At 39.3% G+C, this 57,671-nt stretch carries 56 protein-coding genes (1 of these 56 running past the window's edge); 39 read left to right on the forward strand and 17 right to left on the reverse strand.

Going from position 1 to position 57,671, the window contains the following annotated elements; translation table 11 throughout:
• A partial coding sequence (locus FY048_RS15695) for a type I secretion C-terminal target domain-containing protein (RefSeq protein ID WP_446091753.1) occupies positions 1 to 346 on the forward strand: 346 nt, incomplete at its 5' end.
• 79 nt (positions 347 to 425) lie between these two features.
• Here the strand turns inward: FY048_RS15695 and FY048_RS15700 are convergent.
• A complete protein-coding gene (locus tag FY048_RS15700; protein ID WP_446091754.1) occupies positions 426 to 755 on the reverse strand; it encodes a darcynin family protein in 330 nt (109 codons plus the stop codon).
• Between the two features lie 121 nt (positions 756 to 876).
• On the opposite strand from FY048_RS15700, the gene FY048_RS15705 reads away from it, so the two are divergent.
• From FY048_RS15705 to FY048_RS15720, 4 genes are all read left to right on the forward strand, one after another.
• Positions 877 to 1,476: a TetR/AcrR family transcriptional regulator gene (locus FY048_RS15705; RefSeq protein WP_446091755.1), complete on the forward strand. Its 600-nt coding sequence runs from the start codon at positions 877 to 879 to the stop codon at positions 1,474 to 1,476.
• A gap of 69 nt (positions 1,477 to 1,545) precedes the next feature.
• Positions 1,546 to 1,830: a hypothetical protein gene (locus FY048_RS15710; protein ID WP_446091756.1), complete on the forward strand. Its 285-nt coding sequence runs from the start codon at positions 1,546 to 1,548 to the stop codon at positions 1,828 to 1,830.
• 11 nt (positions 1,831 to 1,841) lie between these two features.
• A complete protein-coding gene (locus FY048_RS15715; RefSeq protein ID WP_026056236.1) occupies positions 1,842 to 2,417 on the forward strand; it encodes a hypothetical protein in 576 nt (191 codons plus the stop codon).
• An 881-nt stretch (positions 2,418 to 3,298) separates the two neighbouring features.
• The gene (locus tag FY048_RS15720) at positions 3,299 to 3,733 is read left to right on the forward strand and encodes an N-acetyltransferase (RefSeq protein ID WP_198497165.1); all 435 of its coding nucleotides are present in this window, start codon (positions 3,299 to 3,301) and stop codon (positions 3,731 to 3,733) included.
• A gap of 266 nt (positions 3,734 to 3,999) precedes the next feature.
• Here the strand turns inward: FY048_RS15720 and FY048_RS15725 are convergent, their stop codons facing one another.
• Entirely contained in the window at positions 4,000 to 4,863 is an 864-nt protein-coding gene (locus tag FY048_RS15725; RefSeq protein WP_446091757.1) for a LysR family transcriptional regulator, read from the reverse strand.
• Positions 4,864 to 5,087: 224 nt separating this feature from the next.
• Between FY048_RS15725 and FY048_RS15730 the strand changes: the two genes are divergently transcribed.
• Positions 5,088 to 5,981 carry a PhzF family isomerase gene (locus FY048_RS15730; protein WP_446091758.1) on the forward strand — a complete coding sequence of 298 codons (894 nt, stop codon included), beginning with the start codon at positions 5,088 to 5,090 and terminating at the stop codon, positions 5,979 to 5,981.
• Between the two features lie 181 nt (positions 5,982 to 6,162).
• Here the strand turns inward: FY048_RS15730 and FY048_RS15735 are convergent, their stop codons facing one another.
• The 4 genes from FY048_RS15735 to FY048_RS15750 all read right to left on the reverse strand — a co-directional run bounded on the left by FY048_RS15735 (position 6,163) and on the right by FY048_RS15750 (position 11,513).
• The gene (locus tag FY048_RS15735) at positions 6,163 to 6,942 is read right to left on the reverse strand and encodes a tetratricopeptide repeat protein (RefSeq protein WP_446091759.1); all 780 of its coding nucleotides are present in this window, start codon (positions 6,940 to 6,942) and stop codon (positions 6,163 to 6,165) included.
• Between the two features lie 126 nt (positions 6,943 to 7,068).
• Positions 7,069 to 8,352 carry a ribonucleotide-diphosphate reductase subunit beta gene (locus tag FY048_RS15740; RefSeq protein ID WP_446091760.1) on the reverse strand — a complete coding sequence of 428 codons (1,284 nt, stop codon included), beginning with the start codon at positions 8,350 to 8,352 and terminating at the stop codon, positions 7,069 to 7,071.
• A gap of 138 nt (positions 8,353 to 8,490) precedes the next feature.
• On the reverse strand, positions 8,491 to 8,625 hold the full coding sequence (locus FY048_RS15745; RefSeq protein WP_016139143.1) for a hypothetical protein: 135 nt from the start codon (positions 8,623 to 8,625) through the stop codon (positions 8,491 to 8,493).
• A gap of 56 nt (positions 8,626 to 8,681) precedes the next feature.
• Entirely contained in the window at positions 8,682 to 11,513 is a 2,832-nt protein-coding gene (locus tag FY048_RS15750) for a ribonucleoside-diphosphate reductase subunit alpha (RefSeq protein WP_446091761.1), read from the reverse strand.
• Positions 11,514 to 11,866: 353 nt separating this feature from the next.
• On the opposite strand from FY048_RS15750, the gene FY048_RS15755 reads away from it, so the two are divergent.
• Genes FY048_RS15755 through bfmS form a run of 3 tightly spaced genes read left to right on the forward strand, consistent with a single transcriptional unit; the run spans position 11,867 to position 14,444 of the window.
• A complete protein-coding gene (locus tag FY048_RS15755; protein ID WP_035366252.1) occupies positions 11,867 to 12,049 on the forward strand; it encodes a hypothetical protein in 183 nt (60 codons plus the stop codon).
• On the forward strand, positions 12,046 to 12,762 hold the full coding sequence (bfmR, locus tag FY048_RS15760) for a response regulator transcription factor BfmR (protein WP_003653488.1): 717 nt from the start codon (positions 12,046 to 12,048) through the stop codon (positions 12,760 to 12,762). Before FY048_RS15755 ends, bfmR begins: the two co-directional genes overlap by 4 nt.
• A 32-nt stretch (positions 12,763 to 12,794) precedes the next feature.
• Complete coding sequence (gene bfmS / locus FY048_RS15765) at positions 12,795 to 14,444, forward strand: sensor histidine kinase BfmS (protein WP_252610092.1); 1,650 nt, start codon at positions 12,795 to 12,797, stop codon at positions 14,442 to 14,444.
• A 22-nt stretch (positions 14,445 to 14,466) separates the two neighbouring features.
• Here bfmS and FY048_RS15770 read toward each other — a convergent pair whose 3' ends face one another.
• Both FY048_RS15770 and FY048_RS15775 read right to left on the reverse strand, forming a co-directional pair.
• Positions 14,467 to 14,820, reverse strand: coding sequence for a hypothetical protein (locus FY048_RS15770; protein WP_446091762.1), 354 nt, complete (start codon positions 14,818 to 14,820; stop codon positions 14,467 to 14,469).
• A 91-nt stretch (positions 14,821 to 14,911) separates the two neighbouring features.
• Positions 14,912 to 16,330 carry a GGDEF domain-containing protein gene (locus tag FY048_RS15775; protein ID WP_446091763.1) on the reverse strand — a complete coding sequence of 473 codons (1,419 nt, stop codon included), beginning with the start codon at positions 16,328 to 16,330 and terminating at the stop codon, positions 14,912 to 14,914.
• Positions 16,331 to 16,754: 424 nt separating this feature from the next.
• Here FY048_RS15775 and ndhC point away from each other — a divergent pair, with 424 nt between their 5' ends.
• The 15 genes from ndhC (at position 16,755) to FY048_RS15850 (ending at position 32,948) form a co-directional block, all read left to right on the forward strand.
• Entirely contained in the window at positions 16,755 to 17,306 is a 552-nt protein-coding gene (gene ndhC, locus FY048_RS15780; RefSeq protein WP_016139138.1) for an NADH-quinone oxidoreductase subunit A, read from the forward strand.
• A gap of 6 nt (positions 17,307 to 17,312) precedes the next feature.
• Positions 17,313 to 17,990, forward strand: coding sequence for a NuoB/complex I 20 kDa subunit family protein (locus tag FY048_RS15785; RefSeq protein ID WP_446091764.1), 678 nt, complete (start codon positions 17,313 to 17,315; stop codon positions 17,988 to 17,990).
• Positions 17,991 to 18,074: 84 nt separating this feature from the next.
• Positions 18,075 to 19,862: an NADH-quinone oxidoreductase subunit C/D gene (gene nuoC, locus FY048_RS15790; protein ID WP_016139137.1), complete on the forward strand. Its 1,788-nt coding sequence runs from the start codon at positions 18,075 to 18,077 to the stop codon at positions 19,860 to 19,862.
• Positions 19,863 to 19,875: 13 nt separating this feature from the next.
• Positions 19,876 to 20,385 (forward strand): NADH-quinone oxidoreductase subunit NuoE, encoded by a 510-nt coding sequence (gene nuoE / locus FY048_RS15795; RefSeq protein ID WP_016139136.1) that lies wholly within the window; start codon positions 19,876 to 19,878, stop codon positions 20,383 to 20,385.
• Positions 20,382 to 21,713, forward strand: a complete 1,332-nt coding sequence (nuoF, locus tag FY048_RS15800; protein WP_446091765.1) for an NADH-quinone oxidoreductase subunit NuoF — start codon at positions 20,382 to 20,384, stop codon at positions 21,711 to 21,713. Before nuoE ends, nuoF begins: the two co-directional genes overlap by 4 nt.
• An 11-nt stretch (positions 21,714 to 21,724) precedes the next feature.
• Positions 21,725 to 24,409, forward strand: coding sequence for an NADH-quinone oxidoreductase subunit NuoG (gene nuoG / locus FY048_RS15805; RefSeq protein ID WP_446091766.1), 2,685 nt, complete (start codon positions 21,725 to 21,727; stop codon positions 24,407 to 24,409).
• Between the two features lie 3 nt (positions 24,410 to 24,412).
• Positions 24,413 to 25,429 (forward strand): NADH-quinone oxidoreductase subunit NuoH, encoded by a 1,017-nt coding sequence (gene nuoH / locus FY048_RS15810; protein ID WP_004703499.1) that lies wholly within the window; start codon positions 24,413 to 24,415, stop codon positions 25,427 to 25,429.
• A gap of 18 nt (positions 25,430 to 25,447) precedes the next feature.
• Positions 25,448 to 25,990: an NADH-quinone oxidoreductase subunit NuoI gene (gene nuoI, locus FY048_RS15815; protein WP_016139133.1), complete on the forward strand. Its 543-nt coding sequence runs from the start codon at positions 25,448 to 25,450 to the stop codon at positions 25,988 to 25,990.
• A complete protein-coding gene (nuoJ, locus tag FY048_RS15820) occupies positions 25,990 to 26,508 on the forward strand; it encodes an NADH-quinone oxidoreductase subunit J (RefSeq protein ID WP_171068139.1) in 519 nt (172 codons plus the stop codon). The genes nuoI and nuoJ overlap by 1 nt, the downstream gene beginning before the upstream one ends.
• On the forward strand, positions 26,508 to 26,816 hold the full coding sequence (gene nuoK / locus FY048_RS15825) for an NADH-quinone oxidoreductase subunit NuoK (RefSeq protein WP_003653467.1): 309 nt from the start codon (positions 26,508 to 26,510) through the stop codon (positions 26,814 to 26,816). Before nuoJ ends, nuoK begins: the two co-directional genes overlap by 1 nt.
• A complete protein-coding gene (gene nuoL / locus FY048_RS15830; RefSeq protein ID WP_446091767.1) occupies positions 26,813 to 28,702 on the forward strand; it encodes an NADH-quinone oxidoreductase subunit L in 1,890 nt (629 codons plus the stop codon). Before nuoK ends, nuoL begins: the two co-directional genes overlap by 4 nt.
• A gap of 1 nt (position 28,703) precedes the next feature.
• A complete protein-coding gene (nuoM, locus tag FY048_RS15835) occupies positions 28,704 to 30,302 on the forward strand; it encodes an NADH-quinone oxidoreductase subunit M (protein WP_336169213.1) in 1,599 nt (532 codons plus the stop codon).
• Positions 30,303 to 30,304: 2 nt separating this feature from the next.
• Positions 30,305 to 31,801, forward strand: coding sequence for an NADH-quinone oxidoreductase subunit NuoN (gene nuoN / locus FY048_RS15840; protein WP_446091768.1), 1,497 nt, complete (start codon positions 30,305 to 30,307; stop codon positions 31,799 to 31,801).
• A 100-nt stretch (positions 31,802 to 31,901) separates the two neighbouring features.
• Positions 31,902 to 32,537, forward strand: coding sequence for a uracil phosphoribosyltransferase (gene upp / locus FY048_RS15845; protein ID WP_016139128.1), 636 nt, complete (start codon positions 31,902 to 31,904; stop codon positions 32,535 to 32,537).
• Positions 32,538 to 32,654: 117 nt separating this feature from the next.
• Positions 32,655 to 32,948: a cold shock domain-containing protein gene (locus FY048_RS15850; RefSeq protein ID WP_016139127.1), complete on the forward strand. Its 294-nt coding sequence runs from the start codon at positions 32,655 to 32,657 to the stop codon at positions 32,946 to 32,948.
• Positions 32,949 to 33,153: 205 nt separating this feature from the next.
• Here the strand turns inward: FY048_RS15850 and gigC are convergent, their stop codons facing one another.
• Positions 33,154 to 34,038, reverse strand: a complete 885-nt coding sequence (gene gigC, locus FY048_RS15855) for a LysR family transcriptional regulator GigC (RefSeq protein ID WP_016139126.1) — start codon at positions 34,036 to 34,038, stop codon at positions 33,154 to 33,156.
• An 86-nt stretch (positions 34,039 to 34,124) separates the two neighbouring features.
• Between gigC and FY048_RS15860 the strand changes: the two genes are divergently transcribed.
• On the forward strand, positions 34,125 to 34,886 hold the full coding sequence (locus FY048_RS15860) for a ferredoxin--NADP reductase (RefSeq protein WP_446091769.1): 762 nt from the start codon (positions 34,125 to 34,127) through the stop codon (positions 34,884 to 34,886).
• A gap of 46 nt (positions 34,887 to 34,932) precedes the next feature.
• Here FY048_RS15860 and FY048_RS15865 read toward each other — a convergent pair whose 3' ends face one another.
• Positions 34,933 to 35,352, reverse strand: a complete 420-nt coding sequence (locus FY048_RS15865; protein ID WP_171068138.1) for a hypothetical protein — start codon at positions 35,350 to 35,352, stop codon at positions 34,933 to 34,935.
• Between the two features lie 290 nt (positions 35,353 to 35,642).
• Between FY048_RS15865 and FY048_RS15870 the strand changes: the two genes are divergently transcribed.
• The 3 genes from FY048_RS15870 to FY048_RS15880 all read left to right on the forward strand — a co-directional run bounded on the left by FY048_RS15870 (position 35,643) and on the right by FY048_RS15880 (position 38,073).
• Positions 35,643 to 35,876, forward strand: a complete 234-nt coding sequence (locus tag FY048_RS15870) for a hypothetical protein (RefSeq protein ID WP_016139123.1) — start codon at positions 35,643 to 35,645, stop codon at positions 35,874 to 35,876.
• 221 nt (positions 35,877 to 36,097) lie between these two features.
• Positions 36,098 to 37,774, forward strand: a complete 1,677-nt coding sequence (locus tag FY048_RS15875) for a mechanosensitive ion channel (protein WP_446091770.1) — start codon at positions 36,098 to 36,100, stop codon at positions 37,772 to 37,774.
• Positions 37,775 to 37,902: 128 nt separating this feature from the next.
• Positions 37,903 to 38,073 (forward strand): hypothetical protein, encoded by a 171-nt coding sequence (locus tag FY048_RS15880; RefSeq protein WP_004794296.1) that lies wholly within the window; start codon positions 37,903 to 37,905, stop codon positions 38,071 to 38,073.
• 1 nt (position 38,074) lies between these two features.
• Here FY048_RS15880 and FY048_RS15885 read toward each other — a convergent pair whose 3' ends face one another.
• The 5 genes from FY048_RS15885 to FY048_RS15905 all read right to left on the reverse strand — a co-directional run bounded on the left by FY048_RS15885 (position 38,075) and on the right by FY048_RS15905 (position 43,739).
• Positions 38,075 to 39,274 carry an NAD(P)/FAD-dependent oxidoreductase gene (locus FY048_RS15885; RefSeq protein ID WP_446091771.1) on the reverse strand — a complete coding sequence of 400 codons (1,200 nt, stop codon included), beginning with the start codon at positions 39,272 to 39,274 and terminating at the stop codon, positions 38,075 to 38,077.
• 126 nt (positions 39,275 to 39,400) lie between these two features.
• On the reverse strand, positions 39,401 to 40,273 hold the full coding sequence (locus FY048_RS15890) for a 1-aminocyclopropane-1-carboxylate deaminase/D-cysteine desulfhydrase (protein ID WP_446091830.1): 873 nt from the start codon (positions 40,271 to 40,273) through the stop codon (positions 39,401 to 39,403).
• Positions 40,274 to 40,337: 64 nt separating this feature from the next.
• On the reverse strand, positions 40,338 to 41,489 hold the full coding sequence (locus FY048_RS15895) for an HlyD family secretion protein (protein ID WP_446091772.1): 1,152 nt from the start codon (positions 41,487 to 41,489) through the stop codon (positions 40,338 to 40,340).
• Positions 41,490 to 41,529: 40 nt separating this feature from the next.
• On the reverse strand, positions 41,530 to 43,173 hold the full coding sequence (locus tag FY048_RS15900; protein WP_446091773.1) for an MFS transporter: 1,644 nt from the start codon (positions 43,171 to 43,173) through the stop codon (positions 41,530 to 41,532).
• Positions 43,170 to 43,739, reverse strand: a complete 570-nt coding sequence (locus FY048_RS15905; protein WP_446091774.1) for a TetR/AcrR family transcriptional regulator — start codon at positions 43,737 to 43,739, stop codon at positions 43,170 to 43,172. Before FY048_RS15905 ends, FY048_RS15900 begins: the two co-directional genes overlap by 4 nt.
• Positions 43,740 to 43,917: 178 nt before the next feature.
• Between FY048_RS15905 and FY048_RS15910 the strand changes: the two genes are divergently transcribed.
• From FY048_RS15910 to FY048_RS15920, 3 genes are all read left to right on the forward strand, one after another.
• A complete protein-coding gene (locus tag FY048_RS15910) occupies positions 43,918 to 44,541 on the forward strand; it encodes a LysE family translocator (RefSeq protein ID WP_446091775.1) in 624 nt (207 codons plus the stop codon).
• Positions 44,542 to 44,703: 162 nt separating this feature from the next.
• Positions 44,704 to 44,892, forward strand: a complete 189-nt coding sequence (locus FY048_RS15915; protein WP_003653431.1) for an NF038215 family lipoprotein — start codon at positions 44,704 to 44,706, stop codon at positions 44,890 to 44,892.
• Positions 44,873 to 45,208, forward strand: a complete 336-nt coding sequence (locus FY048_RS15920; protein WP_446091776.1) for a calcium-binding protein — start codon at positions 44,873 to 44,875, stop codon at positions 45,206 to 45,208. The genes FY048_RS15915 and FY048_RS15920 overlap by 20 nt, the downstream gene beginning before the upstream one ends.
• A gap of 108 nt (positions 45,209 to 45,316) precedes the next feature.
• Here the strand turns inward: FY048_RS15920 and metG are convergent, their stop codons facing one another.
• Positions 45,317 to 47,383 carry a methionine--tRNA ligase gene (metG, locus tag FY048_RS15925; RefSeq protein ID WP_446091777.1) on the reverse strand — a complete coding sequence of 689 codons (2,067 nt, stop codon included), beginning with the start codon at positions 47,381 to 47,383 and terminating at the stop codon, positions 45,317 to 45,319.
• A gap of 460 nt (positions 47,384 to 47,843) precedes the next feature.
• On the opposite strand from metG, the gene FY048_RS15930 reads away from it, so the two are divergent.
• From FY048_RS15930 to FY048_RS15940, 3 genes are all read left to right on the forward strand, one after another.
• Positions 47,844 to 48,344, forward strand: coding sequence for a hypothetical protein (locus FY048_RS15930; protein ID WP_446091778.1), 501 nt, complete (start codon positions 47,844 to 47,846; stop codon positions 48,342 to 48,344).
• A gap of 145 nt (positions 48,345 to 48,489) precedes the next feature.
• On the forward strand, positions 48,490 to 49,680 hold the full coding sequence (gene apbC / locus FY048_RS15935; protein WP_446091779.1) for an iron-sulfur cluster carrier protein ApbC: 1,191 nt from the start codon (positions 48,490 to 48,492) through the stop codon (positions 49,678 to 49,680).
• Positions 49,681 to 49,823: 143 nt separating this feature from the next.
• Positions 49,824 to 50,696 carry a 5'-methylthioadenosine/S-adenosylhomocysteine nucleosidase gene (locus tag FY048_RS15940; RefSeq protein WP_446091780.1) on the forward strand — a complete coding sequence of 291 codons (873 nt, stop codon included), beginning with the start codon at positions 49,824 to 49,826 and terminating at the stop codon, positions 50,694 to 50,696.
• A gap of 32 nt (positions 50,697 to 50,728) precedes the next feature.
• Here FY048_RS15940 and FY048_RS15945 read toward each other — a convergent pair whose 3' ends face one another.
• Entirely contained in the window at positions 50,729 to 51,298 is a 570-nt protein-coding gene (locus FY048_RS15945) for a DUF2062 domain-containing protein (RefSeq protein ID WP_446091781.1), read from the reverse strand.
• Positions 51,299 to 51,660: 362 nt separating this feature from the next.
• Here FY048_RS15945 and FY048_RS15950 point away from each other — a divergent pair, with 362 nt between their 5' ends.
• From FY048_RS15950 to FY048_RS15970, 5 genes are all read left to right on the forward strand, one after another.
• Positions 51,661 to 52,254, forward strand: a complete 594-nt coding sequence (locus FY048_RS15950; protein ID WP_446091782.1) for a LysE family translocator — start codon at positions 51,661 to 51,663, stop codon at positions 52,252 to 52,254.
• A 115-nt stretch (positions 52,255 to 52,369) separates the two neighbouring features.
• Positions 52,370 to 52,939: a dCTP deaminase gene (dcd, locus tag FY048_RS15955; RefSeq protein WP_016139108.1), complete on the forward strand. Its 570-nt coding sequence runs from the start codon at positions 52,370 to 52,372 to the stop codon at positions 52,937 to 52,939.
• A gap of 305 nt (positions 52,940 to 53,244) precedes the next feature.
• Positions 53,245 to 54,720 (forward strand): hypothetical protein, encoded by a 1,476-nt coding sequence (locus FY048_RS15960; RefSeq protein ID WP_446091783.1) that lies wholly within the window; start codon positions 53,245 to 53,247, stop codon positions 54,718 to 54,720.
• Positions 54,721 to 54,951: 231 nt separating this feature from the next.
• Positions 54,952 to 56,994 (forward strand): hypothetical protein, encoded by a 2,043-nt coding sequence (locus FY048_RS15965; protein ID WP_446091784.1) that lies wholly within the window; start codon positions 54,952 to 54,954, stop codon positions 56,992 to 56,994.
• Positions 56,995 to 57,009: 15 nt separating this feature from the next.
• Positions 57,010 to 57,671: the 5' portion of a DUF6160 family protein gene (locus FY048_RS15970; RefSeq protein ID WP_336169249.1), read on the forward strand. Its footprint extends 64 nt past the window's final position; the window shows 662 of its 726 coding nt (coding positions 1-662); it begins with the start codon at positions 57,010 to 57,012; the stop codon falls past the right edge of the window.

The following is a 57,671-nucleotide window of genomic DNA, read 5'->3' on the forward strand; positions in this document are numbered from 1 at the left end:
TAATGACACGCTCTATGGAGGAATAGGTGCCGATACTGCGATTTTCAAAATTTTAGAAGGTTTTGGAAATGATGCTACAGGCGGTAATGGCGTTGATACATGGTCAGACTTTAATATTTCTCAAGGAGATAAAATCAATATTTCTGAGTTAATTATTGGTCAAGCGAGTAAAGAAAATCTCAATCAGTTTGTATCATTTGAAAAAAGCGGTTCAACAGTTACGCTAAGTTTGGATAGAGATGGAAATGATGTAAATTATTCAGCCACCAAGCTATTAATTTTAAATAATCAAACAAATGTAACTAGTTTGGATGATTTAATTAAAGCTGATGTATTTATAGTTTAGTTTCATCAATGACACTTTAATTTAAATTTTAAAGACTAAATAAAAACCGCTATTTAATAGCGGTTTTTATTCACAACTTCTATAAAGAATTCTCATACTCCACATACCCATCTTCAATTGCAGGAATAATCTCTACAAACTCAAAGTAGGGCACTGTACAAAACTCAGAGTCTCGAATCGCATCAATCACAAAGTAATAATCTTGCAGAGATGCTGTTTCAAATACAGCAATATCACTGGCTTTAGTGCTAAACGCTTCAACGTCATACCAGCGAACTTTTACAGTCGAGTACTTCTCAAAAATAGGTACAAGTTTCTGTGCACTAAAGTCAGCACGCTTTTCACGAGCTAAAGCCAACCAAGCAGGCAAAGCTCTTAAATGAATAAAAAAAGTATAGGTTCTAGACATAACCACTCCATGACTGGACCGAGTTTTAGTTCAAGTGAAAAGACAGCATTTACTTGTCATATCAACATGACTCAGTCAGTATATGAGTGATTACTCACATTAAATACTCGCATTTCGGCTCATGTCAGAAACACTTCCAGACCCACGCAAACGTCCGCGTCAAGCACGTTCAACGGCTACATTTGAAGCTATTTTAGAGGCTGCTGCTCGTATTTTAGAGTCTTTAGGCTTTGCTGGATTTAACACAAATACTGTGGCTGAACTTGCTGGGGTAAGCATTGGTAGCCTATATCAATACTTTCCTTCTAAAGATGCTTTAATCGTCGAGTTAATTCGACGTGAGCGCACTAAACTTTCAAATCATATTATTGAAGCTATACAGCAAAGTGATACCGCAGACTTAAAAGAAAAATTAAAACTCATCATACAAGCTGCTGTACAGCATCAATTGAGCCGTCCACAGTTGGCACGAACTCTAGAATTTGCTTCCGAACTTATTGGAAAAGACGTTGAGGAAAGTGAGCATCAACACGAACTTGAAACCATAATTTCTGAGCTGTTTATAGGCTCTGGCATTTCACATGCACAGACGGTCGCACAAGATGTGATTGCTTTAAGCAAAGGAATGATTAATGCAGCAGGCATAGCAGGGGAAAGTGATTTAAAAAATTTACAGCAGCGAGTTGAAAAGGCCGTATTTGGTTATTTAGAGCTATATTAAAAATTATTAATTTTGCTATAAAATAGCATTTTTATTTTATTAAATAATTATTTTTTTATTGGGGGATTTATGAAAGATGAAATTATGAGTAAAGCAGAGGTAAGTGCATTTACTTCAATTTTCTTAGGTTTGGTGAGTTACTCTATTTTTATGTTTTATCTCCTTGCTAAAAGAAGTAAAGGAATAAATTATTTTGATGATTTATCTTCTTTTAATTATAACGTGTCATATTTAATTTGTTTTCTCATTTTTATATTTAGCAAGCTTTTTAAGGAAAATAAGTATATAGCTAATTTTATGCCACTTTTAATAGGTATCCTTTTATCTGTGATGTTCTTTATTGTTGTTTTATAGAGGGGATAGGTGTGATTTATAAACTTAAAATGTGGATCTCTGCTGAGGTAGTTGATCCATTTTTTTCATTATATTCGTATATTTATAAAAATTTTGTTCTTGTCCTTTCCTTAAGTTTCTGTGTGATAGTACTGCTTTGCGCTCTTAACCCCAGTATAGTTTTTACTCCTAGAAAAGAGAGTTTTGTTGTTTATGAGCCTGAATTTCATTTTAAAAATAGACGTATAAGGTCGTTAGTCGTAGAAAGAGGCAATAAGAATTTTCTTATTAATTGTGCATATTTTAGAAATGAAAATGGTTCATTTTGTGACTTATATAAACCTAGAAGATTGCTTAAATTAGAAGGAAGTTTTTTTCCTTATCCTTCAATATTTCTTGATGGTAATAAAATTGTAGCTAGCAGTGTTCGCTTTGAAGATGAAAAAGGGAGTGTAATTAATTTTTCAACAAGTGAAGAAGAAATTGCTTCTTGGTGGAATTGGGTTATGTTTCCCACCTTATTGATGCGGTATTTAATTTTAATCTGGCTAGTGGTGGTTGCTTTAATATTATTTTTAAAACTAATTAAGTATAAGAAAGAAACCTAATTTTTATTTAAAAGTGGTTTTACTTTCCTGTTGAGTTGAAAGGTAGATATGAAAAAGGGCTGCTATTAGCAACCCTTTTTTACAGCATCTATATTGTGCTGTTATATCATCACGCGACACATAAGTTGTCATTTTCCATTTCAGGAAGTCAAGAGCTTAGCGATTCTTACGACGCATAATGACAATTTCAGAGGCACAACCCATGTCATTATGAAGAAAGAGCATATAGATTTGATAAATTCTTTGGAAGATGCTTTTAGATACTCGAATTACTTAAGTGTATGTGTAGGATAGGGCAGTGAGTCATCTTAAGAAGGATTTAGATTAGAGTGGATATTTATCTGCTTTAGAATTAATAGAGATTACATGAAATTGTTGAGAGTTGATCAAAAAGTAAACCTGAAAGGTGACAAATCATTAAAACAGCCCAAGTACTATGAGTTTGGCTTTTTTTAAAAAATAAGACTATGATTTATATCAGATAAAAAATTAAATTTCGCATAAGCTGTATTATGTTAATTTTAGAAACACTAAACTAAATAGTTTATATTAGTGCAAAAGTAACGACCTAAAGAAACTTAGAAGAATGTTATTTTCATAACATGGAGTTGTTGTGATGTTACAGGATAGCTTAATTTAAGATTGTCAAGGAAAACCCATTCCTCAAACACATAAAAGTATCTCAATGGATTGGGATGAAATTAAGAGTTGGTCTGATCAAGTTTATATGCCTTACTGTGCACAACCTCTGATTCAAGTATGCACTCCGTATCGGTCGCAGATATGATTGTGACTCGTTTTAAATATGGTATATAGCTCCCATTTTAGATTTCGCATAAGGTGTATTATAATAATTTTAATAAATTTAAGAGTAAAACGTTATGAGCTCAATAACTATTAGACAGGCAAATACTAATGATTTTAGTGGGTTAACAGAGATATGGTTTAATGCATCAGTTAAAGCTCATAATTTTATTCCGGAAATATATTGGGAAAATAATAAAGTACAAATGCAAAATATCTATCTTCCAATGTCAGAGGTTTACCTTGTAGAAGATACAACTAACATTTATGGATTCATCGCTTTAGTAGAAAATACGATAGCTGCAATTTTCGTATCTCCCGAGCAGCAAGGTAAAGGGATAGGTAAACTACTAATTAATCATGCTAAGGGAATTAGAAACAATCTAGAATTAAATGTATATCAACAAAATACTAACAGCGTCAGATTTTATGAGTCTGTTGGTTTTAAAGTTTTAGAAGAAACCTTAGATGAAGAAACTGAATCAAAAGAGTTTTTAATGCGATGGGAATGATCGTTTTGAAACCTATTTAACATAATGGCCGTTATCTGAAACCATATTTAAAAAAAATTTTAAAATCATAGTGGTAAGAATTTTTATCTACTACAAAAAAGCAAAATTCTGATTTTGACACAAATCGGCTTTTTTATGAGCAGATTTGATAGTTATCGCCAATCATTTTGACTAAAAATCACTCTGTACAACTTGAGCGAGACCTAACTCGGTTTAACATAAAATTTCTTTTTCGAATTCAAAATTAGAATAAAAGCTAATTTTTATCACAACAGATATTCTTGTAGTTCTTTTTCAATCGTTTCACTAATCAACGTTGAATAGTCACTATCCTTCGTATCTAAATGACGCATTAACCACACATCTTGTTTTAAAGTTTGCTTAGGTAGTATGGGTACTAAACCAGAAGCCTGTGCAACAAAACAAGGCAGGGCTGTAATTCCTTGTCCTTCAATGACTGCTCGTAGTTGCGAGTGCATGTTATCAAAAGACAAAGCAGGTGCTGCATCTTGAGTGAGTTCACGCATCCATTGTGCTAGAAACGTATATTGAAGGCTTCGGTCCCAACCGATTATACGATGCTTCAATAAATCATCAGGCGTTTCAGCATGCTCTGTGAAACTGACGAGATAATCATTACTACAATAAAGCCCATACTCAAGTTGGCCAAGGCGTCGAATAATGTAACGCCCGCTTTCTGGGCGAACAAGTCGAAGAATAATGTCAGCTTCCCGTCGGGAAAAATCAACAGGAACGACACTCGTTGAGATCTCTAATTGTAAATCTGGATGCTTCAGTTGCAATGCTGTTAGTTTTGACTGAAGTAACTGTTGCCCGATTAACTCAGGTAAAGCAATGCGGAACAATGATTGTTGCCCTTGATCATTGTAACGTTCCATCGCTATTAAATGCTCTTCTGCTTTTTCAGCCAAAGCAAAAAAATGTTTTCCTACGTGGGTGAGTGTATAGCCATCACTGTCTCGAGAAAAAAGAATCGCATTGAGACTTTTCTCTAGTTCAACAGCTCTGCGATGTACGGTAGAAACACTAATACCAAGCAATTTTGCACTGCGGCTCAACCCACCAGTTCGCCCAATAGCTAACAAAATTTTAGTATCGTCCCAGTTCATACCTTTCCATATTTAGAAAATGCGTTTGCAATAAAAACTATAGTATCCCCGATGTTTAGATTTATACAATTCAAACAACCACTACAAAGATTCAAAACTCATTATATGAGACGACTATAAACCTTTTAGAACTGCGACATGTGTTGCTGCAATTAAATAAGATTTTCTGGTTATGGCGGGAGCTATTTCTGAGATCACAATGTTAACAACAGAGGAGTTCTGCCATGACGACCATTTATGTGGTTGATGCATTTACCACCAAACCCAATACAGGAAATCGAGCGGGGGTTGTGCTAGACGCTGACCATCTTACAACTCAAGAGATGCAAGATATTGCTGCATTCACAGGGTATTCAGAAACTGCTTTTGTTTTGTCACCTAAAGATCAAAGCCATGACATACATGTTCGATATTTTACGCCAACAAATGAAGTCCCGATCTGTGGACATGCGACGATCGCTACTCATTTTTTACGTGCAACTAAAGGCCACCAATCAGAATATCCATTAATTGCAAAAACGGGGGCAGGTCATTTACCCGTTTCAATATTTGGAAGTCCAGAAGCGTTATTGGTGAAAATGACTCAAGGTCGCGTAGAGTTCTTACCGCCTTTTAATGCGAGTCAACGGAGTGAACTTGCAAGCGCACTGGGTGTGAGTGAAAGTGATTTTGCGGACTTGCCAATACAAGTTGTCACGACGGGGCATTCCAAGGTTATGGTGCCAATGCTGAGCAGAAGTAAGCTTGATGAATTAATTCCAAACAATGAAAAATTGAAAGCTATTAGCGCTGAAATAGGTTGCAATGGTTTTTTCCCATTTGTCTTGGAAGGTAGTAAGCAAGAACCTATTACTTATGGTCGAATGTTCGCACCTGCAATCGGTATTAATGAAGATCCTGTAACTGGTAATGCAAATGGTCCAGCAGGAGCATATCTTGTTCATCATGATTTAATCGAATGTGACCAGAAAGTAAGTTATTGGGGGTATCAAGGTCTCGCAATACAAAAACCGGGACGAGTTCTAGTGACAGTTGAGAAAACAGATTCAATATTACATGTCAGCATTGCAGGACAAGCAGTTTTAGTTGGCTCAGTTTTGTACTCGGGAAAAGATTGATTATATTTAAGAAATTATGACATCTTGCGAGTTTTAAAGAAGTTCTTTTCTTTACAGCAGCGAGTTGAAAAGGCTGTATTTGGTTATTTGGATCTCACATAAAGATCATCGTTTATGAATATATACATATAAAAAGGGTTGCTCTTGGCACCCTTTTTTTCTAAGTAAAATACATTGTAGTTTACTGAAACTGTTCTAAAGCCTCTTTCGCGGGTTCATATCCATTATCGGCAGCTTTTTTGAACCAAAATTTTGCTTTTTCATAATCTGAGAAAACATTAGCATACATATAGGCTAGATTGTTCTGAGCTTCAGGTATACCTTTCTCAGCTAGTTGTGTATATAGCTTCAAAGCTTTTTCATTATCTTGTTTAACTAAGCTACCATCTGAATAAATATTTGCTAAATTATATTGAGCTTCAGAAAGATTTTGTCTTGCAGCTTTTTCATATAATTCTAAAGCTAAATTAATATCTTTTTGTACACCATCTCCTGAAAGATAAGCATTTGCTAAATTATATTGAGCTTTAGCATAACCTTGGTTAGCAGATAATTTATAGAACTCTAAGGCTTTAGATCTATTCTTACTTACATAATAGCCATTATCATACATAAGCCCCATATTGTATTGAGCTTCTGGAAAATTATTTTTAGCAGCTTTCTCATACCAATAGTAAGCTTTTTCTTTATTTTTCGACGTACCAATTCCTTTGGAATACATTCCTGCTAAATCATTTTGTGCAATAGGTAAGCCTTTTTCAGCCGCCATTTGGAAATAAGAAAAAGCTTTTTGATAATCTTTTGGAACATCTTTTCCTAAGAAGTATTTACCACCTTGTTCATATAATTGGCTTGATTCACTTTGGTTATTATTCTGTTGTGAAAGTGGTTTTGAGCAGCCTACAATATTTAAGATACACAAACTTATGACGCTAAAAATTATTAAATACTTTATATGCATAATGTATCTCTTATAAGCTAATCTGATTCAATTAATATTAATAATTATCTTAAATAAGTATAAAAAATCCGACATATAGTCGGATTTTTTATAGCCTCAAATTACTTTGAGGAAGAACGCTTAAACTTACCAGCTTAACGCGCCACCAGTTTGGTAGTCAGTTACGCGCGTTTCAAAGAAGTTCTTCTCTTTACGTAAGTCCATCATCTCAGACATCCACGCAAATGGGTTAGTTACACCAGCAAATTGCTCTGGTAAACCTAACTGAGATAAACGGCGGTTACAGATGAATTTCAAATATTCTTCCATCATGCTTGCGTTCATACCCAATACACCACGTGGCATCGTGTCACGTGCATATTCGATTTCAAGCATTGTACCTTCAACAATCATTTGAACCACTTCTTGTTGGAACTCTGCGCTCCAAAGGTGAGGGTTCTCAATCTTGATTTGGTTAATCATGTCGATACCAAAGTTCAAGTGCATAGATTCATCACGCAAGATGTATTGGAATTGCTCAGCAACACCGTTCATCTTGTTACGACGACCCATACTCAAAATTTGAGTAAAGCCACAGTAGAAGAAAATCCCTTCAAGAACACAGTAGAACGCGATCAAGTTACGAAGTAAACGTTGGTCGTTTTCAGGTGTGCCTGTGTGGAAATTAGGATCTGTTAAAGATTGAGTATATTTCAATCCCCACGCTGCTTTACGTGCAACAGATGGAACTTCACGGTACATGTTGAAGACTTCGCCTTCGTCCATACCTAAAGATTCGATACAGTATTGGTAAGCATGAGTGTGAATTGCTTCTTCAAATGCTTGACGCAAGATGTACTGACGGCATTCAGGGTTGGTAATGTGGCGGTAAATTGCCAATACCAAGTTGTTTGCAACCAAAGAGTCAGCAGTCGAGAAGAAACCTAAAGAACGCATAACAATCGTACGCTCATCTTCAGTTAAGCCATTTTCAGACTTCCAAAGCGCGATGTCTAGGTTCATGTTTACTTCTTGCGGCATCCAGTGGTTTGCACACCCGTCAAGATATTTCTGCCAAGCCCACTCATATTTAAATGGAACAAGCTGGTTCAAGTCCGCACGACAGTTAATCATCGCTTTGTCGTCAACTTGAACACGTTGTGCGCCCATTTCTAGCTCTTCAAGGCCAGGAGCAACATCTAAATGTTCTAAGGCTGCAGAGGCTCTAGCCACCGTATCGGAGGCAACTGTTGGTCGCACGGAATGGGTTCCAGCGGATTGTGAAGTTGCCAAGCTCTGCGATGATGACTGCGCAGAAGATACATTCTGCGAATTAGTCGTTTTTTCCGGTTGGATGGGCGCAGACTTGTGTTCAGGTGCAGCCGGTTTTTGCGAATCATCTTCAAAATCGTCCCAACTAAGGATAGACATTTTTGTTCTCTCTTCGTTGTGTATATCTATATTTGACATCTCTTAAACGAAGATGTCCCTACTATACGCTTTTAATGTGTAAACAAAATTAAGTTTTATTGATGCATGACCAAATTTTGTGCCTCTGGTCTCTACTCACTACAACTTATTTTGCTTACGCTGTTGCTTACGTATTGTGAAAAATGCGTAAATCAGTGGTATATAAAAGAAAAGAAAGGCAAAGATTAAAACTCCAACACCAAGCATATAGTTATGGCTGAGATGAGAAAGCATAATCTTTACCTCTTTTAAAATTGCTCTTTAGTGAAAAAGAGCAATTTTATTGAATGTTATTGGCAAGCTTCACAATCTGGGTTGTCGATTGAACAAGCCATTGGAACTGGAGCTGCTTGGGTAAAACCGTCTTCTTCAACAGCTTCTGGTTTCTTCGCTTCTATAACAGGGGCAGCAACTGCCGCCGCTTCAACAGTCGCAGGTTTAACTGCGTTTAAAGCACCTGTGTTGATCGTAGATTTTTCAGCAGAAGTTGCGCCTAAAGCTCGGAGGTAATAAGTCGTCTTAAGACCACGTAACCATGCCATCTTGTAAGTGATGTCAAGTTTCTTACCATTTGCACCAGCAATGTAAAGGTTAAGCGACTGAGCTTGATCAATCCATTTTTGACGGCGTGAAGCAGCATCAACGATCCAACGTGTATCTACTTCAAACGCAGTAGCAAAGGTTGCTTTTAATTCTTCAGGAATACGAGCAATTTTTTGTACTGAACCTTCAAAGTGTTTCAAGTCATTAACCATCACTGTGTCCCAAAGACCGCGATCTTTTAATGCACGAACGAGGTAAGGGTTAATTACAGTGAATTCACCAGACAAGTTAGATTTCACATATAAGTTCTGGAATGTTGGCTCAATAGACTGAGAAACACCACAAATGTTAGAGATGGTTGCAGTAGGAGCAATCGCCATCACGTTTGAGTTACGCATACCGTCTTTTTGAACTTTGGCACGTAAAGTGTCCCAGTCTAAACGTTGAGTACGGTCAACTTCGAACATGCGTTCTGGACGAGATTTTGCAACAATTTCTAAAGAGTCGATTGGAAGGATACCTTGATCCCACAATGAACCTTTGAATGTTGAGTAAGCACCACGTTCAACTGCCAAGTTGCTTGAAGTTTCAATCGCGTAGTAGCTAATCACTTCCATTGATTCATCAGCAAAATCAATAGCAGCATCTGAACCGTAAGCAATGTTCATTTCATAAAGAGCATCTTGGAAGCCCATGATACCCATACCCACTGGGCGGTGTTTCAAGTTCGAGTTTTTCGCTTGTGGTACAGCGTAGTAGTTAATGTCGATAACGTTATCGAGCATGCGTACTGCTGTTTTAATTGTGCGAGCTAACTTCTCACGGTCTAACACACCACCTTGAACGTGTTGAACAAGGTTGATCGAGCCCAAGTTACATACTGCAATTTCGTCTTGATTTGTATTCAAGGTAATTTCAGTACATAAGTTAGATGAGTGAACTACACCAACATGTTGTTGTGGCGAACGTAAGTTACATACATCTTTGAATGTAATCCACGGGTGACCAGTTTCAAACAACATAGAAAGCATTTTGCGCCATAAGTCTTTAGCACGTACTTTCTTGTGTAGCATGTTGGTTTCTTTCGCTACAGACTCATAGTAAGCATAACGCTCAGCAAATTCAGCACCTGTTAAGTCGTGCAAGTCTGGAGTTTCAGAAGGAGTAAATAATGTCCATTCACCATCTTCAAATACACGTTGCATAAACAAATCTGGAACCCAGTTCGCAGTGTTCATGTCGTGTGTACGGCGACGGTCATCACCAGTGTTTTTACGAAGTTCTAAAAACTCTTCGATGTCTAAGTGCCAAGTTTCTAAGTATGCACACACTGCACCTTTACGCTTACCACCTTGGTTTACTGCAACAGCTGTATCGTTCGCAACTTTCAAGAACGGAACTACACCCTGAGATTTACCGTTTGTACCCTTAATGTAAGAGTTCAATGCGCGTACAGGTGTCCAGTCATTACCTAAACCGCCAGCCCATTTAGAAAGCATCGCGTTGTCACGCATTGCGCCATAAATGTCATAGAGGTCATCGCCAATCGTTGTTAAGTAACAACTAGAAAGCTGTGGACGTAATGTACCTGAGTTAAACAGGGTAGGGGTAGACGCCATGTAGTCGAAGCTAGACAATAAGTTATAGAACTCGATTGCACGGTCTTCTTTATTTTGCTCGTTTAACGTAAGACCCATCGACACACGCATAAAGAACAATTGCGGTAATTCGAAGCGAACGCCATTTGAGTGAATGAAGTAACGGTCAAATAAAGTCTGTAAACCTAAGTAGGTAAACTGATTAGAGCGTTCTGGCTGAATTGCTGCTGCTAGTTTCTCTAAATCGAAATCAAGCAAGTTTGGCGAAAGCAAATCAAGCTCTACACCTTTTTTCAAGAAGGCTTCGAGTGCAGTGTTTTCAGGAGTATCTGTAGGTAAGCCTAAGAATGCTAAACCTGTGCTCACTAATTCACTAGAAAGTAAACGTGCAGTCACGTAAGTATAGTTTGGTTCTTGTTCAATACGAGTACGTGTTGCCATCATCATCGTAGTGGCAATATCACTCTCTTTTACGCCGTTATATAAGTTCTTAACGGTTTCATCGACAATAGCTTGAACATCAATACCTTCCAAACCTTCAGCTGCTTTAGCAATCGTTGCTTGCAATGCACTTAAATCAAGTGGCTGAAGCTGACCGTTTGCATCGGTCACTTGTAACGTAGGATGGTGGTTTGAGTTCGTTTGCTGACGAGCAGTCGTACGTTGTTCACGGTAAATCACGTAAGCACGGGCAACTTTCTGTTCTCCGGTACGCATTAAAGCAAGTTCAACCTGATCTTGAATTTCTTCAATATGGATCGTACCGCCCGATGGTAAACGGCGAGTGAAAGTATTTAATACCATTTCCGTCAGTTGGGTAATACGGTCATGAATACGGCTTGAATCCGAACTCTGTTGACCTTCCACAGCAAGAAAAGCTTTACCAATCGCAACAGAAATTTTCTCTGCATCAAATGCAGCAACATCTCCAGTGCGTTTGATCACTTGAATTTGACCGGGAGTCGAAGTAATTACGCTCATGCCAGCATAGCTCCATTGTCACTTTTGTTATGTTTATAGACCGTTTGAACCGAGCAAAAAGTATGCCACGATGTTTGAGGGATAAACACAAGACTTAGTAGTTAAAGTTTATTTTGAACACAAGATACGGGATTTTTCATAGCAGATCAATCTTGACTTTTTAGTAATTTTTTATCTGTATGATTTGATGGGAGATAGCATAGCAAAGCTATTAAAAAACGCTTATAGATAAGTTTGTGGATAACTCAAAAAACAAGCACTTAAATACAATTAATGTAGGTAGAGAAATAATTTGTTTAATATTCATACATTGGAAATATGAATAGAATATGAAATTTAATAACAATAACTAAATGTTAAAAACACGAGAAAATTCAAAGGCTAATAAAATGCAACAAAACACGGTTGTCATGTATCAGTTTGGTGAACGCCTACTTGTTTACAATGTAAACGTGTGTATATTGCAAATGATAAACGAATGTATCTGCAAGATTTTTAAGATGCATGTAATGAGATTTATAGGGGCAATGATATGAGCCAAGAAGAAAAGTTACCAAAGATTCTGATCGTTGAAGACGACGAGCGTTTAGCACGATTAACTCAAGAGTATTTAATCCGCAACGGCTTGGAAGTTGGTGTAGAAACTGATGGTAACCGTGCAATTCGTCGTATTATTAGTGAACAACCAGACCTCGTGGTTTTGGATGTCATGTTGCCGGGTGCCGATGGCTTAACCGTTTGCCGTGAAGTTCGTCCACATTATCACCAACCGATTTTGATGTTGACTGCACGTACAGAAGATATGGATCAGGTACTTGGTCTTGAAATGGGTGCGGACGACTATGTCGCTAAACCAGTTCAACCGCGTGTGCTATTAGCCCGTATCCGTGCGTTATTACGTCGTACAGATAAAACTGTAGAAGACGAAGTTGCACAGCGTATCGAATTTGATGACCTTGTGATTGATAATGGCGGCCGTTCTGTAACGTTGCATGGTGAGCTTGTTGATTTCACTAGCGCAGAATATGACCTATTATGGTTGCTTGCATCAAATGCTGGCCGTATCTTATCGCGTGAAGATATCTTCGAACGTTTACGCGGTATCGAATACGATGGTCAGGACCGTTCAATCGATGTCCGTATTTCACGTATTCGTCCAAAAATTGGCGATGATCCTGAAAATCCAAAGCGTATTAAAACAGTACGTAGTAAAGGTTACTTGTTCGTTAAAGAAACCAATGGGTTATAAGGTCTGAATAAACTTCCTATAAGGTTGGTCGAGTGTTTAAACACAGCATATTCCTGCGAATCTATGCGGGACTGGTAATTCTTGTTGTTTTGGTTGCCGTTTTTGGTTATTTGCTTGTACAAATTATCAATTATCAACGTGCTCAAGAATACCGTGAATCTTTAACTGATGGTATTTCTTATGTCATTAGTGAGGGAGTCGCTCGACAACCGGGGAAGCAGCAGAAAATAGACTGGGTTTCAGATGCATCAGATTTATTGGAACTCCCAATTTATTACACTGATGCGAGCAAGGTCGAGTTATCTCGTACCGAGAAAAAACGGATCGAAGCTCAAAAGTCTGTTGTTCGTTACGATGCCAGTAATAGTATTGCGTATATTATTATTGGTTTGCGTGATGACCCTCAGCACTTTTTATCAATAAAAGTAGACAAAATTAGTGAGCGCCAAATGAAGGCTCTCCCTATTTTTGTACTTGATTATTTAATGTTTTATCCGGGGCAAGAACAAGAATATCTTGCTAAGATTCAAAAACATTTCTCATATCCAATTAATATCTTCAATATTCAAGATATTAATCTAGACTCTGAGCAAATTGGTCGTCTACGCCAAGACCAAAGTGTCATGTTGTACAAAGATAGTGCAACAATGCGTGGCACAACCATTTCAATCGTATCTCCAATTCCAAATCATCCGACACAAGTTCTGGTTCTTGGACCGGTTCCAATGTTTAACTGGATGCCTTTACAGCTTTCTGCTGGAATTACCTTATTTAGCCTATTCTTACTGAGTCTGGGTGTTTATGGTCTTATCTTGCCGTTAGAGCGTAAAATTCGCCAAGTTCGTTATGCGTTAAACCGCATGAAGTCAGGTGATTTGTCATTGCGTGTTCCTATTGAAGGAAGTGACGAAATGGCAAACTTGGCATCAAGTTATAACAATATGTCTGATCATATTCAGCGTTTAATTGAGGCTCAGCGCGAGTTGATGAGAGCGGTATCTCATGAGCTTAGAACGCCGGTTGCCCGTATACGCTTTGGTACAGAGATGTTGGCAGAAGAAGATGATTACAACCATCGTATGCATCAGGTCGATATGATTGATAAAGATATTGAAGCGCTCAATACCTTAATTGATGAAATCATGACTTATGCAAAACTAGAGCAGGGTACACCTTCATTAGATTTTGCTGAAATTGCGCTATTTGATGTATTGGATCAGGTTGCGGTAGAAACCGAAGCTTTAAAAACGCAAAAAGAAATTGAACTTGTTGCACCTCCTGTTTATTTAAAAGTAGATGCAGAGCGTCGTTATCTTCACCGTGTTGTTCAAAACTTGGTGGGTAATGCTGTTCGTTATTGCGATAATAAAGTTCGCATTACAGGTGGTGTTCACAGCGATGGCATGGCCTTTGTTTGTGTTGAAGATGATGGTGCCGGAATTCCTGAGCAAGATCGTCAAAGAGTATTTGAAGCCTTTGCCCGTTTAGATGACAGTCGTACGCGTGCGTCGGGTGGATATGGCCTAGGGTTGTCAATTGTGAGTCGTATTGCTTACTGGTTCGGTGGTGAAATTAAAGTAGATGAGAGTCCTACCTTAGGTGGAGCTCGCTTTATCATGACATGGCCTGCAAAACGCTTTAAACAACCTCCGTTGAAAGCCAATAAAAAAGCACCTTCATAAAGGTGCTTTTTTATTGCATTACTTATAATTGAGTTGCATCTGGTTCCAAAATAGGTTTTCCGCTTCTTAAGCTAGTCAACGCATCGGAATTAAAGTCGATCAGTAATGAATTGTTTTTTGCATCAATCTGGTATTTTTGAATAAGAGGTCGATCTCCATTAATCGTTTCTATTTTATATTCATCTGCAATATGCAAAATACCTTCTAGGTTCGTTGTGGTTGACGCAAAATCCTGTCTAAATATTTCATAGACATCTCGCAAGTCAAAAATTGCATTGTTCGCATCTGGATGTTTGTGAATATAGCTTTCTATATGTCGCACAAGTAACTGCGCAAACAAGTAGTAGTTTGGTTTATGCGTATATTCTAGAGTCATGCATTTTTCTCCTTATTATCTGTTATTAGCATACATGGCAAAACACAGGTTATTGTATAAAATTCATTACACTAGATGATTAAATGGAAACCTATAAAGATATAAAGACCCGATTACGCCCTTGGCGTTTTGCTTGATATAAAGCGTCATCTGCTTCTTTAAATAAATTTTCAATTGCTCTATGAGAAGATGGCGAATATAAACTTATACCAATACTGACTTGTATGAAAATTGGTAATTTCCCATAAATATAGATCGGTTGCTGACTAATTTTAATTCGTATTTGCTCTGCAAGGTCAAATGCGCTCTCTTTGGTGGTATCTGCAATGAAAATTGCAAATTCTTCACCGCCAAATCGTCCCAATAAATCATGAGGGTGCAAAATGTTTTGGATGGTGGTGACACAAGTTTGTAGAGCACGGTCACCTATTTGATGGCCATAGTTGTCATTAACTTGTTTGAAGTGGTCCACATCAAGCATGAAGAAGGCTGAGGTTTTATTTTCCTTGTGTACCTTTTCTTGAAGGAGTCTGACCGACTGCAAAAACTGACGTCGAGTGAGACTCGATGTTAACTCGTCATGCGCAATGGCATGTTGAAGCTTTTGAATTAATTCTGAATGTAAAACACTAATGCTAGAGACGGTAAGAGGTGCAATCGTCATCATGATTAAACCAATACGAATTGAAATGGTGTTGCTTAAATATTCGTTTGGATAAAGCAAAAGGTAATGTCCAGAGACATGATAGATAATATAGGCACTGGTAAAGGTCGTAATGAGTGCAACAATAATCGGTTTGTAGCGAATGGCACACCAAATGAGTGCAGCAATTGGGTAGAGCAGGGAACCTGGGCCTGAGTCATAATAGCTGGCAGCAATAGAAATGATGACTGCTAGAAAAGGTAAAAGGTCAATCGCTTGTAAGCCACGATTTCTCGAAAAGTAATGTTTTACCTGACTGTATTGAGGTAGGTTCAATATGATTGGCAAAAGAAGTAAAGCGTTTTGTAGCTCTGACGTGAACCAGTAACCGAATTCATCCCATAAATTACCAAGCATAAATTTGGTATTAAACATGGGCACAAAAGTTGCTGCAAACAATGCGCCTGCTACGCTTCCTACTCCGCATAAAGCAAATAAAAAAAGGTAAGAATAACCTCTGTAGGCTGCTTTAATATTTTGGTTGAAAAAAGTATAGAGTGCGAGGGTGGTCACTACATAAATAAAATTTGACGTTGTTAAAACGAGTGTGAGAACAAATGGAGTACCTTGAATTAGATCAGCAATCACATATCCTATATAAGCACCTAAAAATACACTGAGTCGACGTGTGCTTGGAAAGCGAATGAGTAACCCGAGCAAAACAGAATTGGCAGGCCAAAAGAACGCGAGAAAACTTAAAGGACGCGATGCGATGCCAATAAAACAACATACCGTAATAATGAAGCCAAACAGGAGAAAAAATTTTAAAGAAGAGGAAAATGAAAATTCACGAAGTGAGTATGGCATCAGCTGCCCTTAATGATAAACACTCTTATCCAAGAGTAATAAAATATTATGCATGACTAAACATTCATCATAATTCAGAGGAGAAGCTGAATACAATAAAAAACAAACTAATATTATAAAAAAGTAAGTTATTAAAACTTAATGATGGATGAACTGTGTAATTATTCTAAAATTAAAAAATGAAAAAAATCATCATAAACAAAAAAACTATTAAATAAACCGATTGTGTGCGGTGAAACCCCCCTTACAACCCATAGAAGAATAGTTTTGCCTAGAAAATCATCCGAAAGACTAAGACGCTTCAACTAGCATGCGAAATTAGAAATCAGGTACAATTGGCGGGATTAATTTTGTGTTTGGTGTATTTGAAGGCCAATACATACATTCTTTGTTAAATAATAGGCCTGCCAGGAGTTATCCCCGCATGAGTGCCATTACTCCATACGACTGGGCGATTATCGCCTTCGTGATCGGCGTTACATTTCTTTGCGTCTTTATGCTCACAGTTCCCTTACTCCTCGGGGGGAAATCGTGGGGGCGTGCTAAGCAAGAGCAGTTTGAATCGGGTGTCGTGAGTGCTGGTGGCGCTCGCATTCGCCTGTCTGCAAAGTTCTATTTAGTTGCAATTTTCTTTGTTGTCTTCGACTTAGAGGCACTTTACCTCTATGCATGGTCTACTTCTGTGCGTGAAGTAGGGTGGTTGGGATATACCACAGTCGTGATCTTTGTCGTTGATTTATTGATTGCGCTTGTTTATGCCTTCTCTGTAGGTGCTTTAAGTTGGTCACCAGCAGATCGCCGTAAATCAGCAGGTGAGACGATTAAAATCGGTTCACCAACAATGAACATTGCTGAAATTACACGCTTTAACTCTATTGAAGAGCTCGTAACTGACCCTACAGGCCAGATTCCAGCTCAATCATCAGGTCGTGTTAAGTCAAAAACTACACCTGCATTGTCATCTGAAAAGGAGTAAGTCGGGATGAAATATACTCTGACCCGCGCGAATCCGGATGCTGACCAATACCCATTGCAAGAACGTCAAATCGTGACAGATCCACTAGAAGAGGAAGTGAATAAAAACGTATTCATGACTCGTTTAGAGGATGTCTTGCATACAGCAGTAAACTGGGGGCGTAAAAACTCCTTGTGGCCATTTAACTTCGGTACCTCATGTTGTTACGTTGAGTATGCAACGACCTTAACAGGTGTGCATGACTTGTCACGTTTCGGCGCAGAGGTTATCCGTGCTTCACCTCGTCAAGCTGACTTGATGATTGTTGCGGGAACCTGTTTCGTAAAAATGGCACCAGTTATTCAGCGTCTATATGAACAGATGTTAGAGCCTAAATGGGTCATCTCGATGGGTGCTTGTGCAAACTCTGGAGGTATGTACGACATCTATTCAGTAGTTCAAGGTGTAGACAAAATTATTCCTGTTGACGTGTACGTCCCAGGTTGTCCACCTCGTCCTGAAGCATTAATTCAAGCTTTAATGCTTTTACAAGACCAGATTCAATTAGAGCGACGCCCGCTTTCTGCCGTGATCGGTGATGATCTTCAGCCAGTGTATAAGCCAAAGATGAAGCCAGAACGTGACCGTAAGAATGCGCAGCGTATTGCCGTTAAAAACTTACGCTCTATGGATGAGATTAAATAATTTTTTGACGGTGCTTTGACATATCTAACCGATATGTTCATCGAGAAAATTGACAGAATTTGTATTAAATAGGAAGCCAAGCCAATGGCTGAAACTGACATTGCTATGCCAGAGTCAACACCAGTTGATTCACGCCCAGCATTTGCAATCGTAGAAGAACTCAAAACCAAATTTGGTGAGAACTTTTACGTGCAGGCGACTTTTGAAGAGTTTCCAACAGTCTGGGTTGAGCGCGCACGCGTGCAAGAAGTCCTTATGTTCCTACGTAAAGTGGAACGTCCATATGTAATGCTGTTTGACTTATCTGCGATGGATGAGCGTTTACGTGTTCATCGCGATGGTTTACCAGCATCTGACTTCACTGTGTTCTATCATTTATTATCGCTTGAGCGTAATAGTGACATTCGTATCAAGGTTGCCTTGAACGAAAATGATCTTAACCTTCCGACAGCGACCAATATCTGGCCAAATGCCAACTGGTATGAACGTGAAGCTTACGATATGTTCGGTATCAATTTCGAAGGGCATCCAATGCTCCGTCGTATTTTGTTGCCAACGTATTGGGAAGGTCATCCGTTACGTAAAGAATATTCAGCACGTGCGACGGAATATACGCCGTACATGCAAGACAAAGCGAAACAAGACTTTGAACAAGAGCACTTACGCTTTGTGCCAGAAGACTGGGGTCTTAAGCGTGGTAACGCTGACGAAGATTTCATGTTCCTGAACTTGGGTCCTAACCATCCATCTGCACATGGTGCGTTCCGTGTTGTATTGCAGCTAGATGGCGAAGAAGTGAAGGATTGTGTTCCTGATATTGGTTATCACCACCGTGGTGTGGAAAAGATGGCTGAACGTCAAACATGGCATTCTTTCATTCCTTATACTGACCGTGTCGACTACTTAGGTGGTTGTGCTCAAAACATGCCGTATGTAATGGCTGTCGAGCAAATGGCAGGTATTAAAGTTCCTGAACGTGCTCAAGTTATTCGTGTCATGTTGAACGAATTGTTCCGTATTAATAACCACTTGTTGTTCTGTGGTACGGCAATTCAGGATGCCGGTGGTATGACACCAGTATTCTATATGTTCGCAGACCGTCAAAAAGTTTACGACATTGTTGAGGCAATCACGGGTTACCGTATGCATCCAGCATGGTTCCGTATTGGTGGTACAGCACACGATCTTCCAAACAACTGGCAAAAACTTGTTAAAGAATTGCTAGAGTGGATGCCTAAGCGCTTAAACGAATACTACACAGCAGCATTGAAAAACTCTGTGTTTATTGGTCGTACGCGTAACGTTGCACAATACGATGCCAAATCTGCACTCGCATGGGGTGTAACTGGTACTGGTTTACGTGCGACAGGTATTGATTTTGACGTTCGTAAATATCGTCCATACAGTGGCTATGAAAACTTCGATTTTGATGTGCCAGTTGAGTATGAAGGCGATGCATATGCACGTGTACTCGTTCACTTCCGTGAAATTACTGAGTCGTTAAAAATTATTCAACAGTGTTTGGATAACATGCCTTCTGGTCCATATAAAGCGGATCACCCATTGGCTGTTCCACCACCGAAAGATAAGACATTACAAGATATTGAAACCTTGATTACGCACTTCTTGAGCGTTTCATGGGGTCCTGTCATGCCAGCGGGCGAGTCATCATTTATGACTGAAGTGGTTAAAGGCGCAAGTACGTATTACTTGACTTCAGATAAATCGACGATGAGTTATCGTACTCGTATTCGTACACCGACTTTTACTCACTTACAGCAAATGCCTGCAGTGATTAACGGAAGTTTGGTATCTGACTTAATCATTTATCTGGCGACCATTGACGTGGTTATGGCTGACGTGGATCGCTAAGAGGTAACACATAATGATGATTTTGACTGATAAAAAGCCACGTGTGAATGTTGAAGGGATTTTGACTGCGGACGAAATTCACGATATCGAACATCACATTGGTCACTATCCATACCCTCGTGCAGCCTCTTTGGATGCATTGAAGTGTGTACAGCGCCGTAATGGTTGGGTAGATGACGCTCAAATGAATGCCATCGCACAGTTGTTGTCGATGAGTGTTGCTGATTTGGAAGGTGTTGCAACATTTTACAACCGTATCTATCGTCAACCGGTAGGTCGTCACGTAATTTTGCTTTGTGACTCAATTGCTTGCTTCTTGATGGGTGCAGAAACACTTGCAGAAGCATTCCAGCGCGAATTAGGTATTCAGTTTGGTCAAACGACTGCAGATGGTCGTTTTACGCTGCTTCCAATTTGCTGCCTAGGCAACTGCGACAAAGGCCCAACTTTAATGATTGATGAAGATACTCACGGTTTAGTTGAAGTGACATCAGTCAAACAGTTATTGGAGAAGTATGTATGAATACTGAACCAAAACCAATTTATGGCGACGGTAATCCAGAAACTCATCCACTAACTTGGCGTTTAAGTAAACGTGACGAAGTTCGTGGTGCTGATGATTACGAAGCACTTGAAGGTTATGCTGGCTTTAAAAAAGCATTAGGCATGAAACCTGCTGAAGTGTTAGACGTGATTAAAGCTGCAACCGTAAAAGGTCGTGGTGGTGCGGGTTTCCCAGCGGGTATTAAATGGTCATTAATGGCACCAAATGATGGTGGTCCACGTTATTTGATCTGTAATGCCGATGAAATGGAACCTGGTACCTTTAAAGACCGTTTGTTGATGGAAAAACTTCCACATCAATTGATCGAAGGGATGTTAATTGCGGGTTATACCTTAGAGGCGACTCATGGTTATATCTTTATCCGTGGTGAATACATCGAGGCTGCTCAATATCTAAATGAAGCGTTAGAACAGATTCGTGCTAAAGGTTATTTAGGCGAAAACATTTTAGGTTCTGGCTGGAATTTTGAGTTGCATGTACATACGGGTGCAGGGCGTTATATCTGTGGTGAAGAAACTGCATTGATTAACTCGCTTGAAGGCCGTCGTGCTAACCCTCGTACTAAGCCACCGTTCCCGCAAGTTGCAGGAGCATGGGGCCGTCCAACAATTGTGAACAACGTTGAAACTTATAACAACTTGCCAGCAATTATGCTTCGTGGTCCAGAGTGGTATATCGGTTTATCAGCAGGTAAGTCAAAAGACCCGGGCACTAAAATTTATGGTGCGTCAGGTAAAGTGAAATTCCCAGGTCTTTGGGAATTACCATTTGGTACAACTGCGCGTGAAGTGATTGAAGATCATGCTGGTGGTATGCGAGAAGGCTTAAAGCTTAAAGCATGGTTACCGGGCGGTGCTTCAACTGACTTTTTACCAGCAGATACCATTGATTTACCAATGGATGCAGACACGATTATGAAAGCAGGTTCTCGTTTGGGAACATGTTTATTAATGGTTGTAGATGAAACTCAATGCATGGTATCGCTCACTCGTAACCTAGAAGAGTTCTTTGCGCGTGAATCATGTGGTTTCTGTACACCATGTCGTGATGGTTTGCCATGGGCTGTTAAAGCGCTTAAAGCACTTGAAGCAGGTGAAGGTAAGAAAGAAGATATCGATCATTTACAAGAATTGACTCGTAAATTATGGATCGGTAAAACTTTCTGTGCCCACGCACCAGGTGCGATGGAGCCGCTTATGGGCGCACTCAAACATTTCCGTGGTGAGTTTGAAGCGAAAGTGACGACTCGTCCTGTCGTGCAAACCAGCAACGTAGAACAAGTTTAAGGAATTCGACTATGGCTACAATTCATGTCGATGGAAAATCGTATGAAGTCAACGGCTCGGAAAACTTGCTACAAGCATGTTTGAGTCTGGGCATCGACATCCCATATTTTTGTTGGCATCCATCCTTAGGTTCGGTTGGTTCTTGCCGTCAATGTGCTGTTACGCAATATGCGAATCCAGAAGATACGCGTGGTCGTTTGGTCATGTCTTGCATGACACCAGCATCTGACAATACCTATATCTCAGTTGAAGACAAAGAAGCAACGGATTTCCGTGCATCTATTGTTGAATTTTTGATGACGAATCACCCGCATGACTGTCCAGTCTGTGAAGAGGGTGGTCACTGTCATTTACAAGATATGACTGTGATGACTGGTCATGACCGTCGTCGTTACCGCTTCACAAAACGTACGCATTACAATCAAGAACTCGGCTCATTCATTGCACATGAAATGAACCGCTGTATTGCTTGTTACCGTTGTGTTCGTTACTACAAAGATTATGCGGGCGGTACAGACTTTGGTGTGTATGCCAATGCATCTCGTGTTTACTTTGGCCGTCCAGAATCAGGTACTTTAGAATCTGAATTCTCGGGTAACTTGACTGAAGTATGTCCAACAGGTGTATTCACTGATAAGACTCATTCAGAGCGTTATAACCGTAAATGGGACATGCAGTATGCACCAAGCGTGTGTCAAGGCTGTTCTTCTGGTTGTAACATTTCTCCGGGTGAACGTTATGGTGAAATCCGTCGTGTAGAAAACCGTTTTAATGGTTCGGTTAACCAGTACTTCCTTTGTGATAAAGGTCGTTTTGGCACAGGTTATGTAAACCGTGCAGACCGTCCACGTCAGCCTCAGTTCCGTAACGGTGAAACTGTTGCAACTGTTTCTGTTGATCAAGCTTTAGATCAAACGATTGCAAAGCTTCAAGGCAAAAAAGTCTTGGGTATTGGTTCTCCACGCGCAAGCTTGGAATCGAACTACGCATTACGTGAGCTTGTAGGTCAGGAAAACTACTCAACTGGTGTTGCTCAAAAAGAGCAAAAACTTGTTGAGCTTGCTGCATCTATCATGCAAACCGAGGGTATTTACAACCCGAATATGCGTGAAATTGAAAGCTATGATGCTGTTCTGATTTTAGGTGAAGACCTAACTCAAACTGCTCCACGTATGGCATTGTCTGTTCGCCAAGCTGCGAAAAACAAAGCTCGTGAAATGGCTGCGAAAACACGTACTCCAGATTGGTTGGCTGAACCTTTACAACGTATTGGTCAAGAAGCAAAATCTCCGATCTATATCTTGGCTGCAACTCAAACTCGTCTTGCCGACGTTGCAACTGGTGAAGTTGTTGCTTCACCAAATGATATTGCACGTTTAGGCTTTGCCGTAGCAGCAGCAGTGAAAGGTGATGTATTAATTGGTCTGGATGACGATGCAAAAGCATTTGCTCAAACCATTGCTGACACTTTAAAAGCAGCAAACAAACCATTAATCATTGCGGGCACAAGTTTGCAAGATGCTTCTATTATGGAAGCTGCGGCTGAGTTGACTCAGAACTTAGGTTCTAAAGCTGGTTTAAGTCTTGTAGTTCCTGAAGTGAACTCTATGGGCTTGGCATTGTTTGGCGGCTTAAGCCTTGAACAAGCATTTGCTCAAGACTACGACACACTTGTTATTGTTGAAAATGACTTGTTCCGTCGTTTACCTGCTGCTCAAGTAAAAGCTGCACTAGATAAAGCTGAAACAGTAATCGTGCTTGATCACAGTGAAACTGAAACTGTGAAACAGGCTGATATCGTTCTTTCAGCAGCAAGCTTTGCAGAAGGTGACGGTACTGTTGTAAGCCAAGAAGGTCGTGCACAGCGCTTCTATCAAGTTTACGATCCAAGTTACTACAAGCCTGAATATGCAATTAAAGAATCATGGCGCTGGTTACATGCCATTGAAACTGGCATTAAAGGTAAGGCTGTAGATTGGACATTGCTTGATGATGTGATTGAAAGCATCGTGAAAAATGTACCAGTACTTGAAGCAATTCAAGATGTGGCACCTGATGCAGGTTACCGTGTACATGGTTTGAAAATTGCGCGTGAACCACGCCGTTATTCAGGTCGTACATCAATGCGTGCGCCGTTATCAGTTCATGAACCGAAACAGCCTACCGATCCAGATTCAGCATTAACATTCTCAATGGAAGGTTATGTTGGTCCGCAAAAAGCATCATCATTGGTACCATTTGCGTGGGCTCCGGGCTGGAACTCTCCACAATCTTGGAACAAATACCAAGATGAAGTGGGTGGTCACTTAAAAGGTGGTGATTCGGGTGTTCGTTTATTCGATCGCTTGGCAAAACGTCCTGCACGTAGCTATGTTGCTCCAGTGCCTGTAGTTGCAAACACTGAAAGTTTCCGCTTAGTACCAATGCATCATATTTTTGGTTCTGGTGAATTCACTATTAAAACACCAGCAATGGAAACTCGTATTCCAGAAGCTATGTTTGCAGTGGGCGAACAAGATGCAACTCGTTTGAACCTTCAAGAAGGTCAACGCATTACTGTAAAAGCAGGTGAAACCAGTGTGAGCTTGCCTGTACAAGTAATTGAATATTTACCTACAGGTTATATTGGTTACCCAGTTGGTTTAGCACCAATGGTGTCACTAGCTGAGCCTGTTTCAGTGGCTTTAGGAGTGTAATTCATGAATCAAGAAATTATACGTCAAACGCCACTTTGGGCTGAGAACTGGCCAATTGCCTACGCTGTAGTTCAAGCAGTTGTGATTTTGCTTGTTGTTGTTTTAGTTGCAGCGTTGATGTCTTTCATTGAACGTCGTTTACTTGCTTGGTGGCAAGACCGTTATGGTCCAAACCGTGTTGGTCCTGGTGGTATGTTCCAGATCGTTGCCGACATGCTCAAGATCATGTTCAAAGAAGACTGGACACCAAAATTTGCTGACAAACTTACATTCCGCTTAGCACCAGCTGTTGCAATGGCAACAGCGGTTCTTTCATTTATGGTAATCCCGGTGAGTCCTTCACTGGGTGTTGCCGACATGAGTATCGGTTTGTTGTTCTTCATGGCAATGGCTGGTATTGCAGTTTATGCAGTATTGTTTGGTGGCTGGGCTTCAAATAACAAATACTCATTGCTTGGTGGTTTACGTTCAGCTGCTCAAACCATTTCTTATGAAGTGTTCTTGGGTATCTCATTGATGGGTGTGGTTGCAATTGCAGGCTCATTTAACCTTCGTGAAATTGTTGAAGCACAACGTGATGTTTGGTTCGTCATTCCACAATTCTTAGGTTTCTTGATTTTTGTGGTTGCTGGTGTTGCGGTAACTCACCGTCATCCATTTGACCAACCAGAAGCAGAACAAGAATTGGCTGAAGGTTACCATGTTGAATATGGTGGTATGAAATGGGGTATGTTCTTCGTTGCTGAATATGTCAACGTGGTACTTATTTCTGCATTGATCGTAACTTTATTCTTCGGTGGCTGGTTAGCACCATTCAATTTAGAAATTCCATTTGTTCCGCCAGTATTCTGGTTTGTGATTAAAACAGCATTCTTTGTAATGATGTTTGTTTTGGCTCGTGGTTCTTTAATGCGTCCACGTTATGACCAAGTCATGAACTTTGGTTGGAAAATTTGTTTGCCATTGGCGTTGGTCAACTTGTTAGTGACTGGTGCTGTGATTCTGATGAATCAGGCCTAGGACAGCAGGGAGTACAAAATGTATAAATTTCTAGCTGGATTCGGATCGATTGTACGTTCGTTGTTTATGGTATTTAGCCATGTAACGCGTAAACGTGACACGATTTTATATCCAGAAGTACCGGCTGAACAGATTGTGCCGCCACGCTTTCGTGGTCGTATTGTGTTGACGCGTGACCCTGATGGGGAAGAGCGTTGTGTGGCATGTAACCTATGTGCGGTTGCGTGTCCAGTTGGCTGTATCTCATTGCAAAAAGCAGAAAAAGAAGATGGACGTTGGTATCCGGAATTTTTCCGTATTAACTTTTCACGTTGTATTTTCTGCGGTATGTGTGAAGAAGCTTGTCCAACAACTGCGATTCAGATGACACCAGATTTCGAGCTTGGTGAATATGTACGTCAAGACCTTGTTTATGAGAAAGAAAACTTACTCATTTCAGGTCCGGGGAAATATCCAGACTACAACTTCTACCGTGTAACGGGTATGGCGATTAACGGTAAAGAGAAAGGTCAAGCACAAAAAGAAAGTGCACCAATCGATGTACGGAGTCTATTACCATGATGTGGCCGTTTTATTTGATGGCACTCGTGGCCATCGTTTCTACGGTTCGTGTAGTGACTAACACGAACCCTGTACACGCTTTGCTTAGTCTTATTGTTTCATTGCTTGCTGTTGCTGGTATTTTCATGATCGTGGGGGCGCCTTTTGCAGGTGCTCTTGAAATCATCGTCTATGCCGGAGCAATTATGGTTCTGTTTGTCTTCGTTGTGATGATGCTTAACTTAGGTCAACACACCGTTGAACAAGAACGTAAATGGCTTTCTTCAGATGCTTGGGCATATCCAGCCCTCATGAGTTTCTTACTCGGCTTGCTTTTAGTTTGGATGCTTGGTGGTGAATACACCACTATTTCAGCACCACTTGGGGCACAAGTGATTGGACCAAAATTAGTTGGTCAAGCACTCTTTACTCACTATTTACTATTGGTTGAAGTTGCCGCGATGTTATTGCTAGCAGCCCTTGTTGCAGCATACCACTTAGGTAAACGTGAACCAGGTGCAGAAGAGGAAAAAGAATAATGGGCCAGATTCCTTTAGAACATGGTTTGATTGTTGCAACCATCCTTTTTGCACTCGGTTTTTACGGTGTAATGGTTCGACGCAACCTATTATTTATGTTAATGAGCCTTGAAGTCATGATGAATGCTGCTGCATTGGCATTTGTTCTTGCGGGTAGCGTATGGGCACAACCAGATGGACAAGTTATGTTCATTCTGATTTTGACCCTTGCAGCAGCAGAGGCATGTATCGGTCTTGCGATTGTCCTTCAGTTCTATCATCGCTTCCATCATTTGGATGTGGATGCTGCTAGTGAGATGCGCGGATGAGTTATTTATATCTAACAATATTATTTCCGCTAATCGGTTTTATTTTATTGGCGGCAGGACGAGACAAGCTCTCTGAAAATGTTGCAGCAATTATTGGTGTTGGTTCTGTAGGTTTATCTGCATTATTTGCATTGATTGCTGGAATGGCATTTACCACGAGTGGTCAGCAAGTTTTTGTTCAAAACCTGTGGACATGGTTCAATGTTGGTGGTTTTGCGCCAGGCATTAGCTTACATTTAGATGGCTTATCTTTACTCATGATGGGCATGGTGACGGGTGTTGGTTTCTTAATCCACATCTTTGCATCATGGTACATGCGTGGTGAAGAGGGCTATGCGCGTTTCTTCTCTTATTTCAACCTGTTTGTTGCCAGCATGCTTGTGCTTGTATTGGGCGACAACTTGGTGTTGTTATTCTTAGGTTGGGAAGGCGTAGGTCTTTGCTCTTATTTGCTTATCGGTTTCTATTATGCAAACCCTGCAAATGGTTGGGCTGCGATCAAAGCATTTACAGTTACCCGCGTAGGTGACGTATTCTTACTTATCGCTTTATTCTTGCTTTACCAACAATTTGGTACGCTGAATACTCAGTACATCGTTGAACACGCTGCAGAAGTAATGACGAAGAGTTCGTCACTTACGATCTGGACTGCATTAATGTTGTTCTTGGGTGCGGCTGGTAAATCTGCTCAAATTCCATTGCAAACATGGTTAGCAGATGCAATGGCAGGTCCAACACCTGTTTCTGCATTAATCCATGCTGCGACAATGGTAACGGCTGGTGTGTATTTATGCTGTCGTCTATTTAGCGTATTTGAACTTGCGCCTGAAGTGATGCAATTCATTTCAGTAACAGGTGCTGTGACTTTGTTAGTTGCAGGTTTTGCTGCACTCGTTCAAACAGACATCAAACGTATCTTGGCTTACTCAACAATGAGTCAGTTGGGTTATATGTTTATGGCTGTAGGTGCGGAAGCTTATCAAGCTGGCTTGTTCCACATGTTGGCTCACGCATTCTTTAAGGCATTATTATTCTTGTCTTCTGGTGCGGTGATTCTGGCTTACCACCACGAGCAAAACATCTTCAAAATGGGTGGTTTGTTCAAACGTAACAAATTCCTATTTGCTTGTTTCGCGATTGGTGGCGGTGCATTAGCAGCGATTCCATTCTTGACAATTGGCTTCTTCTCTAAAGATGCGATTCTTGGTGAAGTTTGGGTACAAGGTCAATCAGTTGCTCTATATCACACTTTATATTGGGTGGGTGTAGCAGGTGCATTCCTGACTTCAATCTATACATTCCGTTTAATCTGGGTTGTATTCTTTGGTCAAGAAAACACGCCTTACCATGAAATTAAAGGTGCAACTTACTGGGCTCCATTGGGCATTTTAGCTGTACTGTCTACTTTTGTTGGTGCAGTATTAAAAGCACCTGTAGCAGGTATTCTTAATACTGCAAAAATTCCTGAATTCCATGTGGCTGAACAATTTGTTGAAGGCATGCATGGGGCAGAGCATTTGGCAGTAGGAATTGCGCTAGTTGGTCTAGTTGTTGGTATAGCATTATTCGCATTTGCTTATGGTGCAGTGAAATCATTCGCTCAAACAAGTTTGGGTTCAGGTTTGGCACATATTTGCCGTACCGCTTTTGGTTTTGATGCATTGTATGACATCGTTTTTGTTAAACCTTATTTATTCTTCGCCAAAATCTTTGGCCGTGACCCGATTGACAGTTTGTGGTTAGTTCTTCCTGCACTTGTGAAAGGCGGAAACAGTTTTACAAGCTCACGTCAAACCGGTTCATTGCGTGAATACGCATCAAGTATGTCACTCGGTGTAGTGGTGTTATTGATGATCTTGATCGTTATTCAGGTAGTGGGGAAATAAAATGGAAAACAATTTAATTTTACCCGCGCTGATTCTTGTTCCATTCATTGCTGGTTTTATTTGTTGGTTAGTCGATAAGCTCGACAAAACTTTGCCACGCTGGATTGCCTTAATTGGTATGCTCATTACTTTGGGCTTAGGTCTTGCACTTTGGCAAAGTGGAACTTATACCTATGAGATGGGTTCAAAAATCCCAACTTGGTCTGCTGAGTTCTATTTACCGTGGATTCAATCACTCGGTATCGGCATTCACTTAGCTGTGGATGGCTTATCTTTACTCATGGTTTTACTAACAGCATTACTTGGTGTACTTGCTGTTGGTTGTTCATGGGGCGAAATTCAAAAGAACGTTGGTTTCTTCCACTTAAACCTCTTATGGAGTTTAGGTGGCGTTATCGGTGTATTCTTAGCGATTGACCTATTCTTGTTCTTCTTCTTCTGGGAGATGATGCTTGTACCAATCTACTTCTTGATTGCGTTATGGGGTCATAAAGGTTCAAACGGTCGTTCACGTGTTTACGCAGCTACTAAGTTCTTCCTTTACACGCAAATCGCTGGTTTAGTGATGTTAATCGGTATTCTTGGTCTTGTAGTTTATGGCTATATGATGACCGGAATGATCGGTTTCGATTACAACTATTTATTAGCTGTAGCGAACCACTTACCTCCTAGCTTAGCGTATGGTTTCATGATCTGTTTCTTCATCGGTTTTGCGGTGAAGTTACCAGTATTCCCATTACACGGTTGGTTACCAGATGCGCATGCTCAAGCACCTACAGCAGGTTCTGTAGACTTAGCGGGTATCTTGATTAAAACAGCTGCGTATGGCTTGCTTCGTTTTGTTATTCCATTCTTCCCGGCAGCTTCTGCACAGTTTGCAGATATTGCGATTATTTTCGGTTTGATTGGTATTTTCTACGGCGCATGGTGTGCTTACCAGCAAACTGACATGAAACGTTTACTTGCGTATACGTCGATTTCACACATGGGCTTTATTTTACTTGCGATCTACGCAGGTAATATTTTGACCTTCCAAGGTCTAATGATCATGATGTTGGCACATGGTTTGTCATCAGCTGCATTGTTCATTATGTCTGGTCAAATCTACGAACGTTTACATACACGTGATTTACGTTTAATGGGTGGTCTTCGTGGCCAGCTTCAGTACTTGCCATTTTTCTTGATGTTCTTCGTGGCTGCTCTTGTAGGCGTGCCAGGTTTAGGTAACTTTATTGGTGAATTCCTCATCTTGATGGGTTCATTCAATAAATATCCTGTATTCACGATTCTTGCTTCTATCAGCCTTGTATTTGCAGGCTTATACGGCTTGATTTTGATTCACCGTACTTTATTTGGTGAACCAAATCCTGAACAAAAGCAACACTACGCTAGTCCACTAAAAGATTTATCTGCTCGTGAAGTTGGTATTTTGATGATTTGTGCGATTGGTCTCGTTTGGCTTGGTATCTACCCACAAACATTCTTGGATGTATCTCATTCAAGCATGCAGTGGTTTGTTAATAGTTATATGCCAGTTCAAGAAGTCGTTGAAACTGTTCAGCAAACAGCTACTCAACTTGACCATGTGGAGATCCAATAATCATGAACTTCACAGTATCACTTGCTACGCTTATGCCTTTAGCTCCAGTGATGATTGTTGCTTTGACAACAATCGTCGTTATGCTGTTAATTTCAATTAAGCGTAATCATAATTTAATCGCAACAGCTTCTGTTGTTGGTTTAAACCTTGCTGCACTTTATATTTTATTTGCAGTATTTGGCGGTAAGTTTGTGCCGGCAAATGTGATGGGCATGTTTATGGTTGATCCATTTACCATGTTCTATCAATTTATGATTTTGATTGCAGCATTGGCTTGTTGTACTTTGTCTCACGCTTACATCGAAACCTATAAAGACAACCGCGAAGAACTCTACCTTTTGTTACTTGCTTCAGTAGCAGGTGCAATGTTGATGGTTGCAAGTTCTCACTATGCATCGTTCTTCATTAGCCTTGAGTTAATGTCGATCCCTGTATATGGCTTACTTGCTTATACTTATCAACGTAGTAGTTCACTTGAAGCTGGTATTAAATACCTTGTACTTTCAGCGACAGCTTCTGCAATGTTGTTAATGGGTATGGCATATATCTATGCATATACTGGTTCACTTTCATTCTATGATTCTGTACAGGCTTTATTTGGCGCAATCAAACAGCCAATGGTGTTATTAGGTTTAGCACTCATTATTTTTGCTGTTGCATTTAAATTATCGCTTGCGCCGTTCCATAAATGGACACCAGATGTATATGCAGGTGCACCAGCGCCAATGGCAACTTTCTTGGCGACCGCTGCTAAAGTTGCAACAATTGGTTTGTTCGTGCGTTATATGCTTGCTTCTGGCGCAATTATGGTGGATTCGTTAGTTACTATTTTGACAATCATTGCAGTATTGTCGATTTTAGTTGGTAACTTACTCGCTGTTCGTCAAGTTAACTTAAAACGTATTCTTGGTTATTCATCTATTGCTCATTTTGGTTATTTGTTAATTGCTTTAATTAGCATGACTTATGCGAGCTTGGGTAGCGTAACTGTATATGTGGTGTCTTACGTATTAACAACTATCGGTGCTTTTGGTGCTGTAGCGTTAATGTCTAGCCCATATAACAACGTAGATGAAGCACAAAGTCTTGCAGACTACCGTGGTTTGTTCTGGCGTCGTCCAGTACTTACAGCAACTTTAACAGTCATGATGTTATCTTTGGCTGGTATTCCATTAACAGCAGGCTTCATTGGTAAGTTCTTGGTGGTAATGGCTGCTGTAACAACTCAGCACTGGTTCTTAGCTGCAATGATTATTGTGGGTAGTGGTATTGGTTTGTACTACTACTTACGTGTGATGGTTGTAATGTATATGACACCACCAGAAACTCCTCGTATTGATGCAGATGCTCATTGGGGTCAAAAAGTAGGTGGTTTAATGGTATTGGCTGCTGCTGCATTAGTTATTATTTTGGGTGTTTACCCAGATCCATTGATTAATTTAGCATTAAAAGCAGAAATTTTATCTCCATTACATTTCATGCTTTCACAACAACACTAATTCTAGTGTACAAAAAAGCCTCCAAATCTGGAGGCTTTTTTTTATTGAGCATTAAAAAAAGTTTATAATAAATACGTTTATATATTTTTAGGTAACATCTGTGGCCATTCAAGAAATTCGTCACCCACTTATTCGTCATAAATTAGGTTTGTTACGTCGTTCTGACATCAGTACTAAGAATTTCCGTGAGCTTGCTCAGGAAGTGACTATGTTGTTGACTTATGAAGCAACAAAAGATTTACCAGTTGTGGATTGTGAAATTAATGGATGGGCTGGAACAGTTGCTACGCAGCGTATTGCTGGTAAAAAAATAACGATTGTACCGATTTTACGTGCAGGTATTGGTATGTTGGATGGCGTGCTTAATCTGATTCCAAGTGCAAAAGTGAGTGTTTTAGGTCTCGAACGTAATGAAGAAACACTAGAAGTTCGTACTTATTATAAAAAACTAGTTCCAGATGTTGCTAATCGTCTTGCAATGATTATCGATCCAATGTTGGCAACAGGTAACTCATTAGTTGCTGCCATTGATGTGTTAAAGGCAAGTGGCTGTAAAGATATACGTGTTATGGTATTAGTTGCTGCTCCAGAAGGTGTTGCTAAAGTTGAAGCAGCTCATCCGGATGTACAGATTTATACAGCATCTATTGATAATGGCTTAAATGAACAAGGCTATATTGTTCCTGGCTTAGGTGATGCGGGCGATAAAATTTTTGGTAGTGTCCAAAAAGACTAATTTTTGAAATAACGATAAAAAGAGACTTAATCAAACCGTAAAGTTTTGAGGGCGGATTGAAAGTCTCTTTTTAATTTTCTGCTGTAATATCAGTATTGAAAAAGTAAGGTAAAGATCATGAAGCAAGAGTTTTATACCGGAAAAGTTAAACAATATGATCCTGAAAAAGGGTTTGGTTTTATTGGAACGGCTGAGGGAGATATTTTCTTTCACATTTCGGATTTTCCTGCATCAGAAGGGGAACCGAAAAGAAATGAAAAAGTGAAATTTCTTGCTGTAGATAATCAGGGGAAATTTAAGGCTATCAAGATTGAGCGTATCGATCCTAATCCTTCTAAAACCAAAAAAACTCAAATCACCGATCATAATAAAGCGATTACGTCAGAGTTGTTATCACATTTTCGACGTTAATCGTGTTCTCAATCTTCACGGCTAGCTTGGTGTCGAGTTTAGCTAAGAGCGGCAGAGAAGATTCTTGATTGCGCGCGGAATGAGTTAGTAATATAAATTAAGGGAGGTGTAAGCTTCCCTTAATTTTCTTAAGCAATAAATAATAAAATGAAAAGAATGGTGAGCCTTGTGAAAATGACTCAAGATGGCATTAGAAGATCAGGTCTTAAACTTGATCTTCACAGAATTGTAAGAATGCTTTGAGGCCAGGACCTTGGTATTTCTGACGGTGTACCAACATGTAAAGTGGGCGAGTAAGTTGCCAAAATGGTGTTTCTAAAATAACGAGTTGTCCTTTTTCAATTAAAGGTTCAATCGCGAGTTTAGAGATACAAGACATTCCTAAACCACCAGCAACTATTTTCAAAATTGCTTCATTGTGACCTAGGGTTAGGCGAATATTAGCGTCTGGGAGGTCTTGCAAAATAGCATTATCAAATACTTCACGAGTTCCCGAGCCTTCTTCACGTAAAATCCATTCAACTTGATAAAAATCATGTGCTGTTAAAGGTCGATTTAAACGTGCTAAAGGGTGATTAGGGGAGCAGCATACTGCAAGTTCGTCATCTCGCCAGTGAATACATTGAAGTTGAGGTAGGTGACACGAGCCTTCAATTAATGCCAAATCAAGCTGAAACTGATTGACTGCTTCAATCATTTGGCGTGTGTTGCCCACCTGTAATTGCAGGTGCGCTTTGGGGTGATACTGTAAAAAGTTGGCCATTAAATCTGGCATGAGGTAATCACTGATTGTGAGAGTTGCCCCAATACGTAAATCAATACTTTGTAACTCACCTTTTGCAGCTTGCTCAAAAGCTTCACAGCGACCTAATATTTCTAGCGCTTGAGGCAATAGAAAGCGACCAAGGTCATTGAGTTGTAGTCGTTTACCTAAACGATCAAATAGAGGGGCACCAAGACCATCCTCTAAATCGGCTAAAGCCATACTTGCTGCACTTTGCGTCAGTCTGACCGCTTCACTGGCTTTGGTGACAGTTCCTTCTTGAGCGACTGCTACAAAAACAGCCAACTGGCGTAATGTCATGCGCATGTTTAAAAAGCCTTAACGTTTAAAAGTATTCATTATTTCGACTGTCATGCTAACATGAGCGCACTATTTCATGCCACGTTGAAATCATGTCAATTGAAAAATTTAGCGTAGAAAAAGTTTTATCTGTACACCGCTGGACCCCAACTCTTTTTAGTTTCACCATGACTCGCCCTGCACATTTTAAATTTACTGCTGGCCAATTTGCGCGTATTGGACTGAAAGTTGGGGAAGAACTTGTTGTTCGTGCCTATTCGGTTGTGTCTTCTCCATTTGATGAAACGCTAGAATTTTTCTCGATTGTGGTCCCAGATGGTGCATTTACCTCAAATCTTCAACATTTGAAGGTAGGTGATGAGCTTTACTTAGAAAAAATACCTTATGGTTATCTTACTTTAGCTCGCTATCAGCAGCCTTTACCGCATGATTTATGGTTATTGGCAACGGGTACTGGTTTAGCTCCGTTTTTGTCGATGCTGCAAGACTTCGATACATGGTCTAAATATCAAAAGATTAATTTGGTCTATAGTGTTCGTACAGCTGCCGAATTAGCTTATGTCGATCGTATTCAAGAGATTGCTGAAAGTTTTGGGGAAGGGCACGTCGGTTTTAAATTTATTTCAATTATCACTCGTGATCCATCAGCACAGTTACATGACCGTTTGCCAGTTTTGATTGAGAACGGTGAATTAGAAAAAGTTGCTGGTATAGAGCTGAGTCCTGCAACAAGCCATGTCATGCTTTGTGGAAACCCAGAAATGGTAGATGACACGAAAGAGGCTTTAAAACGCCGTGGTTTGACGATGAATCGTCGAGGTGAGGGAAATATTGCAGTAGAAAATTACTGGTAAAAACAACAATTAAAAGAACTTTAAAATTATTTTATGGATATGTTTATTAATGGACAAACATATCCATAAATTCACGAATTTCGGAAATAGCACTGTCTACATCGCTTGAAAGCCAAGTTGGTTCAAAAAGACCTGCATAATGTTCTAAACGGTCTTGGGGAACAACTAAACGAACAGGACAGTCTTCTTCAAGTAAACGCCAAGGTAAAATCGGAACTTCATTATCCAGAAAAATATTGATATTACGAATATCAACAATCATGGCATTAATGCAGTCAGGAAAAGGCATCACTGAAAATTCTTCAGTACGACGACGAAAATACTCTAGATCACCCCATTTGAGTTCATAACTTGGCTTATTAAATTCAATAATACCAATGAGATGTTCATCTCTCGTCTGGTGTAAATAACATTGATGTGTGACGTCAGTGTCGAGATCAAGAGTTACGTTTTGCTGACGATACATCATAAAATAGAGCAGCTTTAAAACAAGGGGGCTTATTATAGCCTATTTTATAAAAAGTAAGCGCTAAAACATATTGTATTACAAATGGGACATACACGAATCTGGTGAATAACGAGAAATTATTTTTAATTGTCTAAATTAATGTGTGCAAATTTTATACTGTTTTTATTATTTTAAAAGTAGAGTTTTGCAATCACAGACACCTTCGAATAATGCTTTTTCACACAATGCAACAAAGCAAATTGCTATGATGAATATAAAGTTAATGATAATAGAAGAGGGGAAAGAAGATGCATGACTTTTCAAAACCACCTCATGTGACGAGTCCTGAAGAAACTGCGAAAAAAAGAAGATTGCCAGTTTATATTTTAATTATTGTTGGGCTTTTTCTTCTTGCACTTATTGTCTATATGGTTGCTGACCACAACCAGACTCCTAAACAAGAAGGTGCTTTTCAAAATGAGACCACACCACATGTAATTAAGGGTAGTTCTGATTTGAATTTAAAGACCTATATAGGGTAATAAGCGAATCAGTTTATCTTGATATCAAGCCTTTAGGTGTAAACCTGAAGGCTTTTTTGCAACCTTTTGCATCAATTTGTTGTATTTATGCAGAAGTGTGTTGATTAGAAAATATTCAAAACATAATGTGAGATAGACCGCATTCATCGTCATTTTTTACAACGAATGGTGTTTCCTAGAGATAACACTGAAAAGAACATAACAATTGAGGACATAACAATATGAATGAATTTTTTGATGGGCCTCGCGGCGCTCAATTTGATGCGATGTATTACTGGGATCAGTTTCATCCTATTCTGGCAGCAGTAGTGATCTTATTGGTTGGTTGGATAATTGCATTATTGGTAGCAGCAGGTGTGAAAAAGCTTCTACAAAAAGTAAATACCAATGCCAAACTATCTTCAGCTACTGGTCGAGCGCCAAATGTTGAAGGCCTGATCTCCAAGGTTGTATTCTGGTTTATTTTGATTTTAGCTGTTGTCGCGGCTCTAAATGTGCTCAACATTAGTGGAGTGAGTGGCCCCTTCAGCAATATGGTCAATCAGGTACTGGTCTACATTCCAAATATTATTGCTGCTGTGGTGGTGGGTTTTATTGGTTGGATCGTTGCTCGACTGGTGCGGGCAGGGATTACCAATGTTTTATCCAGAACCCAACTTGATGATAAATTAAGCAGTGAAGTGGGTGTAGGTGGAATTAGCCAGAATATTGGCGAGATTCTTTACTGGCTTGTATTGTTACTTTTCCTTCCGATTGTTCTGTCAATATTAGGATTAACAGGCTTACTCATTCCAGTTCAAAATATGGTAAATGATGCCGTAGCTTTCTTACCAAATATCTTTATTGCTGGCGTTATCGTTTTTGTTGGTTATATCTTGGCAAAAATTGTACGCGGTATTGTTGAAGGTCTAGTAAATAGCTTAGGTGTTCAAGCTCAAGCGGAAAAAATTGGTCTTTTCAAAAGCTCTAATGTAGGCAAATTCTTAGGTTCATTTGTTTTTGCCATCATCATCATTACTACATTAATTGTAGCGTTCGAAGCTTTAGGGATTGAGACAATTTCTCAGCCTGCAACAGCAATGCTAAATGAAATCTTGCAAGCAATTCCAAACATTATTGCGGCTGGTTTAATTTTACTGGTTGCCTATATTGTTTCTCGTTTTGTTGGACGTTTGGTTGCAGAGTTAATTGCAGGTACAGGTGTTGATGAAATTCCTGCCAAATTAGATGTACAACGCTTTTTAGGCCAAACTAAAGTTTCTAGTGCTGTGGGTTGCCTAATCGTATTCTTTACGATGCTTTTTGCAGTATCTGAAGCAGCGGACCGTCTTGGCTTCGACCAAATCAGTGGTCTAATTGCAATGTTTATCCATTTCGGTGCAAACATTCTATTGGGTGCTGTAATTCTAGTGATTGGTTTCTGGCTAGCGAATGTTGTAGCGAATGTAGTTCAACGTGGTGAATATAATAGCTCGCGTTGGTTAGCTAGTTTAGTTCGTGTTTTAATTATTGGTCTGGTACTTGCGCTTGGTCTAAGAGCGATGGGTATTGCAGATTCAATTGTTAATCTTGCATTTGGTTTGACTCTAGGCGCGGTTGCAGTGGCTTTCGCTCTTGCATTTGGTTTAGGTGGTCGTCAACCAGCAGAACGACTTTTAACTGATTTGCTTGATAAAGCGAAAAAAGAAGCGAATCAACCAAATCCTCTTTATCAACCACCTTCTACTACGAGTAGTGCGGCCCCAGCTACAACTACGTCAACAACTCCATCTACACCAACAACGCCACCATCAACAGCTCCATCTGATGCAAAACCAGCGGATTCTGTACAGGTGAATCCAGCACACCCTCCTGTAAATAAACCGTTTGGTTCTACAGGCGAAAATGATGAAATTTAAGGGATTTAAATTAAATTTCAGATAAACAGTACAAAAAATCTTTGATTTTTGTGATAAGTTCGACCACTCTATATTGAGTGGTCGTTCTTTTTTGGCCGTTATAAAAACAAATAAGTGAGGAAAATACGATGAAGAAACCAGGTCGTTTTTTAGCACCGATTGTCATTGCCGGAATTACGGTGGGTTTTTTAGCAAGTGCTTATAAATTTGTATTTAGTAAGTCGGAAAGCTCAAAACAGACTACTTCTCAGCCACAAGATTCATCGAACGCATCAAGTAGTTCGAAAAACTCAAATTAGCTTATACATATTGGGCAGCAGCATAGGCAGAAGACCATGCCCACTGGAAGTTGTAACCCCCTAAATGGCCAGTGACATCGAGCACTTCTCCAACAAAAAACAGTCCTTTCTGCTTTTTACTTTCCATGGTCTTGGAAGATACTTCAGTTGTATCTATTCCGCCTAAAGTAACTTCAGCGGTACGATATCCTTCTGTTCCAGACGGTTTAACTGCAAAGCCATGTAACTGTTCGGCAATATGATCTAGCTGTGCATCACTGATATTGCCAATCGCTATTTCGCTCTGTTCTGGCCAGATGAGTTGTTGTAACTCTTGGATAATACTTTTGGCAGTAAATTCATTAAGAAGGGTACGTAATAAAACTTTCGGCTGTGCTTTCTTTTTATCTTTTAAATAGGTCGCTAAATCTTGGCTAGGGAAGAAGTCAATTTTAAAACTTTCTCCTGAGTTCCAATAGTTTGAAAGCTGCAAAGAACTTGGTCCACTTAAGCCACGGTGGGTAAATAATAACGCTTCAGTAAAGCTATTTTTTGAGTTGCTTAACGTCACATCCAAAGCATTACCACTTAAGCGTGTAGTGACTTCTTTAATGTGATCTGAAAAAGTAAATGGAACTAAACCTGCACGCGTTGGGAAAACTTGATGTCCAAATTTTTGTGCCAGTTCATAGCCAAAACCAGAACCGCCTAATGTTGGAATCGATAAGCCTCCAGTGGCAATAACTAAAGAATCACAAGTGTAATGTCCTTGATTGGTGTTTAGTGAAAATCCACCTTTTTCCAATGGCGTAATTTGGCCAACTTCGCAATGGGTTTGAATATCTACATTTTTGGTTTTATTACACTCATTCACAAGCATTTCTAAAATTTCTTTAGCGCCGCTTAGCGTAAATAATTGCCCATGTTTACGTTCTTCATAGGCAATTTTATAATCACATACCAAACCGATAAAGTCCCAGTTGCTATAGCGTGACAAGGCAGAAATAACAAAGTGTGGATTATGAGAAATATAATTGTCAGGTTCGACATACAGATTGGTAAAGTTACACTTACCGCCACCAGACATTAAAATCTTTTTACCAATTTTATTGGCTTTTTCTAAAATTAAAACCGAGCGCCCGCGTTTAGCAGCATGTGCAGCCAACATGAGTCCAGAAGCACCTGCACCTAAGACAATGACATCGACATGACTGTTAGACATAAGAGATTCTCGATTAATCTTGAAAATTTAAAAGGGGCATATACTATCATGCCGAGCCTTAGGCGTGCTAAAGACATTTATCACGGTAGTGAACGATGCTGCTTGAAAACGAGTAAGTGATTGATATTATTTATTTCTTATATCTGCCTGTAACCCCCCCGAATGAATTGCCAGAATACGTGTTCCTTCAGGAAAGTAATTGTTTTTGATAAGGTCAAACAGACCGAACATCATTTTTCCCGTATAGATCGGTTCAAGGGGTACAGCGTATTGTCCTTCGAAATTTTCTATAAATGCCAGTAACTCAGGTGAAGTTTTCGCATAACCCCCGCAGCAATAAGCATCTGTCAGCGACCAATTCTGTTTTTTAGTCCACTGCTGAATCTCTTGTTGTAGAAAGTCGCCTTTTAATGCTGAAAACCCTAAAACCTTTTGATGAGATGCACTGCGTTCAATCAGCCCTGAAATCGTTCCTCCAGTTCCAACTGCACAGCAAAACACATCATAGTTTTGCAAATCACTTTGAGTGAGAATTTCCTGACATCCTTGAACTGCTAGTTCATTAGAACCACCTTCAGGAATAAGGAAGGTTTCAGGAAATTGATTGTGTAATTGTTGAAGGTAGTTTACGTCATCTCTCAAACGATATTCAGTGCGCGAGACAAAATGTAAATGCATTCCTAAACTTTGAGCTTTGGCTAAGGTTGGGTTAAGAGGCTGGGTTGCTAATTCTTCCCCACGAATAATGCCTACACTTTTAAAGCCAAAAAGATGAGCTGCATAGGCAGTTGCTGCAATATGATTTGAATAAGCCCCGCCAAAAGTCAAAACGCCTGATAACGCTTGTTGTTTTGCTGCAAGCAGATTGTATTTTAGTTTGAAAAACTTATTACCCGAGATTTGGGGGTGAATTAAATCTAGCCGCTTAATGTCGAGATGCAGGGAATAGGGGAGTTGAATATGTTGATAAGGGACTGATTGAGCAATGTGATCAAACATTAGAAATTGAGAAAATAATGATTGATCACATTGTAACTTTTTAAATAGAACTTTAAAAAGCTGTTTACGAATTTGTATCAACAGAAGTAACCACTGACATGCCAGGGCGTAAATGTTCCATTCCTTCCTGATTTGGATCAATGGTAATGCGTACGGCAATTCGTTGCACAACTTTGGTAAAGTTTCCTGTTGCATTGTCAGGTTTTAATACACTGAACTCTGAACCTGCAGCAGGTGAGATCTGCTCAACATGTCCTGTAAATTTTTTGTGTTTCATGGCATCGACTGTAAACCATGCTTTTTGCCCAATTCGCATATTAGCAATTTGGGTTTCTTTGAAATTGGCAATCACCCAAGTTTGCTGCGGAATAAGGTAAAGTAACTGTGAGCCTGCTGCCACATATTGCCCAACACGAGGGTTAACTTCACCAAGTTGACCATCCATCGGAGCAACAATAACGCTATAGTCTTTGGTGGTTTGTGCTTGGTCTAACTGTGCTTTAGCACTTGAAACTTGTGCTTCTAAACCAGCTTCTGCAACTTGTGCTGTTTTAAGTGCTTCATTTGCAACTAACACATTGGCTTCTGCCTGCTTCAGTGCTGCAAGATTATTTTGAGCATCTGCTGCGGCTTTATCTTGCTCAGATTTAGAAGCTGCGCCACTATTTCCTAGCTGTTGATAGCGCTTAAGCTGTGCTAAAGAAAGTTCATATTGAGCTTTGGCTTGATCCACTTTGGCTTGTGCCGCCACAATGTCAGCCTGTTTTTGGGCAATCGATTGCGTTTGATTAGCTAAGGTATTTTTAGCTTGCTCAACACCTGATGCTGCTTGTGTTACTTTTTGATCATAAGTAGTTGCATCAATATGCATGAGCACTTGACCTTTTTTGACATGATCAAAGTCTTTAACGACTACATCTTTAACGTAACCATTAATTTGTGACGATAAAATCGTGGTTTTACCTTTCACATAACTATTGTCAGTTTGCTGAACACTCGTTGCAAAAGGCCCGATTCTCCAAGCCCATAAAATCACTAAAATACCGACAATAAGTACACCTAACATCCATAACAGTGTTGAGCGTTTTGTCGGAATCAGTTTACTTGCAGGTGCAGGTGCAGGTGCAGGTGCAGGTGCAGGTGCAGGTGCAGGTGTTGGCTCGTTGGCAGCTGCCTGAGCTGGTGTTGGTTCAGGTTTGTTTTGATCATCTGACATATATCAATCTCAATTTCTATTTCATCAAATACGAAAGCCATTAAGGACGGCTAATTCCTCTACGTTGTAGATATTTACTACGTGCAATATTAAATCCACCCCATAAGAGTAGTGCGACGGCAAAAATACCGTTTAAAGCAATAACATCATTGTAGGCACGCACTTGGGCTTCACGAGTGACCACTTGATTAAGCGAGCGCATGGATTGAGCTGTTTGTAATGCTGGGTCAGTAGTGGTGATGGATGCGCTACGTTGATATGTAGAGAGCCTTTGAGCAACTAGAGGGTCTGCTTGTTCTAAATCTTTAATAATCTCTGCCTGATAGTTCTTTGTACGATGTTGTTGATAGGTCGAGAAGAAAGATGACCCAACAAGACCACCGAAAGTTTGGGTAGCAGAGAACAATACGATAAAAGTCACTACATAAGATGGGCCTTTAGCAAGCGTTTGCGCAAAGCCAATCAGAAGCAGGGGGCCAATAAATAGACCACCAGCAAAACCGACTAAAAACTGACTTGCAAAGAAATTCACAGGTCGAACATCACTGGTTAGGTGATAATCTAGTCCACAAGCAACCAGAATGAGAAACTCTGCAAAAAGTAAGTGGAAGATAATTCGTTCGCGTGAAAAAGTAAGTGCACTAAAAAGTGTTCCGCTTAAAATCCCTACCAATATGACAACATAGAGTGGAACAAATTGGTCAGGACCCATTCCCATAGTTTTTAAGAAGTTAACAGCAGCATAGCTTTGTTCAGACATTAAAAGTCGGATGGCAAAAGCACCGAAAATGAAACGTAGGGTCGAAGAAGCACCTAACCAACGTGTCATAATTAATGGATTGGCACGATAGTGTTCATAGAGCAAACCTAAAACAACTAAGCTAAAACCTGCAATCAAGACGTAAGCGAGCCATTCGCTATTAAACCACCATAAAATTGGACCTTGCGTGAGCACAATACACAAGCAGGCAAAACCTGGAGCCAATAAAGCAAAGGTAAAGAAATCTTGTTTCTCAAAAACATATATTCGTAAGCTACGTGGTAGTTTCAATGAAACCACCATGGCTAAGCAACAAAGTGCTAGACCCAGCTCAAAGGTGTAAAGAACAGACCAGCTGTCTGTACTGACAAGAAATGGAGAAATAATCCAAGCTAAGGGTACGCCAAGTTGCTGAAAGCCAAAGGCGATATATATTCCTTTTGCCATGTCTGCTTTTTTAAAGGCTTGCATGGTGTAATACATGCCTAAAGAACTTAATGGTGCGCCAGCTAAACCTGCGACAACCCGAGCGAATAGGGCCATTTCATAGGTATGCACAAAAATATGCAAAACCAGCACGGCAATAAAAATAACGAGCCCTATTTCTGAAAATACTCTCAGGCCATATTGCTGTCTGGCTTTAAATAAAATCAGGTTTGAACTGACATTTGCCATGACATAGGCCGCAGGCAGCCAAGCAGCTTCAGAAGGTGTCAGGCCATATTCGCCTTGGATTAAGGGTAAATTTGCCGTAATAAAACCATTACTTAAGCTTGCCGACAGGGCAATGAATAAACCAATAAAAAAGTAAATAAACCGCTTAGGTACAGAATGCGCAATAGCAGCTGGTGAACCAGGTAGAGTCGGTTGCTCTTCTGGTGTCCAGTCGGGTGGTGTTTCTAAATAACGAGGCGTTTTACTCATTCTATCCCTCGAATTTTTTGTATTTGAATACCATGAAATAGTAATTCAATTGCTCGTTTTGCTAAGCGAGTCTGTTCTTCTGGCTCATGTCCTTGAAATGAAGAACCCAACATTGCAGTGACCATTGCATAGTCATCAGCAGTGAAATCAGCTCGGCACAGTTTTTGTTCTATCGCATTTTCAATCAGTGGGTTCAGTGCATTATTTCGACGTTCATAAATTTTTAACATAATTGGGTCTTGTCGATCAATGACTCTCCAAAAATCTTGCAAAATTGCGAGTTTAGGAAGTTGCCCAATATGTCCTTCAATTAAACGAAATAAACCGTCCTCGAATTGTTGAAAATGAGCTGCTTTTTGCTCTAACTGTGTAATCGCACGCTCTAAAAGCGCGCTAATTAAAGCCTTGCGATCACCAAAGTTACGATAAAACGTTGCTCTGCCGACACCCGCGTGGTCAATCACAACTTGTAAAGGGACATTAATGCCATGAATACGAAAACATTCTTCGGCTGCATTGAGTAATTCATCCCGATTATGGGCAGCAATTTTTTGACGTTTACTCATGTCATCGATTGGGGAGTTTCAAAGGCTATATATTTAACGGACATTTTTGTCCGTTGTGAAGATGTAAATTGTAAAAACATGAAAAATCAATTTTCATCATTTATATCTTCTGCATTTTTATATGCTTCATAAAAAGCTGCTAGAATACCGCGCAATTGCGTAATGCTAGGTCAATACAATGTTTGAGTCCCTTATTCCTCTTTTTTCAATTGCGATGGCATTGATGCTTGGAGCAATAAGCCCTGGGCCAAGCTTTATTTATGTAGCGCAAAATTCAATTTCTAAATCACGTAAACATGGTTTGTTTACAGCATTAGGAACAGGGACAGGTGCAGCTCTGTTTGGTCTATTAGCTGTTATGGGTTTGCAGGTGGTTTTATTGGCAGTGCCTTCTGCATATTTGATTTTAAAAATTGGCGGTGGACTTTATTTACTATGGCTTGCTTTTAAAATTATTAAACATGCTAAAGAACCAATTGCAGTTGAAAACGATGCAAAATCGAAAATGACTTATAAACAGGCATATCGATATGGTTTGATTACTCAGTTAAGTAATCCGAAAATTGCAGTCGTTCTAGCGAGTGTATTTACTGCTTTGTTGCCAAAAGAAATCCCAAATTATTACTACGTCGCATTACCAGTGATTTGTTTTATGATTGATGCTGGCTGGTACTCATGTGTGGCAATGCTGTTATCTTCAGAGAAGCCTAGAACAATGTACTTAAAAGCAAAAACTGGCGTTGACCGAGTTGCTGGAAGCATTGTGAGTCTATTGGGTTTAAAGCTAATTTTCTTCAAGTGATAAGTCTTTAATTAAAATATCTAAAAAATCCAAAGCCAGCTGTTTATAGTCTGGCTTTATTTTTGCGTAAAATATATACAAATTGAAATATCTTTTTTAGCACTTAAGCACTTTAAAAGTGGTAACTTAATAAATAAAACAAAAAGAAATGAGGATCACGTTATGAAAAAACTAATGGTGAGCATTTCTGTAGTTTTTCTCATCTTAACTACAGGATGTGAGATGAGAACGATGAGCAAGCAACCACCAGCAAATGAGCGGACCATGAGTATTGTTGGTACTCCTGTTCATGAAAAGGATTACAAAATTTCCGATATACAAGCGAATAATCATGAGCAATCTAACTATTAGATTACTTGCTGGATGTGCAACTTACTGTATTTTGAATATGGTAAATGCATGTGAACCTGCTTCTTTAGATTGGGAGCTTTTTCAGGAAAAATATGATTTAAATCATGATGGGATGTATAGCTTAAAAGAATTTCAACGCGTTGAAGATTTCTATCCTTACAACTGGCCAAGCGATAAACGTTTTCAAGGTGAAAACAAGCAAACAGAGCTATTTCATTATCTAGATGAAAATAAGAATGGTTATTTAACAAATGAGGAGTTAGGAAACATACATGTTTTATTTAATAACCCTTGTGAAGGGTGGCCGTGGTCATAATTTGAAAGCACTCGCTTTCTAAATTTATTTAATACTTTGATTCACTCAGTTTTGATATTTCTAAAATAAAAAAGCTTCCAATTCAGGAAGCTTTTTTATTAAGGCTGATTAAGAAACTTTATCGCCTGGTTTCGCGCCAGTATCTGGAGAAATAATGAAAATACCTTCACCATTTCCAGCAGCAAGTACCATTCCGTTTGAAATACCGAAACGCATTTTACGTGGTGCAAGGTTAGCGACCATGACGACCAGTTTGCCTTTTAAGTCTTCTGGTGCGTATTGGCTACGAATACCACTGAATACATTACGTGGTTCAGCTTCGCCAACGTCTAAAGTAAGTTGAAGTAATTTATCCGAACCTTCCACAGTACCTGCTTCAACGACCTGAGCAACACGCAAGTCAACTTTTAAGAAATCTTCAATACCAATGATTTCTGCTTCACCTACTGCTGGAGCAGGAGCTGCTTTTTTCTCAGCAGATTTATCCTTTTTCGCCGTTGCTTTAGTTGCTTCTGGAGCAGGAGTACCTAAAGACTCTTTAGATGCATCCACCATTGCAGCAACAGCTTTTGGATCAACACGTTGCATTAGAGGTTGGAACTGCGCAATTTCATGGCTTACAAGAATTTGTTTACGTGACTCGAAATTAAAGCTTTCAAGTTTTAAGAAACCTTGAACTTGCTCCGCTAAAGTTGGAAGAACAGGAGCTAAGTACACCGCTAATTGACGGAACAAGTTGATACCGACTGAGCACACATCAAGAACTTGTTGCTCTTGACCTTCTTGTTTAGCAAGAGCCCATGGTTTTTTCTCGTCAATATATTGGTTTGCACGGTCAGCAAGCGCCATAATTTCACGAATAGCCATTGAGAATTCACGTGCTTCATATGCGCTAGCGATTGAATCGCCTGCATCAATAAAGCTTTGTACCAATTCAGGTTCTGCACATTCAGCAGACAAAGTATTGTTAAAGCTACTGTTGATAAATTTAGCGCAACGGCTAGCAATATTGACTACTTTACCGACTAAGTCAGAGTTTACTTTTTGAATAAAATCATCAAGATTTAAATCAGAGTCTTCAACTTTATCTGAAAGTTTAGATGCAAAGTAGTAACGTAAATATTCTGGATTCAAATGCTGTAAATAAGTCTCTGCTTTAATAAAAGTACCGCGAGACTTAGACATTTTTTGTCCGTTTACAGTCAAGAAACCATTTACAAAAAGACCAGTTGGAGTGCGATAGTTTGCACCATCTAACATTGCAGGCCAGAACAAAGCATGGAAATACACAATGTCTTTACCAATGAAATGGTAAACATCATTTTGACTGTCTTTTTTCCAGAAATCATCAAAGTTTAAATCGGGACGTTTAGTTTTGATGTAGTTTTCAAAACTCGACATATAACCAATCGGTGCATCTACCCAAACATAGAAATATTTATTGGGTGCATCTGGAATTTCAAAACCAAAATATGGCGCATCACGAGAAATATCCCAATCTGCTAAACCCGATTCAAACCATTCATCAAGTTTGTTTGCAATTGAAACAGGTAATCGACCTTCATCACGGGTCCATTTCTGTAAATACTCAGCAAAGTTCGGTAGTTTAAAGAAATAGTGATCTGAAGATTTTTCAACTGGTGTTGCGCCGCTTAACGTTGAACGTGGGTTAAGTAACTCAGTTGCATTATAGGTCGTACCGCAAACTTCACATGAGTCGCCGTATTGGTCTTCTGACTTACATTTCGGGCATGTACCTTTAATGAAACGGTCAGACAAGAACATGCCTTTTTCTGGATCAAATAATTGAGTTACAGGACGAACTGCAATATTTCCAGCTTCACGGTTTTTAATATAGATATCTGTTGAACGTGCTTTATTGGCATCGCTATGAGTTGAATCATAGTGGTCGAAATGTACACCGAAGCCATCAAAATCACGGATATGTTCTTTTTGAACATTCGAAATTTGCTCTTCTGGGCTAATACCGTTTGCCTCAGCACGTAGCATGATAGCGGTACCATGAGCATCATCCGCACATACATAAGTCACATCATGACCCATTGCCCGCATGGCACGAACCCAGATATCTGCCTGGATGTAACCGAGTAAATGACCCATATGAATTGGACCATTAGCGTAAGGAAGGGCATTAGTGACTAAAATTTTACGCACGGATTTCATTCTCTCATTCGTATTTATAAGGTGGAAGATTTTAACTGATGAGCGAGGATAAGCAAAGATTAATAATCTTTGCCCGAGCGCAAGGCGAGAGCTAAGCTTGAGTGGTGGAATAAGCAAAGGTTAATAATCTTTGTCCGACTGCAAGACGAGAGCTAAGCTTGAGTGGTGGGATAAGCAAAGGTTAATAATAATCTTTGCCCGAGCGCAAGGTGAGAGCTGTGCTTAAGTGGCGGGATAATAATCTTTATTGGGTAACAATGAGTATTTGTAAAAATCGGTTTTTAATGGGGAAGTTATTTCTCTTTAGAACAGATAAACAAATCGAAAAATATTTGAATCTTCCTGTATTGTCTTTGTTTCAAATTGCAGTTACGGTCAGAAAACAAGCCATAACGATGTATAACTAATAACTTATTCAGGTAATTTTTAATTAACTACGAGGATAACAACGATGACTACTGAAAATAAATTAGATGATTTAAAGGCAAAAGCGGCAGATGCAAAAGTTCAAGGTGAAAAAGCTTTGGATGATTTAAAGGAAAATGTAAAAGAGAAACAAGCTGCTGGTAAAGAAGCAGTTGAAGATACAGTAGACAAATTAAAGGCCAAAGTGGCAGATGCAAAAGTTCAAGGTGAAAAAGCTTTGGATGATTTAAAGGAAAATGTAAAAGATAAACAAGCTGCTGGCAAAGAGGCAGTTGAAGATAAAGCAAATGATTTGAAAGGCAAACTTGAGGATGCTCAGCATACCTTGCAAGATAAGTTCGATCATTTACGTACAGAAGCGGGTCATAAACTTGATGACGCCAAAGCCAAAGCAGTAGAGTTAAAAGATGAGGCTGCAACAAAATTTGATGAATTAAAAACGCAAGCAACGGCGAAATTTGATGAGTTGAAGAAAACAGCAACTGATAAGTTAAATAAATTGAAAAACCATGATTCTGCTGAATAAGCTGATCTAAACTAAAATCTGCACTCCTGACCTAAAAGATGAGATTGTAAGTGAGTAATTATTCATCCCAAGGTGAGCGAGTGCAGACCAATACTGTTACACTATCTCCATTAAGCTGTAATGATCTGTTTTTGGAGTAAACAATATGTCTTGGCTTTCTTCACTAAAGTCTGTTTTTTCACCTGCACAAGAAGTGAAAGAAGATGAAATCCAAACCGTACTCCAAACTTATTTACTGCCTCATTCAAAAGATGCTTTAAAAGAGCGCATTAGTCAGCTACAAGTTCAAGGTCGAGTATTACAACTCACCATTAATACCTTTCCTGATGAAAAAGAGCACTTGCAGCAAATTCATGATGATTTGGCTGGGGCTTTAGAAAAGTGTGGTATTGAAGAACTAAACTTACATGTGGTTCAACAAAAGCGCCCTGCAAAAGAAAGTTCGAACTTACCTCCTGTGCTTGATGCTTCACCTAAATCAGAACCAGATCCGAATAATCCGCCTATCCAAAAAGCAGCTCCGCAACAAAGAGATGTTCCACTTCATCCTCGCATTAAGCATGTTATTTTAGTTTCGTCAGGTAAGGGTGGCGTTGGTAAATCGACAACTACTGTCAATTTAGCGCTTGCCTTGCAAAAAATGGGGCTTAAAGTTGGGGTGTTGGATGCCGATATCTATGGCCCAAGTATTCCGACTATGCTGGGAAATGCTGGCAAAACTCCTCTTATTGAAAGTGAAAATTTCGTGCCTTTAGATGCTTATGGCATGGCGGTGTTATCGATTGGACATTTAACTGGTGATAACAACACACCTGTCGCGTGGCGTGGACCGAAGGCAACGGGTGCTTTAATGCAATTATTTAATCAGACCCTTTGGCCTGATTTAGATGTATTGATGATTGATATGCCACCTGGTACTGGTGATATTCAACTCACGCTTGCGCAGCGTATCCCAGTTACTGGTTCAATCATTGTGACTACGCCACAAAATGTTGCCTTATTAGATGCTACTAAAGGTATCGAATTATTTAATAAAGTTGGAATTCCTGTATTAGGCGTTGTTGAAAATATGTCGACCCATATTTGCTCTAACTGTGGTCATGAGGAGCAAATTTTTGGTATTGGTGGTGGTGACAAGCTCTCTGAACAGTACCATATTCCATTATTAGGCCGCTTGCCTCTAAATGCTCAGATCCGTGAGCATGCTGATCAGGGTAAACCTAGTGTTGTAGCAATGGATGATGCAGCTGATAGTTATATTGATATTGCTAAGGCTATGTGGGAACAGATTGAAAAAATTCCTCAACGGACACGTGATGACAAACGTATTTTTTGATTTATTTAAACCCGACTTCAAGTCGGGTTTTTTATTATCTGGTTAAAATAAAAAATTAAACCACTGAATATTAATAACAAAGCTAAACTTGAAATTGGCATATAGATTGCTACTTTACACTTTTTAAAAAGAAAGGGTAAAAAATGCAATTTAAATGTGCTTTTGGCGTAATCAGTTTATGTAGCGCCTTATTTTTAGTCGGATGCAATAATGACGATTCTTCTGTTGCACAAACACCAACCGTTCAGGAACAAAAACAGAAATTACAGCCGATTATTATTCAGGGTGCTTTGCCAGTAGAATCGGAAAGAATGGCTTCAAAATTAGAGAATAAGACTGTTGAAGAAATTGGTGGGTGGAAGTTCTGGAAGGGTACCTATAACGGTTATCCAATGATTATCTCTAAAACTCGCATGGGTATGAGTAACTCAGCTGCGGCAACTGCTTTAGCTATCGAGCGTTATAAACCGATTGCGATCATTAATCAGGGAACAGCAGGTGGGCACGATCCAGATCTACACGTTTACGATATTGTTTTAGGAAAATATGCGACCAATATTGGTGCATTTAGAACTCCTAAACAGCCATTGGGTGCTGGGTCAAATTCACTTACTTGGGTTGAAGCTTTTGATGTTTTACCAACAGATGAGTCTAATCCAGAACCGATTGCAATACGCAAATTTGAAGGTGATCAAGAGCTATTAATGGCGGCACATAAAGTCCGTTATGACAAAGGTGAGGTGGTTGAGGGAACGATTGGTTCAGCAGATGTTTGGAATAATGAACTTGATCGTATTCAATTTTTCCATCAGCGTTATGGCACTTCTGTTGAGGAAATGGAAGCGGCATCAGTTGCCCAAATCGCAAGTCAGTTGAATGTTCCATTTTTAGGCATTCGAATCTTATCTAATAATATTACAAATAACGGAGCTTATGACCCTGGTACAGGAGAGGCTTGCCAAGAGTATGTACTCAATGTGGCCGAAGAATATATGAAATCGAAACTACCAAAATAATAATTTAAAACTAAGCAAGAAGATTGGAGTTTTTATAAAACCTCATTTTCTTGCTTTTTAAGACGATGTCTACTTTTCCAGTTTTTAATAACCATCCAACGCCAGAAAATTTCTGTAGATAGATATAAAATGACGGCAAATACGAAAGCTTCGACAACCAGTCCTGTCATTAAAATTTTCGCAAGACTAAAATCAATGTGCCCATGCCCGAAATGAGTAATCCAGCGGGAAATTTGGTGCAATACACCTAGCAACATTTCTTTATTAATCATATGCACATGAAAAATATGTGCACCAAACCAAAAACCAATATAAAGAATGGGCACTAAAGTAAGAGGATTACTTAGCCAAGCCAGCATTAAGCTAATTGGTAAATTTACTTCGAATAGTAAGACCGCCATCACAATAAATACACTGTGAAAAGGTATAGGCAGCAAACCAAAAAAGGTTCCGACAAAAACAGCTCGGGTAATTGATTTTCGATTGACGTACCAAAGCACAGGATTCAAGGTCTTTTTACCAAAAATCCTTAGAAATTTCATATTTGAAACTTTCTCGGGTGAGGGAAGCCAAGATTGAAAAAAGTGCTTTGCCATAATCATTAAGGTAGTAGAGCGCGGTGCTCTATATAAAAAAATCAGAAACAATATATGAATTGAAACTTATTAAAAGCTTAAAATTTAAACTTACCATCACTATATATTTTTTATTATAAAGACTTTTGATGGAAAAATAGACTTAAAATAAAAATACTTATGTTACTTAAGTACGAAATTATTTGAAAATCATAACAACTGACCGTAAAGTTTTCTTTACCATTTTTTGTGGTAATTTTATAAGTATATGTTTTTAATTGTTTTATTTTAAATTAAAAAACGATTTTAAAAACTTTGTCTTACAATTACTTTTTGCCATGTGACAGGATATCTATTAATCTGAGATGACTATATTATGAGGTCATTCAATGATTTCATGGCTTTTTATTGGCTTAGTAGCCACAATTTTACTTACACCTGGTCCAACTAACACTTTGCTCGCTTCTTCAGGCGTGCAAGTAGGACTACGGAAATCGGTAAAACTTATTCCAGCAGAAGTTTTGGGTTATGTAATCGCTATTTCTGCATGGGGAATGCTGATTGGTAAAGTGTCTACCACATTGCCATTGCTGCCGCCTATCCTTAAGCTATTGAGTGCTTGCTATATTATTTTCTTAGCCATTAAGTTATGGAATACGGCAAATCAAGAAGTTGAATTAAATCAGCCTACGATCCGTACTCGTGAATTATTTTGTGCAACCTTACTGAATCCTAAAGCCTTACTCTTTGCTTCAGCAATTTTTCCTGTGGCTGCATGGAGTAATTTTCATATTTATTTGATTCATATGATGGCTTATTTAGCGCTTATTACGCCAATTGCATTATTCTGGATTTTCTTAGGATCACTTTTAGCTTCTAAGAAAGTTGCGTGGTTAAATCAGACTAATTTGCAAAAAACAGCTTCACTCGTTTTAGTCAGCTTTTCAATTCCTATTAGCTACTCTGCTTTACTCAACCTTTAAAAGTCTTGCTGAGCTATTCTTATTGAGAAGAGTAGCTCAAGCCTTGTTTTCATAATTGCTTTTTTACGTTAAAGTACGTCGCAATCAATGAAATTACCTTTTGGATAGAAAATACATGGCTATTAAGTCTGATCGTTGGATTCGCGAAATGAGCGAAAAACACGGCATGATTGAACCTTATGCAGAGAATCAAGTCCGTTTTGATGAAAATGGTGAAAAGTTGATTTCCTACGGGGTCTCTAGCTATGGCTATGATGTACGCTGTGCCCGTGAATTTAAAGTTTTTACTAACGTACATTCTGTAATTGTCGATCCAAAGAATTTTGATGACAAAAGTTTTATCGATATTGAGTCTGACGTTTGTATTATTCCGCCAAACTCATTTGCTTTAGCACGTACAATTGAATATTTCCGTATCCCTCGTAATGTGTTGACTGTATGTCTAGGCAAGTCGACCTATGCACGCTGCGGTATTATTGTGAATGTGACTCCGTTAGAACCTGAATGGGAAGGTCACGTCACTTTAGAGTTTTCAAACACCACCAATTTACCTGCCCGTATTTATGCAGGGGAAGGTGTAGCACAAATGCTATTTTTTGAAAGTGATGAAGTCTGTGAAACATCTTATAAAGACCGTGGTGGTAAATACCAAGGACAAACAGGCGTTACACTTCCTAAAACATAATTTTTCTTACATAAAGAAGATTTTTAAAATAATGGGTCGCTTAGGTGGCCCACTTTTATGAATAAAATTTACATGAAGTGCGTTTATCGGAATAGTGATAAATGACAGTTTCCTTTTGTAAAAAATAATATAATATGATCAATAATTGATTTGTTTTTTTGTTCTGCATCACAGAATTGAAAAACAAATGTATTGGATATAGGTCGTCTTTTTTGTAGTGATTACTTAGTTATCTACTAAACTCAGACAGACCCAATAAAAAGAAATTAAACAGGATTATGCCCCCAAGGATACGGAGGTCGGCCATGCGACAGTTTACGTCTCTTCATGTAGCGATAGCGCTTGGAAGCTTATGCTTTTCTTCAGCGTATGCTGCCTCTACATTAGTCCCTATGTCAGATTCGGAACTATCCGCAACTCGTGGCCAAGCATTGATGAGTATGTCTTATATTGCGCCTACGGATTCTGCAAATTTAGAAAAACTACGCGATAGCAGTAGTAATATTGGCTTCTATAAATTAGGTTTGGAAGCTGAATTAGAAATTAATACCAATATTCGTAAATTACAGTTAGGTTGTGGTGGTGTTAACGGTGCGGGTGGCTGTGATATTGATATTGATAATCTAAGCCTAAGTGGTCAAAAGTTCGATACGAATGGTAATCCTTTGGCGATGTCTAGTGAAGAGCGTGCTTCGTCTTCTGCTGTTTTAACAAATCCGTTTATAGAATTTGCAATTAAAAACCCTAATTCTGCATCAACCCGTGAAGTCGCCGGTTTAAGATTAAGTGCTGAGAAATTTATCGGCTTGCTTACAGCAGGTACTGAAAATACATCTAGGCCAAATGGAATTAACTCGATTTCTGGTTATATGAAAGTTCAATCTGATAGCAGTGGTTTAATTAAAGGTTATGCGACAACTTCTGCTACACGTGACAATTTATATGGAACAAATGCAGTTACAGGTCGTTTACAAGCTTTGGGTTTGGGAGGGGCAGCTGAGGTAAGTTTTGTTACTTCAGATGGTGGATTTAATATTCCAGGCATTCAAAATAACTATTTTGAAATTGCTCCCATTCAGGTGAATGGTAATAGAGTTAGCTCCAAAGTTTTATCTGCTCCAGTGAAAGTCCCTAATATTTATGTCGGACATAGTAGTTCGTACCCAGTAGATGGTGTTGTGCAATACAATGCGGCAGGTCCACACGACCCAGCTTATCCTGAACCAACAGGTATTTATACTCAGGGTGGTAAAGTTGAAGCCACAGTAACAAGCTGTAGTGTATTAGCATGTCTCATTGCAGGCCAAGGTTCTAAATTTTCTAATGTATATATGAATGGTACAATTTCAAATATTACAGCGAATTTAAATTTAACTCAGTCATTGGGACTTATTCATAATTTACCAATTAACTCACCCATGTACCTTGCTCTACAAAATCAAATGCTCCAATGGCCAGGCGCTAAAGCAGATGATGTGGCTCAAAAAGGTTGGTGGATGTCTTTTGCAAATCCAGTTAACGTCGGTAATATCATTCCGCAAGATGCGATTGATATTTCACCTCTTTTTCCACAAATTTCAACGGCTGTTTCTGCCTATTTACAAGCTAACCCAGCACAAACCTCTGATTTAGGAGGATTATTAAAGCTGGGGGATTTAGATGTAAATATTGGTACAGTTGATTTGAAAAATAGTCCGCTCACATTAAATTTAAGCAATTTGCAGTTAACGAATCAAAACTTTAAGCCAAACTGCCATGGTTCAGGTTTAACTTTTTGTTAAATACTGAGAAGGCAACCTAAGTTGCTTTACATTCATCGGAAAAGTAATTTTTTACATGCTTTTTTTTGCATTTGTGCAAATATTCCGCATAATAGAAATGTGGAAAGGTTGGCAATATCTTTTAGATTTGCCTCTTTGTCTTAGGTGAAAAGGATAGATTCACCAGGCATCAAGGATTGTTAAAGAAAAATAAATATGGTGCGCGGCATCGTATAAAACAGGAAGGTCAAGATGACTACACTTAATTATACGGTAAGGTTTCAAAAAACCGTTTTGGCAAGTTTAATCGGGCTTTGTATAAGCCAAGCTAGTTTCGCACTCGAAGAACTTTCTGATGCGGGCTTAAGTGCAACTACAGGTGAAGGTATTGCTATCTTGCCACAGAATGCTTATATGGTATTTCGTGGCGCAGGGGCTAATGAAACCTCAAGTCAGATATTAACAGATCGTACTAAAGATACGGGTTATATCAATTATGTGCCTGTCGGTCCTTTAAGTATGACAGCAGCTGATACCAATAAAAATGGCTCTGTCGATTCTGGTGATCGTGCTGTTGGTAAAGCAGATATTTTTCTTTATGGTTTAGCGCTTTCCAAATCCGATAATGATACGAATAGCCGTATCGCTTCTACTGACACTGCTGCTGCAATTTCAAGTTGGGGGACTGCCGTCAACCCATGGATTTTTAAAGTCGCGACAGAAAACTCAGTACCTAATTTCAGTGCGGCTACTTGTAGTGGTGCGAGTGATCCATCTTGCCAAGTAACCTATTTAGCTTTGGAAGCTCCTTTATATGAGATTGGAACGAAGGATTCCGCAGGTATAGATGCCTATAAGCTGAAATTAGGTTTATGGTCAGATATTTTTGTCCGAAATCCAAATAAAATAAATGGTGCAGCAGACCAATTTAATTATGGCGACTCAAATGGCTTAATTGGTACGAGTACGGATGCAAGCCGTGCAAACCGTCTTCGTTTACAAGGAGTTTGGAATAACTTTAGTTTAAATGGTAGTCGTTTACAACTTTTCCAAACATTAGGGGGCGCAACCTCTGCTGGTGGAATGAGTCCTTTTTATAATGATACTTTAGGTTTCGCTGGTGTTATTCGTTTAAATAGCGGTGATGCATCTAATTTAAGAGCGACAATTACTTCAAATACTCCAACATCTTCGGTAGGGCCTTGGGTAAATCGTTATAGTACCCAATATACGGGTGCTCCAAGTAATAACTCTCCAAGCGCGGATTGGTTATATCGGATTCGCAGTCAAACTACGACGGTTACTTCAACTGGTTCATGGACTGCCCCAACAGACAGCGCTATGAATAACGTATTACGTTTAAGCACGCGTGAATCTGGAACTACTCAAGGTAATTTGGTAACACCTGCAATTAATGGTGGACTTGCGCCAACTTTTGATGCAAATGAAGGTTTATACCTCTATAACCCGAATATTAACCTTGTTTTGGGTTCTTTATATCAACCACTAGTTTTAAGCTCAGATGGTAAAAACTTTAGTTTAGAACTTGCACGCATTCCGAATAAACCTGAAATTTATAAGAAAATTTATACAGACTATAGTGGTGCCGATACGAGTTATTTAGGTTCTACTTGTAATATTTACCAATGTGGCACCAGTGTCACGTTAGGTGGTAAAACTTACCAAGGCTCTAGTGCAACACATAGCAGTATTTCAATTGGTTCAACTGTTTATAATTCTTCGAACAATACTTTAGAAGCATTTAAAGGGAATAGTACACAAGATGCGGTCGGTATTTCATTTGGTAAACTACCTACGGGCACTGTAGCGGCTATAACGCAGACTAAAAACTTCTACCAATTGCAAAATCAAGAACGTCGTGCAGGCAGTTATAGCTGTGGATTTTTGAACTTAAGTACTTGTTATGATACTTGGCAGTACCGTACAGCATCGGGCTGGACTGGAAATGCAGGCACAGGTTTAAAATTTGACTCTCAAGGTGCTAACTGGGCGAGTATTGACAATACCTCTTATTACAACCCGACAGTAAATAATACAGGTTATACCTTAGCTGATGCCGGAAATAGCGCTCAGTTTGTTGTACCAAATGGCACACCTCTACCAGATGCAGTTTATAACAATGGACGTTGGTCTACCACTACTCCAAATGCAGATTTAAACACCTATAAGTTATCGGGGGCACAGATTAGTTCTGCGATTACCAATAATATGGGTTCAGCTGTCATTGATGGTGTATTAATCCAACATTTGAAACTCACCACTAAAGGCTTATAAGAGGAGGATAATGATATGAAAAAATTCAGTACTTTAATCCTTGCTCTTTGTGCAACGGTTACTCATGCGGAGCTACAAACTTTGGATAATGAAGCACTGCAGGCGATTAATGGACAGGCAGGTGCTGATTTATCTTTAATGCTCAATTTAAACCAGACGAGTAACGGTATATTTGATAATGGTAGTGGCGGTGTCTGTGAAAGTGTAGAGTTCTGTCATTTAGGCTTGGCGATTAATAAACGGTTTGTGCAAGCTGATGCGACTAAACCAAGCGGTTGGGCTGAGAATAGCGATAGTGGTAATAAGCTTTGGTTAGTTTTTAAAGGTATACAAGGCACATTAAATATTCAGAAAATGGGGCTTGATGGTGCCGATTTAAAATATCTTGATAAAAGTAATACCGAGATCATTAAGCCTGCTATCCAACTTAGTTTTAGCTCAGCTCAACCGATTTTATTCCGTAATTTTGGTTTCAATGCTTTATCGATTGAACAAGATAACTTCACAAGCTCAACAACAACGCAAGGTTCAAGCGCAAATATGTATGATTATGCATATTTCAAAAAACCGACATATGCTGCGACTGCTAATAGTGGGAACCAGCAAGTTGCAACTGCAACTCCATCGGCTTATGACTATGGACGTGAAACTGGTTTTATGGGCTTGATGATGAACGG

The sequence above is a fragment of the Acinetobacter sp. 1124_18A genome, from assembly GCF_052824995.1.

Excerpts from the sequence above, each read along its gene's own strand:
- FY048_RS15755 (WP_035366252.1), top strand. The coding sequence starts at position 11,867 with ATGTTAAAAACACGAGAAAATTCAAAGGCTAATAAAATGCAACAAAAC.
- FY048_RS15960 (WP_446091783.1), top strand. The coding sequence starts at position 53,245 with ATGCGACAGTTTACGTCTCTTCATGTAGCGATAGCGCTTGGAAGCTTA.
- FY048_RS15850 (WP_016139127.1), top strand. The coding sequence starts at position 32,655 with ATGAAGCAAGAGTTTTATACCGGAAAAGTTAAACAATATGATCCTGAA.
- FY048_RS15710 (WP_446091756.1), top strand. The coding sequence starts at position 1,546 with ATGAAAGATGAAATTATGAGTAAAGCAGAGGTAAGTGCATTTACTTCA.
- FY048_RS15940 (WP_446091780.1), top strand. The coding sequence starts at position 49,824 with ATGCAATTTAAATGTGCTTTTGGCGTAATCAGTTTATGTAGCGCCTTA.
- apbC (WP_446091779.1), top strand. The coding sequence starts at position 48,490 with ATGTCTTGGCTTTCTTCACTAAAGTCTGTTTTTTCACCTGCACAAGAA.
- FY048_RS15920 (WP_446091776.1), top strand. The coding sequence starts at position 44,873 with ATGAGCAATCTAACTATTAGATTACTTGCTGGATGTGCAACTTACTGT.
- nuoK (WP_003653467.1), top strand. The coding sequence starts at position 26,508 with ATGGGCCAGATTCCTTTAGAACATGGTTTGATTGTTGCAACCATCCTT.
- FY048_RS15730 (WP_446091758.1), top strand. The coding sequence starts at position 5,088 with ATGACGACCATTTATGTGGTTGATGCATTTACCACCAAACCCAATACA.
- FY048_RS15725 (WP_446091757.1), bottom strand. The coding sequence starts at position 4,863 with ATGAACTGGGACGATACTAAAATTTTGTTAGCTATTGGGCGAACTGGT.
- FY048_RS15950 (WP_446091782.1), top strand. The coding sequence starts at position 51,661 with ATGATTTCATGGCTTTTTATTGGCTTAGTAGCCACAATTTTACTTACA.
- gigC (WP_016139126.1), bottom strand. The coding sequence starts at position 34,038 with ATGCGCATGACATTACGCCAGTTGGCTGTTTTTGTAGCAGTCGCTCAA.
- FY048_RS15870 (WP_016139123.1), top strand. The coding sequence starts at position 35,643 with ATGCATGACTTTTCAAAACCACCTCATGTGACGAGTCCTGAAGAAACT.
- nuoM (WP_336169213.1), top strand. The coding sequence starts at position 28,704 with ATGGAAAACAATTTAATTTTACCCGCGCTGATTCTTGTTCCATTCATT.
- FY048_RS15910 (WP_446091775.1), top strand. The coding sequence starts at position 43,918 with ATGTTTGAGTCCCTTATTCCTCTTTTTTCAATTGCGATGGCATTGATG.
- FY048_RS15895 (WP_446091772.1), bottom strand. The coding sequence starts at position 41,489 with ATGTCAGATGATCAAAACAAACCTGAACCAACACCAGCTCAGGCAGCT.
- nuoN (WP_446091768.1), top strand. The coding sequence starts at position 30,305 with ATGAACTTCACAGTATCACTTGCTACGCTTATGCCTTTAGCTCCAGTG.
- FY048_RS15930 (WP_446091778.1), top strand. The coding sequence starts at position 47,844 with ATGACTACTGAAAATAAATTAGATGATTTAAAGGCAAAAGCGGCAGAT.
- FY048_RS15865 (WP_171068138.1), bottom strand. The coding sequence starts at position 35,352 with ATGTATCGTCAGCAAAACGTAACTCTTGATCTCGACACTGACGTCACA.
- FY048_RS15740 (WP_446091760.1), bottom strand. The coding sequence starts at position 8,352 with ATGTCTATCCTTAGTTGGGACGATTTTGAAGATGATTCGCAAAAACCG.
- nuoC (WP_016139137.1), top strand. The coding sequence starts at position 18,075 with ATGGCTGAAACTGACATTGCTATGCCAGAGTCAACACCAGTTGATTCA.
- FY048_RS15735 (WP_446091759.1), bottom strand. The coding sequence starts at position 6,942 with ATGCATATAAAGTATTTAATAATTTTTAGCGTCATAAGTTTGTGTATC.
- nuoJ (WP_171068139.1), top strand. The coding sequence starts at position 25,990 with ATGTGGCCGTTTTATTTGATGGCACTCGTGGCCATCGTTTCTACGGTT.
- FY048_RS15860 (WP_446091769.1), top strand. The coding sequence starts at position 34,125 with ATGTCAATTGAAAAATTTAGCGTAGAAAAAGTTTTATCTGTACACCGC.
- nuoG (WP_446091766.1), top strand. The coding sequence starts at position 21,725 with ATGGCTACAATTCATGTCGATGGAAAATCGTATGAAGTCAACGGCTCG.
- FY048_RS15945 (WP_446091781.1), bottom strand. The coding sequence starts at position 51,298 with ATGATTATGGCAAAGCACTTTTTTCAATCTTGGCTTCCCTCACCCGAG.
- FY048_RS15720 (WP_198497165.1), top strand. The coding sequence starts at position 3,299 with ATGAGCTCAATAACTATTAGACAGGCAAATACTAATGATTTTAGTGGG.
- nuoF (WP_446091765.1), top strand. The coding sequence starts at position 20,382 with ATGAATACTGAACCAAAACCAATTTATGGCGACGGTAATCCAGAAACT.
- FY048_RS15905 (WP_446091774.1), bottom strand. The coding sequence starts at position 43,739 with ATGAGTAAACGTCAAAAAATTGCTGCCCATAATCGGGATGAATTACTC.
- FY048_RS15965 (WP_446091784.1), top strand. The coding sequence starts at position 54,952 with ATGACTACACTTAATTATACGGTAAGGTTTCAAAAAACCGTTTTGGCA.
- dcd (WP_016139108.1), top strand. The coding sequence starts at position 52,370 with ATGGCTATTAAGTCTGATCGTTGGATTCGCGAAATGAGCGAAAAACAC.
- FY048_RS15915 (WP_003653431.1), top strand. The coding sequence starts at position 44,704 with ATGAAAAAACTAATGGTGAGCATTTCTGTAGTTTTTCTCATCTTAACT.
- nuoI (WP_016139133.1), top strand. The coding sequence starts at position 25,448 with ATGTATAAATTTCTAGCTGGATTCGGATCGATTGTACGTTCGTTGTTT.
- FY048_RS15785 (WP_446091764.1), top strand. The coding sequence starts at position 17,313 with ATGAAATATACTCTGACCCGCGCGAATCCGGATGCTGACCAATACCCA.
- FY048_RS15885 (WP_446091771.1), bottom strand. The coding sequence starts at position 39,274 with ATGTCTAACAGTCATGTCGATGTCATTGTCTTAGGTGCAGGTGCTTCT.
- FY048_RS15890 (WP_446091830.1), bottom strand. The coding sequence starts at position 40,273 with ATGTTTGATCACATTGCTCAATCAGTCCCTTATCAACATATTCAACTC.
- FY048_RS15750 (WP_446091761.1), bottom strand. The coding sequence starts at position 11,513 with ATGAGCGTAATTACTTCGACTCCCGGTCAAATTCAAGTGATCAAACGC.
- bfmR (WP_003653488.1), top strand. The coding sequence starts at position 12,046 with ATGAGCCAAGAAGAAAAGTTACCAAAGATTCTGATCGTTGAAGACGAC.
- FY048_RS15700 (WP_446091754.1), bottom strand. The coding sequence starts at position 755 with ATGTCTAGAACCTATACTTTTTTTATTCATTTAAGAGCTTTGCCTGCT.
- nuoH (WP_004703499.1), top strand. The coding sequence starts at position 24,413 with ATGAATCAAGAAATTATACGTCAAACGCCACTTTGGGCTGAGAACTGG.
- nuoE (WP_016139136.1), top strand. The coding sequence starts at position 19,876 with ATGATGATTTTGACTGATAAAAAGCCACGTGTGAATGTTGAAGGGATT.
- FY048_RS15880 (WP_004794296.1), top strand. The coding sequence starts at position 37,903 with ATGAAGAAACCAGGTCGTTTTTTAGCACCGATTGTCATTGCCGGAATT.
- nuoL (WP_446091767.1), top strand. The coding sequence starts at position 26,813 with ATGAGTTATTTATATCTAACAATATTATTTCCGCTAATCGGTTTTATT.
- FY048_RS15875 (WP_446091770.1), top strand. The coding sequence starts at position 36,098 with ATGAATGAATTTTTTGATGGGCCTCGCGGCGCTCAATTTGATGCGATG.
- FY048_RS15775 (WP_446091763.1), bottom strand. The coding sequence starts at position 16,330 with ATGCCATACTCACTTCGTGAATTTTCATTTTCCTCTTCTTTAAAATTT.
- ndhC (WP_016139138.1), top strand. The coding sequence starts at position 16,755 with ATGAGTGCCATTACTCCATACGACTGGGCGATTATCGCCTTCGTGATC.
- FY048_RS15900 (WP_446091773.1), bottom strand. The coding sequence starts at position 43,173 with ATGAGTAAAACGCCTCGTTATTTAGAAACACCACCCGACTGGACACCA.
- FY048_RS15705 (WP_446091755.1), top strand. The coding sequence starts at position 877 with ATGTCAGAAACACTTCCAGACCCACGCAAACGTCCGCGTCAAGCACGT.
- FY048_RS15770 (WP_446091762.1), bottom strand. The coding sequence starts at position 14,820 with ATGACTCTAGAATATACGCATAAACCAAACTACTACTTGTTTGCGCAG.
- FY048_RS15745 (WP_016139143.1), bottom strand. The coding sequence starts at position 8,625 with ATGCTTTCTCATCTCAGCCATAACTATATGCTTGGTGTTGGAGTTTTA.